The 55905-nt window shown below is 71.7% G+C and carries 52 protein-coding genes (2 of these 52 running past the window's edge); 38 read left to right on the forward strand and 14 right to left on the reverse strand.

The annotated features are described in order from the left end of the window. Positions 1 to 1699, forward strand: the 3' portion of a protein-coding gene (locus ACIRPK_RS13440; protein ID WP_403037279.1) for an SdrD B-like domain-containing protein. It extends 1496 nt beyond the left edge of the window; the window shows 1699 of its 3195 coding nt (coding positions 1497–3195); the start codon falls outside the window, past its left edge; it ends in the stop codon at positions 1697 to 1699. Positions 1700 to 1783: 84 nt separating this feature from the next. Here ACIRPK_RS13440 and ACIRPK_RS13445 read toward each other — a convergent pair whose 3' ends face one another. Beyond that, positions 1784 to 3016, reverse strand: a complete 1233-nt coding sequence (locus tag ACIRPK_RS13445; protein WP_403037282.1) for an MFS transporter — start codon at positions 3014 to 3016, stop codon at positions 1784 to 1786. Between the two features lie 240 nt (positions 3017 to 3256). On the opposite strand from ACIRPK_RS13445, the gene ACIRPK_RS13450 reads away from it, so the two are divergent. From ACIRPK_RS13450 to ACIRPK_RS13460, 3 genes are all read left to right on the forward strand, one after another. After that, positions 3257 to 4720, forward strand: coding sequence for a penicillin-binding transpeptidase domain-containing protein (locus ACIRPK_RS13450; protein WP_403037420.1), 1464 nt, complete (start codon positions 3257 to 3259; stop codon positions 4718 to 4720). Between the two features lie 305 nt (positions 4721 to 5025). Then, positions 5026 to 6342, forward strand: a complete 1317-nt coding sequence (locus ACIRPK_RS13455; protein WP_403037285.1) for a dicarboxylate/amino acid:cation symporter — start codon at positions 5026 to 5028, stop codon at positions 6340 to 6342. A gap of 117 nt (positions 6343 to 6459) precedes the next feature. Further along, positions 6460 to 7020, forward strand: coding sequence for a Uma2 family endonuclease (locus ACIRPK_RS13460; protein WP_403037287.1), 561 nt, complete (start codon positions 6460 to 6462; stop codon positions 7018 to 7020). Here ACIRPK_RS13460 and ACIRPK_RS13465 read toward each other — a convergent pair. Together ACIRPK_RS13465 and ACIRPK_RS13470 are read right to left on the reverse strand one after the other, a co-directional pair. Next, entirely contained in the window at positions 7017 to 8006 is a 990-nt protein-coding gene (locus tag ACIRPK_RS13465) for a bile acid:sodium symporter family protein (RefSeq protein WP_403037290.1), read from the reverse strand. The two genes, ACIRPK_RS13460 and ACIRPK_RS13465, sit on opposite strands and share 4 nt — an antisense overlap. A gap of 166 nt (positions 8007 to 8172) precedes the next feature. Continuing rightward, positions 8173 to 8376 (reverse strand): cold-shock protein, encoded by a 204-nt coding sequence (locus tag ACIRPK_RS13470; RefSeq protein WP_380252509.1) that lies wholly within the window; start codon positions 8374 to 8376, stop codon positions 8173 to 8175. A 351-nt stretch (positions 8377 to 8727) separates the two neighbouring features. Here ACIRPK_RS13470 and ACIRPK_RS13475 point away from each other — a divergent pair, with 351 nt between their 5' ends. The 7 genes from ACIRPK_RS13475 to ACIRPK_RS13505 all read left to right on the forward strand — a co-directional run bounded on the left by ACIRPK_RS13475 (position 8728) and on the right by ACIRPK_RS13505 (position 14945). After that, positions 8728 to 9600, forward strand: a complete 873-nt coding sequence (locus tag ACIRPK_RS13475) for a menaquinone biosynthetic enzyme MqnA/MqnD family protein (protein WP_403037294.1) — start codon at positions 8728 to 8730, stop codon at positions 9598 to 9600. Between the two features lie 96 nt (positions 9601 to 9696). After that, positions 9697 to 10905, forward strand: coding sequence for a cyclic dehypoxanthinyl futalosine synthase (mqnC, locus tag ACIRPK_RS13480; protein ID WP_403037297.1), 1209 nt, complete (start codon positions 9697 to 9699; stop codon positions 10903 to 10905). After that, positions 10905 to 11504, forward strand: a complete 600-nt coding sequence (locus ACIRPK_RS13485; protein WP_403037300.1) for an imidazolonepropionase-like domain-containing protein — start codon at positions 10905 to 10907, stop codon at positions 11502 to 11504. The genes mqnC and ACIRPK_RS13485 overlap by 1 nt, the downstream gene beginning before the upstream one ends. A 206-nt stretch (positions 11505 to 11710) precedes the next feature. Next, a complete protein-coding gene (locus ACIRPK_RS13490; RefSeq protein WP_403037303.1) occupies positions 11711 to 12283 on the forward strand; it encodes a hypothetical protein in 573 nt (190 codons plus the stop codon). Positions 12284 to 12567: 284 nt separating this feature from the next. Further along, on the forward strand, positions 12568 to 13266 hold the full coding sequence (locus ACIRPK_RS13495) for a demethylmenaquinone methyltransferase (protein WP_403037306.1): 699 nt from the start codon (positions 12568 to 12570) through the stop codon (positions 13264 to 13266). Positions 13267 to 13331: 65 nt separating this feature from the next. Further along, positions 13332 to 14615: a geranylgeranyl reductase family protein gene (locus ACIRPK_RS13500; RefSeq protein ID WP_403037421.1), complete on the forward strand. Its 1284-nt coding sequence runs from the start codon at positions 13332 to 13334 to the stop codon at positions 14613 to 14615. Between the two features lie 51 nt (positions 14616 to 14666). Further along, positions 14667 to 14945, forward strand: a complete 279-nt coding sequence (locus tag ACIRPK_RS13505) for an NAD(P)H-binding protein (protein WP_403037309.1) — start codon at positions 14667 to 14669, stop codon at positions 14943 to 14945. A 1-nt stretch (position 14946) separates the two neighbouring features. Here the strand turns inward: ACIRPK_RS13505 and ACIRPK_RS13510 are convergent, their stop codons facing one another. Beyond that, complete coding sequence (locus ACIRPK_RS13510) at positions 14947 to 15267, reverse strand: MazG-like family protein (RefSeq protein WP_403037312.1); 321 nt, start codon at positions 15265 to 15267, stop codon at positions 14947 to 14949. A 67-nt stretch (positions 15268 to 15334) separates the two neighbouring features. Beyond that, positions 15335 to 16024, reverse strand: a complete 690-nt coding sequence (locus ACIRPK_RS13515; protein ID WP_403037315.1) for a peptidylprolyl isomerase — start codon at positions 16022 to 16024, stop codon at positions 15335 to 15337. 261 nt (positions 16025 to 16285) lie between these two features. Here ACIRPK_RS13515 and ACIRPK_RS13520 point away from each other — a divergent pair, with 261 nt between their 5' ends. Further along, positions 16286 to 17239 carry a DMT family transporter gene (locus tag ACIRPK_RS13520; RefSeq protein ID WP_403037317.1) on the forward strand — a complete coding sequence of 318 codons (954 nt, stop codon included), beginning with the start codon at positions 16286 to 16288 and terminating at the stop codon, positions 17237 to 17239. Here the strand turns inward: ACIRPK_RS13520 and ACIRPK_RS13525 are convergent. After that, positions 17209 to 17766 (reverse strand): hypothetical protein, encoded by a 558-nt coding sequence (locus ACIRPK_RS13525; protein WP_403037320.1) that lies wholly within the window; start codon positions 17764 to 17766, stop codon positions 17209 to 17211. The genes ACIRPK_RS13520 and ACIRPK_RS13525 overlap by 31 nt on opposite strands. 149 nt (positions 17767 to 17915) lie before the next feature. Between ACIRPK_RS13525 and ACIRPK_RS13530 the strand changes: the two genes are divergently transcribed. The 20 genes from ACIRPK_RS13530 (at position 17916) to ACIRPK_RS13625 (ending at position 40921) form a co-directional block, all read left to right on the forward strand. Beyond that, entirely contained in the window at positions 17916 to 18962 is a 1047-nt protein-coding gene (locus ACIRPK_RS13530) for a sensor histidine kinase (protein WP_403037323.1), read from the forward strand. After that, the gene (locus ACIRPK_RS13535) at positions 18959 to 19603 is read left to right on the forward strand and encodes a response regulator (protein ID WP_403037326.1); all 645 of its coding nucleotides are present in this window, start codon (positions 18959 to 18961) and stop codon (positions 19601 to 19603) included. Before ACIRPK_RS13530 ends, ACIRPK_RS13535 begins: the two co-directional genes overlap by 4 nt. Before the next feature lie 442 nt (positions 19604 to 20045). After that, positions 20046 to 20405 carry an NADH-quinone oxidoreductase subunit A gene (locus ACIRPK_RS13540; protein ID WP_184915315.1) on the forward strand — a complete coding sequence of 120 codons (360 nt, stop codon included), beginning with the start codon at positions 20046 to 20048 and terminating at the stop codon, positions 20403 to 20405. A gap of 60 nt (positions 20406 to 20465) precedes the next feature. Further along, entirely contained in the window at positions 20466 to 21020 is a 555-nt protein-coding gene (locus ACIRPK_RS13545; RefSeq protein WP_403037329.1) for a NuoB/complex I 20 kDa subunit family protein, read from the forward strand. Next, entirely contained in the window at positions 21017 to 21721 is a 705-nt protein-coding gene (locus ACIRPK_RS13550) for an NADH-quinone oxidoreductase subunit C (RefSeq protein WP_403037332.1), read from the forward strand. The genes ACIRPK_RS13545 and ACIRPK_RS13550 overlap by 4 nt, the downstream gene beginning before the upstream one ends. Then, a complete protein-coding gene (locus ACIRPK_RS13555; RefSeq protein ID WP_403037334.1) occupies positions 21721 to 23040 on the forward strand; it encodes an NADH-quinone oxidoreductase subunit D in 1320 nt (439 codons plus the stop codon). Before ACIRPK_RS13550 ends, ACIRPK_RS13555 begins: the two co-directional genes overlap by 1 nt. Continuing rightward, positions 23037 to 23777, forward strand: coding sequence for an NADH-quinone oxidoreductase subunit NuoE (gene nuoE / locus ACIRPK_RS13560; RefSeq protein WP_403037336.1), 741 nt, complete (start codon positions 23037 to 23039; stop codon positions 23775 to 23777). Before ACIRPK_RS13555 ends, nuoE begins: the two co-directional genes overlap by 4 nt. Continuing rightward, positions 23777 to 25132 carry an NADH-quinone oxidoreductase subunit NuoF gene (gene nuoF, locus ACIRPK_RS13565; RefSeq protein WP_403037338.1) on the forward strand — a complete coding sequence of 452 codons (1356 nt, stop codon included), beginning with the start codon at positions 23777 to 23779 and terminating at the stop codon, positions 25130 to 25132. Before nuoE ends, nuoF begins: the two co-directional genes overlap by 1 nt. Continuing rightward, the gene (locus ACIRPK_RS13570) at positions 25129 to 27567 is read left to right on the forward strand and encodes an NADH-quinone oxidoreductase subunit G (protein WP_403037341.1); all 2439 of its coding nucleotides are present in this window, start codon (positions 25129 to 25131) and stop codon (positions 27565 to 27567) included. Before nuoF ends, ACIRPK_RS13570 begins: the two co-directional genes overlap by 4 nt. Continuing rightward, positions 27564 to 28892, forward strand: a complete 1329-nt coding sequence (gene nuoH, locus ACIRPK_RS13575; protein ID WP_403037344.1) for an NADH-quinone oxidoreductase subunit NuoH — start codon at positions 27564 to 27566, stop codon at positions 28890 to 28892. Before ACIRPK_RS13570 ends, nuoH begins: the two co-directional genes overlap by 4 nt. Positions 28893 to 28894: 2 nt before the next feature. Then, positions 28895 to 29476: an NADH-quinone oxidoreductase subunit NuoI gene (gene nuoI, locus ACIRPK_RS13580; protein WP_403037347.1), complete on the forward strand. Its 582-nt coding sequence runs from the start codon at positions 28895 to 28897 to the stop codon at positions 29474 to 29476. Next, on the forward strand, positions 29473 to 30330 hold the full coding sequence (locus tag ACIRPK_RS13585; protein ID WP_403037350.1) for an NADH-quinone oxidoreductase subunit J: 858 nt from the start codon (positions 29473 to 29475) through the stop codon (positions 30328 to 30330). The genes nuoI and ACIRPK_RS13585 overlap by 4 nt, the downstream gene beginning before the upstream one ends. After that, the gene (nuoK, locus tag ACIRPK_RS13590; RefSeq protein WP_403037353.1) at positions 30327 to 30626 is read left to right on the forward strand and encodes an NADH-quinone oxidoreductase subunit NuoK; all 300 of its coding nucleotides are present in this window, start codon (positions 30327 to 30329) and stop codon (positions 30624 to 30626) included. Before ACIRPK_RS13585 ends, nuoK begins: the two co-directional genes overlap by 4 nt. 14 nt (positions 30627 to 30640) lie before the next feature. Continuing rightward, on the forward strand, positions 30641 to 32536 hold the full coding sequence (nuoL, locus tag ACIRPK_RS13595; protein ID WP_403037356.1) for an NADH-quinone oxidoreductase subunit L: 1896 nt from the start codon (positions 30641 to 30643) through the stop codon (positions 32534 to 32536). Positions 32537 to 32582: 46 nt separating this feature from the next. Further along, on the forward strand, positions 32583 to 34199 hold the full coding sequence (locus tag ACIRPK_RS13600) for an NADH-quinone oxidoreductase subunit M (protein WP_403037359.1): 1617 nt from the start codon (positions 32583 to 32585) through the stop codon (positions 34197 to 34199). After that, positions 34196 to 35827 (forward strand): NADH-quinone oxidoreductase subunit NuoN, encoded by a 1632-nt coding sequence (nuoN, locus tag ACIRPK_RS13605; protein ID WP_403037362.1) that lies wholly within the window; start codon positions 34196 to 34198, stop codon positions 35825 to 35827. The genes ACIRPK_RS13600 and nuoN overlap by 4 nt, the downstream gene beginning before the upstream one ends. A gap of 172 nt (positions 35828 to 35999) precedes the next feature. Continuing rightward, positions 36000 to 37013: a polyprenyl synthetase family protein gene (locus ACIRPK_RS13610; protein ID WP_403037365.1), complete on the forward strand. Its 1014-nt coding sequence runs from the start codon at positions 36000 to 36002 to the stop codon at positions 37011 to 37013. 79 nt (positions 37014 to 37092) lie between these two features. Further along, positions 37093 to 37755, forward strand: a complete 663-nt coding sequence (locus ACIRPK_RS13615) for a LuxR C-terminal-related transcriptional regulator (RefSeq protein WP_403037368.1) — start codon at positions 37093 to 37095, stop codon at positions 37753 to 37755. Positions 37756 to 37943: 188 nt separating this feature from the next. Continuing rightward, a complete protein-coding gene (locus tag ACIRPK_RS13620; RefSeq protein WP_403037371.1) occupies positions 37944 to 39890 on the forward strand; it encodes a 2-oxoacid:acceptor oxidoreductase subunit alpha in 1947 nt (648 codons plus the stop codon). Next, positions 39890 to 40921: a 2-oxoacid:ferredoxin oxidoreductase subunit beta gene (locus tag ACIRPK_RS13625; RefSeq protein WP_403037374.1), complete on the forward strand. Its 1032-nt coding sequence runs from the start codon at positions 39890 to 39892 to the stop codon at positions 40919 to 40921. Before ACIRPK_RS13620 ends, ACIRPK_RS13625 begins: the two co-directional genes overlap by 1 nt. A 36-nt stretch (positions 40922 to 40957) precedes the next feature. Here ACIRPK_RS13625 and ACIRPK_RS13630 read toward each other — a convergent pair whose 3' ends face one another. Beyond that, positions 40958 to 41341: a winged helix-turn-helix transcriptional regulator gene (locus ACIRPK_RS13630; protein ID WP_403037377.1), complete on the reverse strand. Its 384-nt coding sequence runs from the start codon at positions 41339 to 41341 to the stop codon at positions 40958 to 40960. A 96-nt stretch (positions 41342 to 41437) separates the two neighbouring features. On the opposite strand from ACIRPK_RS13630, the gene ACIRPK_RS13635 reads away from it, so the two are divergent. From ACIRPK_RS13635 to ACIRPK_RS13645, 3 genes are all read left to right on the forward strand, one after another. Next, a complete protein-coding gene (locus ACIRPK_RS13635) occupies positions 41438 to 42286 on the forward strand; it encodes an SDR family oxidoreductase (RefSeq protein ID WP_403037380.1) in 849 nt (282 codons plus the stop codon). Positions 42287 to 42382: 96 nt separating this feature from the next. Beyond that, positions 42383 to 43342, forward strand: coding sequence for an EamA family transporter RarD (gene rarD, locus ACIRPK_RS13640; protein ID WP_403037383.1), 960 nt, complete (start codon positions 42383 to 42385; stop codon positions 43340 to 43342). Between the two features lie 103 nt (positions 43343 to 43445). Further along, positions 43446 to 43835 carry a hypothetical protein gene (locus ACIRPK_RS13645; protein ID WP_403037386.1) on the forward strand — a complete coding sequence of 130 codons (390 nt, stop codon included), beginning with the start codon at positions 43446 to 43448 and terminating at the stop codon, positions 43833 to 43835. A 349-nt stretch (positions 43836 to 44184) separates the two neighbouring features. On the opposite strand, the gene ACIRPK_RS13650 is transcribed toward ACIRPK_RS13645, so the two are convergent. The 3 genes from ACIRPK_RS13650 to ACIRPK_RS13660 all read right to left on the reverse strand — a co-directional run bounded on the left by ACIRPK_RS13650 (position 44185) and on the right by ACIRPK_RS13660 (position 47164). After that, positions 44185 to 45048, reverse strand: coding sequence for an ABC transporter permease (locus ACIRPK_RS13650; protein WP_403037389.1), 864 nt, complete (start codon positions 45046 to 45048; stop codon positions 44185 to 44187). Next, on the reverse strand, positions 45035 to 45961 hold the full coding sequence (locus ACIRPK_RS13655) for an ABC transporter ATP-binding protein (protein WP_403037423.1): 927 nt from the start codon (positions 45959 to 45961) through the stop codon (positions 45035 to 45037). The genes ACIRPK_RS13650 and ACIRPK_RS13655 overlap by 14 nt, the downstream gene beginning before the upstream one ends. A gap of 63 nt (positions 45962 to 46024) precedes the next feature. Further along, positions 46025 to 47164 carry an outer membrane lipoprotein carrier protein LolA gene (locus ACIRPK_RS13660; protein WP_403037392.1) on the reverse strand — a complete coding sequence of 380 codons (1140 nt, stop codon included), beginning with the start codon at positions 47162 to 47164 and terminating at the stop codon, positions 46025 to 46027. A gap of 179 nt (positions 47165 to 47343) precedes the next feature. On the opposite strand from ACIRPK_RS13660, the gene ACIRPK_RS13665 reads away from it, so the two are divergent. Beyond that, the gene (locus ACIRPK_RS13665; protein ID WP_403037395.1) at positions 47344 to 49926 is read left to right on the forward strand and encodes a bifunctional FO biosynthesis protein CofGH; all 2583 of its coding nucleotides are present in this window, start codon (positions 47344 to 47346) and stop codon (positions 49924 to 49926) included. A 231-nt stretch (positions 49927 to 50157) separates the two neighbouring features. Here ACIRPK_RS13665 and ACIRPK_RS13670 read toward each other — a convergent pair whose 3' ends face one another. Next, positions 50158 to 51255 (reverse strand): tyrosine-protein phosphatase, encoded by a 1098-nt coding sequence (locus tag ACIRPK_RS13670; RefSeq protein WP_403037398.1) that lies wholly within the window; start codon positions 51253 to 51255, stop codon positions 50158 to 50160. A 196-nt stretch (positions 51256 to 51451) separates the two neighbouring features. On the opposite strand from ACIRPK_RS13670, the gene ACIRPK_RS13675 reads away from it, so the two are divergent. Next, positions 51452 to 52546 carry an ADP-ribosylglycohydrolase family protein gene (locus tag ACIRPK_RS13675; RefSeq protein ID WP_403037401.1) on the forward strand — a complete coding sequence of 365 codons (1095 nt, stop codon included), beginning with the start codon at positions 51452 to 51454 and terminating at the stop codon, positions 52544 to 52546. Positions 52547 to 52611: 65 nt separating this feature from the next. On the opposite strand, the gene ACIRPK_RS13680 is transcribed toward ACIRPK_RS13675, so the two are convergent. From ACIRPK_RS13680 to ACIRPK_RS13690, 3 genes are all read right to left on the reverse strand, one after another. After that, positions 52612 to 52821, reverse strand: coding sequence for a DUF397 domain-containing protein (locus ACIRPK_RS13680; RefSeq protein ID WP_403037403.1), 210 nt, complete (start codon positions 52819 to 52821; stop codon positions 52612 to 52614). After that, entirely contained in the window at positions 52818 to 53675 is an 858-nt protein-coding gene (locus ACIRPK_RS13685; protein WP_403037405.1) for a helix-turn-helix domain-containing protein, read from the reverse strand. The genes ACIRPK_RS13680 and ACIRPK_RS13685 overlap by 4 nt, the downstream gene beginning before the upstream one ends. A gap of 328 nt (positions 53676 to 54003) precedes the next feature. Then, positions 54004 to 54756, reverse strand: a complete 753-nt coding sequence (locus ACIRPK_RS13690) for a GPP34 family phosphoprotein (protein ID WP_403037408.1) — start codon at positions 54754 to 54756, stop codon at positions 54004 to 54006. Positions 54757 to 55034: 278 nt separating this feature from the next. On the opposite strand from ACIRPK_RS13690, the gene ACIRPK_RS13695 reads away from it, so the two are divergent. Further along, on the forward strand, positions 55035 to 55905 hold the beginning of the coding sequence (locus ACIRPK_RS13695) for a D-alanyl-D-alanine carboxypeptidase (protein ID WP_403037410.1). The gene runs 938 nt beyond the window's last position; the window shows 871 of its 1809 coding nt (coding positions 1–871); it begins with the start codon at positions 55035 to 55037; the stop codon falls past the right edge of the window.

The raw sequence follows: 55905 nt of genomic DNA on the forward strand, positions 1-55905 counted from the left end.
GGCGAAGACCACCACGGCCGGCGCGGTGCTCGCGCCGGGTGGCACCGCCACCTTCCAGGTGATCCCGTACAACCGGACCGGCCACGCTCTGGACAAGCCGCTGGTGCTCTACGACCTGCTGCCGCCCGGCTTCGTCTTCGTCGACGGCTCGGTCCGCGTCGACCCGGGCTGGTCGGACGCCAAGGCCCCCGCGGAGGTCGCCGTACTGCCGGGCAAGGACGGCCGGCAGCTGATCCGGATGACCTGGCCGGCGGGCAGTCCCGACATGACCTACCTGCACGACAACCTGGCCTACCGGGTGCTGTTCGACGCCCAGGCCGCGGGCAGTGCCCAGCCGGGCAGCTTCACCAACGACGTCTACGTCACGGCTGACGGTGCGTCACCCCCGGTCACCTGCAAGTACTACGGTGCCGACAGCTCGGTGCCGGACGTCGACGACTTCAACCGCAACGGCGACACCGCCGAGAAGCTCTGCCACGCCTCCTCGAAGGTGGAGATCCAGGTCCCCGCCGTGCTGCGGGCCTACAAGGAGGTCAAGGGCGACGAGGACAGCGCCTACGGCAGCTCCGGCACCTCCTCGCCCGGCGGGCAGATCTCGTACCGGATGACCGTCCGGAACGACTCGCCCGACGCCGTCACCGACTTCGTCGCGTACGACCGCCTGCCCACCCCCGGCGACGGGTACGTGCTGCGGCCGGACACCTCGCGCGGCAGTGCCTGGACGCCCTCGCTGACCGAGCCGCTGGTGAGCAGCGACCCGGCCGTGGTGATCGAGTACTCCACCGCGCCCGACCCGTGCCGTCCGGTCTCGCTCGGCGGTCCGGCGGGCTGCCCGATCGGTGCCGAGTGGAGCACCACCTTCCCCGGCCCCGGGGTGACCACCTGGTTCCGGATCTCGCGGCCCGGCACGATGCCCTCGGGCGGGCTGTTCACCCTGACCTGGCCGATGGTGGCCTCGTACGACGCCCCCGACACGGCGTTCGCCTGGAACAGCTTCGCCTACACCGCCACCGACAGCAGCGGCCAGCAGCTGCTGCCGGCCGAGCCCGCCAAGGTCGGCGTCGGGGTGCACCAGCCCACCCCGCCGGCCAACTCGATCGGCGACTTCGTCTGGAACGACCTCAACCGGAACGGCCTGCAGGACGCCGGCGAGCCCGGCGTCGGCGGGGTCACCGCGTACCTGCTGGACGGGAAGGGGCGCAAGGTCCGCAACCTGAACGGCAAGCCGGCCACCTCCACCAGCAATGGCCGGGGCTTCTACCTGTTCGGGAAGCTGCCGAACGGCACCTACGCGGTCCAGTTCGACCTGGCCACCATCCCGGCCGGCGCCGCCGTCACCCTCAAGGACGCGGTCCGCCGGACGGCGGCCAGCGCGGAGGACTCCGACGCCGATCCGGTCACCGGCATCACCGAGAACGTCACGGTGTCCGGTGGCGAGGCCCAGCTCAACCTGGACCTCGGCCTGGTCCTTCCCCCGGAGCCCACCCCGCCGCCGACCCCGAGTCCGGAGCCCACCCCACCGACGCCGACCGTCACGCCGGTGCCGCCCACCCCGCTGCCGACCGCCTCACCGACCGGCGGCCTGCCGGACACCGGGGCGCACTTCCCGGTGGCGTTCTTCGCGGTGCTGGCGCTGGCGCTGGCCGCGGCGGGTGCGGTGCTCGGACTGACGAGTCGTCAGCGAGGCCGCCGGCACTGAGGTACCCCGTCCGGGAGTCCCGGGCTGATGTGCGGCTCCGCCGCGTCGGCGACGCCGACCTCGAAAGCGAAAGTGCCTGGCTGTCTACGCGGGTGCGACGCTTCCGAGGTCGGCGTCGCAGTTCCCCGAGCCCCTGCCGGCGGTCCCCGTCGTCCTGAACCAACGGCGGGTGCCGAAGAGCAGCACCCCGCCCAGGCCGATGCCGCCGACCGCGCAGAGGGCGACCGCCGTCAGGGAGTGCGAGACCAGCGCTCCCGAGACGGCGTAGCCCGCCGCGTTGCCGGTCGCGAACAGCGTGATCAGCCAGGCGAACGCCTCGGTGACCGTGCCGGTCGGGGCCAGCTCGGCGATCAGCACGAAGGCGGCGGCCAGCAGGGGGGCCAAGCCGATGCCGGAGAGCAGGGCCAGCGCGGCCATCGGCAGCGGGGCGGGGAGCACCAGCAGGGGGAGGTAGGAGGCGGCCATCGCCAGCGCGATCACCCAGGTCCGGGTGGCGGTGGTGCTGCGCCACTTCACCGCGCCGTAGCCGAGCGCGCCGACCAGACCGCCGAGCGCGGCCAGCGCGAGCAGCAGCCCGGCCCCGCCGGGCAGGTCGCCCCGGTGGTTCTCGGCGTAGGCGATGAAGAGCACGTTCTGGGCGCCGACCGTCCAGCCCGCACCGGCCAGGCCGACCAGCAGCAGGACCAGGCCGGGCGAGCGCAGCGGGCCGAGCAGCCCGGAGGAGGCGTGCCGGGCGGGGGCCCGCCAGGCCCGGGCGGGGGCGGCGGTGGCGACCACCAGGGCGCCGGCCAGGCCGAGCCCGGCGGCCGTCCACAGCGCGGTCACCGGCGAGAACGCGGCGGCGATTCCGGCCACCGCCAACGGTCCTGCCACGTAGAGGAGTTGCTGGGCGGCGGAGTCGAAGGCGTACGCGGTGTCGAGCTGCTCCTCGTCGACCACGGCGGGCCAGAGCGCCCGCAGGCAGGGCTCCAGCGGCGGCATCGCGAGCCCGGCGATCGCCGCGCCGAGCGGGGCGGCCCAGACCGAGCCGGGGGCCAGCGCGAGCAGCGCGTACCCGACGCCGGCGACCACGGCGGAGGCCAGCAGGACGCGCGGCTGCCCGGTCCGGTCGACGATCCGGCCGAGCACCGGGCCGCCGATCGCGGCGGCGATCGCGTACGCGGCGGTGGCCAGACCGATCCTGCTGTACGGGGTGCCCGCGTCGCGCAGGGCGAGGGCGATCACCAGGGCGGTCATCCCGGCGGGGAGGCGGCCGAGCAGGGTGCCGAGCAGGAGACGGGTCACGTGCGGTGCGCGGAGCAGGGCGAGGTAGCCCATGGGGTTCGGTCTCCTGGGGCAGGGGAAGGCGGCGGTAAGTCATCAAGTTATACGTATAACCGGATCGGGTCAATCGGCCGGCCAGGAACCGCACGGGATGGTTCGTCGTCTGACAGTCCGACAGCTGAGCACTCGCCAGGCCGGACCGGGACACCGGCCGTGACCGGCCGCCGCGCGGACGGGAAGCCGCTCCGGCGGCCGTACAGGGAACGGATGAAGACCCCCAGGACCCGTGACGTGATGGCCGGACCGCTGCGCCGCGCCTCGATGTTCTGCCTGCTGCTGGTGCTCGCCCTGATGGCCCGGGCCACCTGGCTGGCGGTGGCCGAGGCGGACGACTACCGCGGCAACCCGGCCAACGCCCGGATCGCCATCGACCGCTACGCCCGGCCGCTCGGCAACATCCTGGTCGGCGGGCAGCCGGTGACCGGCTCGGTGCCGACCGGCGGTTCGCTCGCGTACCAGCGCAGCTACACCGACGGCCCGCTCTACGCCCCGCTGACCGGCTACACCTCGCAGGCGTACGGCGGCAACCAGCTGGAGAGCCTGTTCGCCGACCTGCTGGACGGCACCGATCCGCGGCTGGCCGACCCGGTCGGGGCGCTCACCGGCCCGCTCACCCGGTCCCGCCCGGCCGGTGGCGACGTGGTCAGTACCGTCGACCCGGCGGTGCAGCGGGCGGCCTGGGACGCGCTCGGCGGCCGGCAGGGTGCGGCGGTGGCGATCGACCCGGCCACCGGCGCCGTCCTCGGGCTGGTCTCCACCCCGTCCTACGACCCGTCGGGGATCACCGGCCGGTCGGCGGCGGACGGGCAGAACTGGCAGCGGCTCAGTGCCGACAACGGCAGGGCGATGGTGAACGGCGCGCTGCGCGCCACCTACGCTCCGGGCTCCACCTTCAAGCTGGTGGTCGCCGCCGCCGCACTGGAGACCGGCCTCGCCCCGGACGTGGACACCCCGACCGCCAGCCCCAACCCGTACACGCTGCCGGGCACCAGGACGGTGCTGACCAACGAGAACCCCGACGCACCCTGTGCGAACGCCACGCTGCGGACGGCACTGGAGTACTCCTGCAACAACGTCTTCGCCAAGGCCGCGGCCGACCTCGGGGAGGCGAAGCTCTCGGCCCAGGCGGCGAAGTTCGGGTTCAACCTGGAGAAGCTGGACACCCCCGTGCGGGCCGCCGCCAGCGTCTACCCGGCGGGTATGGAGCCCTCGCAGGTGGCGCTGACCGGGATCGGGCAGTTCTCGGTGACCGCGACGCCGCTCCAGATGGCCATGGTCTCGGCGGCGGTCGCGAACGACGGGTTGCTGATGACGCCGTCCACGGTGTCGAAGCTCACGGACCACGCGGGGCGGACGGTGCAGGAGTTCCCGCCCATCGAGCTGGGGCGGGTGATGAGCGAGCGGACGGCGAAGCAGTTGCAGTCCGCGATGGTCTCGGTGGTCACCGACGGCACCGGCAAGGCGGCCGCGATCGCCGGTCTGACGGTCGGCGGCAAGACCGGCACGGCCCAGCACGGAGTGGACAACTCGGGCCTGCCGTACGCCTGGTTCACCTCCTACGCCGACGACGGCAGGGGCCACCGGATCGCCACCGCCGCCGTGGTGCTGAACGGCTCCACCGACCGCGACGAGATCACCGGCGGCGGCCTGGCCGGCCCGGTGGTCAAGGCGATGACGGCGGCCTACCTGAAGCGGTGAACCCCGGGGTGCCGGGGTGGTTCGTGACCGTAGCTCAAATAAGTACTTTGAACATCTCAAAGGTTTGTTGCTAGTCTGTCGCCCATGACCACCTCAGGCACGCCTCGGCAGTACGACACGGACCCCGCGTCCGTGCGCTGCGCGTGCCTGCCCGGCGCCGTGGACGACGGCTGTCGCACCGTCAGCTGTACCCAGGCGGCACGTCGCCCCTGAGGCCCCCGGCTCCTCCCCGCCGTGGTCGGCCCGGCCGTGTCGCCGCCTCTGCTCCACCCCTCCCCCTCCTCCTGCCTCGGAGCCGCACCACCATGTCCACTGCGCCCGCGCCCACCTTCCTCGCGAAGGTCCGCAAGACCCCCTTCTGGGTCCAGATCGTCGGCGGTCTGGTCCTCGGCCTGGCCCTCGGCTACCTGGCCCGGGTCCAGGACGTCGCCTGGCTCACCACCACCCTGGACACCATCGGCAAGACCTTCGTCCAGCTGCTCAAGCTGGCCGTCCCGCCGCTGGTCTTCACCGCGATCGTGCTCTCGGTCGCCAACCTGCGGAACGTCACCAACGCCGCCCGGCTGGCCGGCCGCACGCTGCTCTGGTTCCTGATCACCTCGCTGATCGCGGTCGGCGTCGGCCTCGGCCTCGGCCTGCTGACCGACCCGGGCGAGGGTGCCAACCTCTCCACCCAGGGCCTCAAGGCCCCGGAGAAGCCCGGCACCTGGATCGACTTCCTGACCGGGATCATCCCGACCAACATCGCGGACGCCTTCCTGAAGGTGAACGTGCTGCAGATCGTCTTCCTCGGCATCGTGGTCGGCGCCGCCGTCCTCAAGCTGGGCGAGAAGGCCGAGCCGGTCCGCAAGCTCAACGAGGCGATCCTCGAGCTCACCCAGACCGCCCTCTGGTGGGTCATCCGGCTCGCCCCGCTCGGCACCCTCGGCCTGATCGGCAAGTCCGTCGCGGTCTACGGCTGGGACCTGCTCAAGCCCTTCGCGACGCTCACCATCGACGTCTACGTCGGCTGCGCGATCGTGCTGTTCGGCGTCTACTCGCTGCTGCTGCGCTTCGTCGGCGGTCTCAACCCGCTGAACTTCTTCAAGGGTGCCTGGCCCGCGATCCAGCTCGCCTTCGTCTCGCGCTCCTCGGTCGGCACCCTGCCGGTCACCCGCCGGGTCACCGAGCGGCTCGGCGTCCCGAGCGAGTACGCCTCGTTCGCCGTCCCGTTCGGCGCCACCACCAAGATGGACGGCTGCGCCGCGATCTACCCCTCGCTGGCCGCGATCTTCGTCGCCCAGGTCTACGGCATCGACCTCGGCGTCGGTGACTACCTGCTGATCGCCTTCGTCTCGGTGATCGGCTCCGCCGCCACCGCCGGCCTGACCGGCGCGATCGTGATGCTGACCCTGACCCTCTCCACCCTCGGCCTCCCGCTGGAGGGCGTCGGCCTGCTGCTCGCCATCGACCCGATCCTCGACATGATCCGCACCGCCACCAACGTGGCCGGTCAGTCCGTCGTCCCGATCCTGGTCGCGGCCCGCGAGAAGACCCTCGACCTCACCGCCTACAACAACCCCACCGGCGACCTCCTCACCGAGGACGCCCCCGCCCGCGACAAGATCGCCGTCGCGGCCTGACCCGGCCTCACCCGATGGCCCGCTCCCCCTGGGGGAGCGGGCCATCACCCGTTGGAGTGCACCCCGCCCACCGGGCCGGGCCACGGCGGTAGCGTGGACGAGGATGAAGGAGGAGTCGTGAGCGCAGCCCCGGAGGAGTACCCGTACCGGCAGGTGAACCCCGAGTTCGCGCTGAAGTACGCCCTTCAGCACATCGAGGGCGGTCGCGCCCAGATCGTCGAGGGGGTCATCCAGCACGTGGTGCCGACCTGGGGGCATGAGCGGGCGATCACCAGCATCCGGCGCCAGCTCGACCCGCGGCTGATCGAACTGGACCTGGAACCAGGTGCGGGGAATCTCGACCTCCCCGGATCGTCCAACTGGTACATCCCCGACCTGGCCGTGGTGCCCAGCCATGTGGTGGATGCGGGCGGAGTGCTGGTGCCCGACCAGACCCTGCTGGTGGTCGAGGTGACCTCCGACTCCAACGGTGACACCGACCGGGTCGTGAAGCGCCGTCGCTACGCCGAGTACGGGGCGCCGCTCTACCTCCTGGTGGACCGTCAGGAGCGCGCCTGCACGCTCTTCTCCACCCCCGGCCCGCTGGGTTACACCCTGGTCGACGGACCGCACCCGTTCGGGACGTCCCTCCGGCTTCCGGAGCCGTTCGGCCTGGAGCTGGCCACCGACCGCTTCTAGTCCGGTTGCCGGGCCCAGCGCTGGGCCAGCACGGTGCAGACCATCAGCTGGAGTTGGTGGAAGAGCATCAGGGGGAGCACGGTGATGCCGACCGTGGCGGCGGGGAACAGGATGGTGGCCAGCGGGAGGCCGTTGGCCAGGCTCTTCTTGGAGCCGCAGAACTGGGCAGTGATCCGGTCGGCCCGGGAGAAGCCGAGGCGGCGCGAGGCGGCGCCGGTGAAGAGCAGCACGAGGGTGAGCACGGCCAGGCAGAGCGCGGCCAGCCAGAGCAGCTGAGGGACCGTCACCCGGCTCCAGATGCCCTCGGTGACGCCCTCGCTGAAGGCGGTGTAGACGATCAGCAGGATGGAGCCGCGGTCGACCAGCATGGTCAGCCGGCGGTGCCGCCGCAGCCAGGGCGCCACCCAGCGCCGGAGCAACTGCCCGAGGGCGAACGGCACCAGCAGCTGCAGCACGATGTCCAGCACCTGCTGCCCGCTGACCTGCACCCCGGCGCTGCCGGCCAGCAGCCAGGCGGCGAGCAGCGGGGTGAGCACGATGCCGACCAGGCTGGAGAAGGTGGCCGCGCAGATCGCCGCGGCGACGTTGCCCCGGGCCATCGAGGTGAAGGCGATCGAGGACTGCACGGTGGAGGAGAGCAGGGTGAGGAAGAGCACCCCGGTCGCCAGCTGCGGGGCCAGCACGGCGGCCGGGAGCAGCCGGGTGGCCTCGCCGAGCAGCGGGAAGAGCACGAAGGTGCAGCCCAGGATGAGCAGGTGCAGCCGCCACTGCCGGGCCCCGGCCAGCGCCTCCTGGGGCGAGAGCCGGGCGCCGTACAGGAAGAACAGCAGGCCGACCGCGACGGTCACCGACTCGCCCGCCACCTCGGCGGCGGTGCCCCGGACCGGGAGCAGGGTGGCCAGGCCGACGGTGCCGAGCAGCAGGAGCAGGTAGCCGTCGATCCCGATCCGGTGCAGTTGGCGGTCGAAGGCCCGAAGCAGGTGCATGGCCCGATCATGCCCGGCGGGGGCCGGGACAGAGGCAGGGGGCCCGCCGCGTCCGAAGACGTGGCGGGCCCCCTTGGTGTTACTCGTCATGCTCCTACCGGCGGCCGCAGTGGCCGCCGCCGGACCCGAAAGGGGTCCAGAGCGATCAGATCATCAGAGGAGATAATCAGATAGCGGTGACGTTCTCCGCCTGGGGGCCCTTCGGGCCCTGGGTGACGTCGAACGAGACCGGCTGGTTCTCCTCCAGCGAGCGGAAACCGTTCGCGTTGATGGCGGAGTAGTGGACGAAGACGTCGGGGCCGCCGCCCTCCTGGGCGATGAAGCCGAAGCCCTTCTCAGCGTTGAACCACTTGACGGTTCCCTGAGCCATGCCGTTCTCCTTGCGAGGGACGTTTCGGTAACCACACCGTGTGGAACCGGTCCGCTGCGCTGATCGCCCCGCCTCCGGAAGGGTCCGGAGTTTTTCGATAACGCTGAAAAACTACAAAAAGCCCACGGGTTACATGCTCCGCAGGCTTCAAGTACTGCAAGGGGAATCAAACTGCAACTGGATGGAACGGTAGCACGCAGCGGCAGCCCCGACCAGGGGTGACCAAGGCCACGCTGCTCGTGTCCCGCGCGCGCGTGGCACGGATCGTCGGGGGCCCCTGACCACCCGGCCGGCGTCAACGGGCATACGCTGCGGAGAGCGCACGAAACGGGCAGGTAGGAAGGACACACGGTGACCGGTCAGGACACGAGCGGCTCGGCGGCGGTACGGCCCCGGGTCGGGCACATCCAGTTCCTCAACTGTCTTCCGCTGTACTGGGGACTGGCCAGGACCGGCAACCTGCTCGACCTCGATCTCACCAAGGACACCCCGGAGAAGCTCAGCGACCAACTGGTCAGCGGGGCGCTCGACATCGGCCCGATCACCTGCGTGGAGTACCTGCGGAACGCGGACCGGCTGGTGGTGCTCCCGGACATCGCGGTCGGCAGCGACGGCCCGGTGATGTCCTGTGTGATCGTCAGCAAGCTGCCGCTGGCCGAGCTGGACGGCCGCCGGGTCGCGCTCGGCTCCACCTCCCGGACCTCGGTCCGGCTGGCCCGGCTGCTGCTGGAGCAGCGCGAGGGCGTCCGGCCCGAGTACTTCACCGCCGCGCCGGACCTGGACGCGATGCTGGCCGAGGCCGACGCCGCGGTGCTGATCGGCGACCCGGCGCTGCGCGCCTCGCTGGAGCAGGCCCCGGAGCAGGGCCTGGCGGTGCACGACCTGGGCGCGATGTGGAAGGACTGGACCGGCCTGCCGTTCGTCTTCGCGGTCTGGGCCGCCCGCCGGGACTACGTCGAGCGCAGCCCGGAGACGGTCGCCGCCGTGCACCGGGCCTTCCTGGAGTCCCGCGACCTCTCGCTGGCCGAGGCCGGCCAGGTGGCCGCGCAGGCCGCCCGCTGGGAGTCCTTCGACGCGCCGGTGCTGGAGCGGTACTTCAGCGAGGCGCTGGACTTCTCGCTCGGCGAGCGGCAGCTCGCCGGGATCGCCGAGTTCGCCCGCCGGATCGGTCACGACAGCGGCTTCGCCCCGGACGTGACGGTCACTCTGCTCCAGCCCGCCTGACCCCCTTCGCGCAGGCCCCGACACGCCCGTGGGGGCGTGACGGGGCTGGCGTAGGCTGGTTCGGTCCGACGTCGGAAGAGAAAGAAGGCCAGCAAGGTGTCCGAGCAGAACCTTTCCGCCAGTGACCTGCAGGCCGTCCTCGACCGCGCGGCCGCCGGCGGCCGGATCACCCCGGAGGAGGCGCTGGAGCTCTACCGCTCCGCGCCGCTGCACGCGCTCGGCTCCGCCGCCGACGCCGTCCGCCGCCGTCGCTACGCGGGCACCGAGCACATCGCGACGTACATCATCGAACGGAACATCAACTACACCAACGTCTGTGTGACGGCCTGCAAGTTCTGCGCCTTCTACGTGGCGCCGAAGAGCGACAAGGGCTGGTCCCGCGACCTGGAGGAGATCCTCCGCCGCTGCGCCGAGACGGTCGAACTGGGCGGCACCCAGGTGATGTTCCAGGGCGGCCACCACCCGGACTACGGCGTCGAGTACTACGAGACCGCGTTCGCCGCGATCAAGGGCTCGTTCCCGCAGCTGGTGATCCACTCGCTCGGTGCCTCCGAGGTCGAGCACATGGCCCGGATCTCCAAGGTCTCGATCGAGGAGGCCATCACCCGGATCCACCAGGCGGGCCTGGACTCCTTCGCGGGCGCCGGCGCCGAGCTGCTGCCGGAGCGGCCGCGCAAGGCGATCGCGCCGCTCAAGGAGTCGGGCGAGCGCTGGCTGGAGATCATGGAGACCGCGCACGGCCTGGGCGTCGAGTCCACCTCCACCATGCTGATGGGCACCGGCGAGACCAACGCCGAGCGGATCGAGCACCTGCGGATGATCCGCGAGGTGCAGGACCGCACCGGTGGGTTCCGGGCCTTCATCCCGTACACCTACCAGCCGCAGAACAACCACCTCAAGGGCAGCACCCAGGCGACCGTGTTCGAGTACCTGCGGATGATCTCGATCGCCCGGCTGTTCCTCGACAACGTCGCGCACATCCAGGGTTCCTGGCTCACCACCGGCAAGGAGGCGGGCCAGCTCTCGCTGCACTACGGCGCGGACGACCTCGGCTCGGTGATGCTGGAGGAGAACGTGGTCTCGATGGCCGGTGCCAAGCACCGCTCCAACCTGACCGAGCTGATCCACCTGATCCGGGCGGCCGACCGCACCCCGGCCCAGCGCTCCACCACCTACCAGCACCTGCGGGTGCTGGACGACCCGGCCAACGACCCGGTCGACCCCCGGGTGGCCTCGCACATCGCCTCCACCGCGCTCGAAGGCGGCACCGCGCACCCCGAGCTGAAGATCCTCTCCACCACCTGATGCTCACCCTGCACCGGGCCACCGTCTTGGTCGTGGACCCCACCGCCCCGTCGATCCCCGACGGGGCGGTGCTGGTCGACGGCGGGACGGTGGCGGCCCTCGGCCCGTACGCCGAACTGGCCGGCGGCGGGGCCCGAATCCGGGAGTGGGACGGGCTGCTGACGCCGGGTCTGCTCAACCCGTACGGCCGGTGGCTGCTGGAGACGGCGTACCACCCGGACCCCCGGGAGGAGCTCGGCACCGGGCCGCTGCTCACCGCCGTCCCCGCGGAGCGCCGGGGCGGCAGCGCCAGGCTCGGCCTGCAGCGCCTGCTCGCGCACGGCGTGACCGCGTTGGCTGGCCCCTTCACGCTGCCCGCCGTCCGCACCGCGGTGACCCGCTCGGGCCTGACCGCGCTGCCCGGGACGGGCGCACCGGGCGGACTCGACCCGCTCGCGGACGCCCCGTTGGCTTCGGTCGTGCACCGACCGCTGACCGTCGGCGGCCGGGCCGACCTGGCGGTCTTCGCCGCCGCCTCGGCGGCCGAGCTGGAACGCACCGGCGCGGGGTGCTGCCTGGCCACCGTGCTGGGCGGCCGGCTGCTGTACCGCCGCCGCTGAGCGGCCGCTTGGCAGGGCGTCAGGCGGGTGGTCCGGCGGGCCGTCCGGGGAAGGGCAACCCCTTAACGACCCCTTTATTCATACAAACTGATGGATGCTCGCCGTGACCTGAGGGGTCGCCAGCGGTTACGATCCCGGACAGCCCTCCGTACTGCGGACGGGTTACCGGGTCCTCCCCAGCCCGGTCCGGCAAGCCGACAGGAACCATGCGATCCGCGACCGCTCCCCGCCCGCGCAACGCGCGCCTCGGTCGAGGCTGGTACCTCGCGGCCGTGCTCAGCGCGGTGCTCGCGCTCGGCATGTGCCTGCTCGGCTGGCGCCAGGCCGACCAGGCCGACCGGATCGGCGCCGACCCGGTCCGGGTCCAGGGCACCATCACCCAACTCCCGGCGGGCAGCGCCACTTACAGCTCGATCAGCTACCGGGCCGACGGCCGCCCGCTGACCGCGACCGACCTCTGGGTCCCCGAGCACGCCAAGGCCGGTGACGCCATCTGCCTGGAGTACGCGGCGGCGGACCCCGGCGCGGTCCGGGTCTGCGGCAACCGCTACCCGCAGCCGGCCGGCGTCGGCCTGGCCCGCACCAGCGTCCCGATCGCCCTGGTCCTGTTCGCCCTCTGCGCCGCCCGGATCTGGCGGCACCACCGCACGCGCACCCCCGTCACCCGGGCCCGCACCACGGTCGCCTTCGCCACCGAGGCCTTCGGCAACGACATGCCCGCCCTCACCCACGGCAAGCGCTCCCGCCGCCGCAAGCCCGGCCGCAGGGCGCGCCGCTAGGCGCTCCGCTTCTGGCAGGTGCTTCAGTTCTACGGTCCAGGGGCTCGGGGAACTGCGACGCCAGCCCTTGCAAGGTGATCGCTGCGTAGATGGTCAGGGACTTTCGCAGTGACCCGCACGCCAGATCTCCTCGCAGTTCCCCGAGCCCCTGGATAGTGCAACCGAACGCCCTGCTCAAAGGCGCCGCCCCGAGCCCCTGGACAGTGCAACTGAACGCCCTGCCAAAAGTGCAGCCCCGAGCCCCTGGCGGTGGGGCGGGGGTGGGGTGGTGAACAATGGGGGACGTGACCCGAGCCTCTCTGGACAAGCAGCCGCACGAAGTCGCCGCGATGTTCGACGACGTCGCCGCCAAGTACGACCGTACGAACGACGTGCTCTCCCTCGGTCAGGCGCGCGCCTGGCGCCGTGCGGTGGCCGAGGCGGTGGCCGCCCAGCCGGGCCAGACCGTGCTCGACCTGGGGGGCGGCACCGGCACGTCCTCGCTGCCGTTCGTGGAGGCGGGCGCCGACGTCGTCCCGTGCGACTTCTCGCTGGGCATGCTGACCGAGGGCAAGACCCGGCACCCCGAACTCGCGCTGACCGCGGGCGACGCGACCAAGCTGCCGTTCGCGGACGACAGCTTCGACGCGGTCACGATCTCCTTCGCGCTGCGCAACGTGCAGGACACCGACGCCGCGCTGAGCGAGCTGTACCGGGTCACCAAGCCCGGTGGCCGGGTGGTCATCTGCGAGTTCTCCACCCCGACCTGGACGCCGTTCCGGACGGTCTACACCGAGTACCTGATGCGGGCGCTGCCGCCGGTCGCCACCGCCGTCAGCAGCAACCCGGACGCCTACGTCTACCTCGCCGAGTCGATCCGCTCCTGGCCCGACCAGCCCGCGCTGGCCACCCGCCTGCAGCAGGCCGCCTGGACCAAGGTCGCCTGGCGCAACCTCACCGGCGGCATCGTGGCTCTGCACCGGGGCTTCAAGCCCACCGCCTAGACTCGTCCAAGCCAGCCGACCGCATCGCAGGAGTGTGCCCAGCCGTGTCCGAGACCGCAGTTGACCTGAGCAGCGAGACCGTGGAGAGCACCGCCGACGTCATCGTGGTCGGCGCGGGACCGGCGGGTGCCACCACCGCGTACTACCTCGCCCAGGCGGGTCTGGACGTCCTGCTGCTGGAGAAGACCGAGTTCCCGCGCGAGAAGGTCTGCGGCGACGGTCTGACCCCGCGTGCCACCAAGCAGTTGGTGGACATGGGCATCGACGTCTCGACCTCGAACGGCTGGCTGCACAACAAGGGCCTGCGGATCATCGGCGGCGGCGTCCGGCTGGAGCTCGACTGGCCCGAGCTGTCCGCCTTCCCGGACTACGGACTGGTCCGCAAGCGTGCCGACTTCGACGAACTGCTGGCCCGTCAGGCCCAGAAGGCCGGCGCCCGGCTGTACGAGAAGTGCAACGTCACCGGCCCGGTGCTGGACGACCGGACCGGCCGGATCGTCGGCGTGACGGCCAAGTTGGGCGACGAGAAGCGTCCGGTCACCTTCCGCGCCCCGCTGGTGGTCGCGGCCGACGGCAACTCCACCCGGCTCTCGCTGGCGATGGGCCTGCACCGCCGCGAGGACCGCCCGATGGGCGTCGCGTACCGGACGTACTTCACCTCGCCGCGGCACGACGACGACTACCTGGAGTCCTGGCTGGAGCTCTGGGACACCCGGGGCGGCGACCGCAAGCTGCTGCCCGGCTACGGCTGGATCTTCGGGATGGGCGACGGCACCTCGAACGTCGGCCTCGGCATCCTGAACTCCTCGCCCGCGTTCGGGGAGTTGGACTGGCGCGAGGTGCTCAAGGCGTGGTGCGCCTCGATGCCCGCCGAGTGGGGCTACACCCCCGAGAACATGACCGACTCGATCCGGGGCGCGGCGCTGCCGATGGCGTTCAACCGTCAGCCGCACTACACCCGGGGCCTGTTGCTGGTCGGCGACGCGGCCGGCATGGTCAACCCGTTCAACGGCGAGGGCATCGCCTACGCGATGGAGTCCGGCCAGCTCGCCGCCGGCGTCATCGTCCAGGCCAACGCCCGGATCACCGACGCGGGCCGCGAGCGCGCCCTGGAGGCGTACCCGCGCATCCTCAAGGACGTCTACGGCGGCTACTACACGCTCGGCCGCGGCTTCGTGAAGCTGATCGGCAACCCGAAGGTGATGCAGCTCGCCACCCAGCGCGGCCTGACCCACCCGGTCCTGATGAAGTTCGTCCTCAAGATGCTCGCCAACCTCACCGACCCGCAGGGCGGCGACGCGATGGACCGCATCATCAACGGTCTCGCCAAGGTGGCCCCCAACGCCTGACCGCCGTACCGCTCCGCACCGCCCGGGCACGACCCGGGCGACACCTTCCTGATGCGCCGGGTCGGCGCCCCGCTCACCCGGCTGTTCCTCCGCGAGCACTACGCCGACCTGGCCCGGATGGAGGACGTCCTGCGGGCCGCCCCGGTCGACCGGACCTCGGTCCGCCCGCCCCGCCTCACCAACGGCCCGCTGACCGCCGCCTACCGCACCGCCCCGGACCGCAACCTCCCCGGCGGCAGCACCGTCTCCCGCGCGGACGTGGCCCACTGCATGCTCGCCACCCTCACCCGCCCGGACACCGTGGGCCACACGCTGGGCGTGGCACGGTAGTTCAGGGCGTCTGCTGGGAGCGCCGGTCGACGTGGGCGATCCGTTCGGCGAAGACGGTGCGGGCGTCCGGGGTGAGGGTGCGGAGGGCGACCAGGGCGGCGAAGGCCACGTCGCAGAGTTCGTGCTGGACGTCGGTCCAGGTGTGGGTGGTGCCCTTGCGGGGGTTCTGACCGGTGGCGCCGAGGACGGCCTGGGCGACCTCGCCGGCCTCCTCGGAGACCTTGAGGATACGGAGCAGCTTCTCCTCTCCGGCCGGGAGCCGGCTCGCGCCGTCGAGCCAGGCGACCAGGCGGTCGAGGGTGTCCCAGGTGGTGGCGTCCATGGTGGTGCTCCCGTGCGGTGGTGGGTGGGTGGCGGGCACCACCGTACGGGAGCGGGGCGGTGCGGGGTCAGCGCTTGGTGATCTTGACGTTCTTGAAGGTGGGGACCAGGTTCGGGTAGCCGTCACCCGGGTTGTTCTGTGAGTCCGAGCCGCCGGCGGCGATCTTCTGGAGCACGTCCAGACCGGCGGTGACCTGGCCGAACGGGGTGTAGGCGGGGGAGAGCTTGGTGTCCTTCCAGACGAAGAAGAACTGGCTGCCGTTGGTGTTCGGCCCGGCGTTGGCCATCGCCACGGTGCCGGCCGGGTAGGTGGCGCCGGTGAGGTTCTCGTCCGGGAAGGAGTAGCCGGGGCCGCCGCTGCCGGTGCCGGTCGGGTCGCCGCACTGGAGGACGAAGATCCGCTCGGTGGTGAGCCGGTGGCAGTGGCTCCTGTCGAAGTAGTCGTGCTCGGCCAGGAAGCGGAACGAGAAGGTGGTGCACGGCGCCTGGGCGGTCGACGCCTTGAAGGTGATGGTCCCCTGGGTGGTCTTCAGGGTCGCGCTGTACGGCTGGGCGGCCTTCTTGGCGTCGAAGACCGGGATGCCCTTGAAGTTGTCGGCGGGCACGGCCGGCGTGTAGGCGCAGGTCACGGTGGCGACGGGGGCGGCGTCGGCGACGCCGACCGAGGTGGTCAGCAGGAGCGGCACAGTGGTGGCGGCGGTCAGTAACGCCCAGTGTTTGCGCAGCACTTGGGGTGCCTCCGGAGGATGGATTGACATGGACCAATCATCCCTGCCCAGCCGTCCGGTCGGTATGCACGATGTCAGGTGCGACCGGTTCCGGCCAGTCGGCGGGATCCGGTCGGTCAGGTCGCCGAGGGCGGCCGAGGCTCCCGCGGTGCGCCGGCCCCGTCCGTGGACCGGAATGGTGTTGATCACGGGGGCCCCGGTGGGCGACGATGGCGCGCCACCACCCACGGTGGTGGTTCTCCGTCCGACGGCGTACGGGTCCGGCTCGCCCTGCCCTCGGAGGAGACCCCGATGCGTACTTCCGCTGCCCAGACCGTCCGCGACCTGCCGGTGCTCGGGGTCGCGGTGGTGTGGGGGTCGAGCTTCCTGGCGGTCAAGAACGTGGCCACGCCGGACAGCGTGGTGGCCATGCTGGTGCTCCGGTTCGGGCTGGTGCTGCCGCTGTTGGCGCTGTTCACCTGGCGGGCCCTGCGGCGGCTGACGATCCGGGAGTGGCTCGGGGGTGCGGCGCTCGGGCTCGTGCTCGGGGCGATCTTCCTGCTGGAGACCTACGGGGCCGTGCACACCTCGGCCACCAACGCCGGGCTGATCATCAGTCTGACCATGGTGTTCACCCCGCTCGCGGAGAGTGCGCTGAGCCGGACGGCGCTGCCCCGGGTGTTCGTCGCGGCGGCCGGTCTCTCGGTGCTCGGCGTCGCGCTGCTGACCGGCGGCGGTGGCTTCCGGGTGCCCGCCCTCGGTGACCTGCTGGTGCTGGGCGCGGCCGTGGTGCGGACCGTCAACGTGCTGACCGTGTCCCGGCTCCGGCTGGTCAAGAGCACCGACTCCAGCGCCCTGACCTGGATCCAACTGGCGACCGCCACCCTGGTGTTCGCCGTTGTGGCGCCGTTCGTCGGCCCGTCCCCGGTCAGCCTGGCCGCCTCCTACGGTGCCGCCGACTGGGCGCTGCTGCTGCACCTCTCGCTGCTCTGCACGCTGTTCGCCTTCCTGGTGCAGACCTGGGCGGTCCGGGCCACCTCGCCGTCCCGGGTCTCCCTGCTGCTCGGCACCGAGCCGCTCTGGGCCGCCGTCTTCGGCATCACCCTGGCCGGCGACCACCTCGGCCCGCTCGCGCTGTCCGGCGCCCTGCTGGTGCTGGTCGGCACCGAGTGGGGCCGCCGCAGCGCGGCCCCGGCTCCCGAGCCGACCCCGGCCCCGGTGCCGGTGACGCCGGGTCAGCGCGAACCGGTCCTGGACCGGCGGTAGTAGTCCGCGGTGACCACCGCCAGCAGCGGGCCCCAGAGCAGCAGCGGGGCGTAGCAGAGGGTCATCACCAGGCCGGCCGGCCCCTGCGGTGCCTCCGGGCTGCCCATGGCGTTCGGGCCGTACCAGCCGCCGAAGCCGGCGGCGCAGGTGACCAGGGTGACGGCGAGCGCGCCGACGGCGGCCGGGAGCACCGCGGTGAGCGGGCGGATGCGGCGGCCACCGATCAGCGGGAGCCAGCGCGGGGCCCGTTGGCCCCAGGGGCGGACCAGGCCCAGGGAGAGGAAGGCGAGCGCCTCGGCGAGGGCGCTCAGTGCGATCACGTAGACGGTGCCCCACCCCGGCATGTGGGCGGTCATCTGCCGCTCCATCGCGCCGGAGAAGCCGACCGGCAGGCCGACGCCCAGGGCGACCCGCCAGAGCCCGGACGGGACGGTGGTGAGGGCCGCGAGCTTGGCGGTGCGGACCGCCCAGCGGGCGGGGGGAAGGACGGCGGGGGCGGCCGGTGCGTAAGCGGTGACGGTGGTCATCGGAGTTCCTCTCGTTCGGTATGCCTCCAGCCTGTCGGCGCGGGAGCACCGGCGGCAGATGCCGATCGGGAGGTCCGCGGGCGCCCCGACGCCCCGTCATGTGCCGTTCGGCACAGGCGGCCCGCCGGTCCCGTGTCTAGGCTGGTCGCATGATCGGGGAGTGGGGGAGCGCCGTACCGGTGCTCGCGGTCGCGGCCGCGCTGTGGAGCAGGCGGCCGGGGCCGACGGCGGCGGCCGGGGCGGGCTCGCTCGGGCTGACGGCCGCCGGGGCGGCGGTGGGCGGATTCGCCGAGGGCGGTCCGGCCGGGCTGCTCGGGGTGGCCGAACTGGCGGGGCTGCTGGTCCTGCTGACGGTGACCGTGCGGTCCGGCCGGGGCCGGCCGGCCGCCGGCGTCCTGGCGGCGGCGCTGCTCGGCTGGCCGTTCCGGTACGCCGCCCCGGTCGAGGGCTGGCAGCGGGTCGGGCTGCTCGGGTTCGGTGCGGCCGGCGCCCTGGGGGCGGTCCTGGTCGGCGGGTACCTCTGGTCGCTGGACGGGCTCCGGCGGCGCGAGGTGGCGGCCGCCCGGCGGGCGGAGCAGCTCGAACTCGCCCACGACCTGCACGACTTCGTGGCCCACGACGTGAGCGGGATGCTGGCGCTGGCCCAGGCGGGCGGCTTCCTGGCGGCCGGGCACCCGGAGCAGGCCGAGGTGTTCCGCCGGATCGAGCAGTCCGGGCAGCAGGCACTCGCCTCGCTGGACCGGACGGTCGCCCTGCTGCGCACCGCGGACGCGGCCACCGGGGCGCGGCGGAGCCCGCAGCCCGGCATCGCCGAACTCCCAGTACTGGTTGACCGGTTCACCGCCTCCGGGGCGGCCGAGGTCCGGCTCGACCTGCCGGAGCGGCCGGTCGGCCGGGAGACCGGGGCCACCGCGTACCGGATCGTGGTCGAGGCGCTGACCAACGTCCGGCGGCACGCCCCCGGAGCGCGGACCGTAACGGTGACGCTCCGTCATGGGCAGGGTGGTCGGCTGGAGTTGACGGTCGCCGACGACGGGGGCGCGGCCGAGAGCCCGGCGCGTCGGCGCGGCGGCCACGGGCTGAGCGGGCTGGCGGCCAGGGTCGAGGCGCTCGGCGGTACGCTCGACGCGGGGCGCGCCGGGCGGGGTTGGCTGGTCACCGCGACGTTTCCGCCATCGGCCGAGGGGGCCTCGTGACCATCCGCATCCTGCTGGCCGACGATCACGAGGCCATCCGCACCGCGTACCGGATCATCCTGGACGCCCAGCCCGATCTGACCGTGGTGGCGGAGGCGGCCGACGGGGCGTCGGCACTGGAACAGGCCCGGCTGCTCCGCCCCGACGTGGTGCTGGCGGACATCCGGATGCCGAAGCTGGACGGTCTGGAGCTGACCAGGCGGCTGGCCGGTCCGGAGGTGGCCGATCCGGTGAAGGTGGTCGTGGTGACCACCTTCGACCTGGACGAGTACGTGCACGCGGCGCTCCGGAACGGGGCCACCGGCTTCCTGCTCAAGCGCTCCAGCCCGGCCCTGCTGGTGGAGGCGGTCCGGGCGGCGATGGCGGGGGACACCCTGATCAGCCCGCAGTTGACGGTCCGCCTGCTCCGGGCGCTGCCCGCCCCCGAGGCGGCGCCCGTCGACCCGCCCGCCGACCCGCTCACCGCACGGGAGCGCGAGCTGGCCGGCCTGGTGGCGGACGGGTCGACCAACGCGGAGATCGCCGAGCAGCTCTTCATCTCGGCCGGCACGGTCAAGAACCACCTGGCCAACATCCAGCGCAAGCTCGGGGTGCGGAACCGGGTCGGCATCGCGTCCCGGGTCTGGGGCGAACGCCGGTAGTCGGACCGGGTGTTCGTGCGCTTGTGAACGAAAGGTCAAGCGCACGTTCGGAGCCCGCCACCCGGTCGGGTGAGATCCACTATCACGTCGACCCGGGTCTTTGAAATTTGCCCGGCACGCGTTCCCCTTGATATGGGCGAAGTGCTCTGACCAGTCACTTCACAGGCGAATACGACGGTTTGTGAGCAGTTGCCTGCACTGTGTTGATTGAAGACGACTTCCGTGCCTTGGTGGCGCTTTGCGAGGTGGCGTAGATCACAAAGATCATCCAGAACTGCGTGTCGCAGATCACAAGCCGACGGGCATAGGATGCGCTCGTTCCAGCCCTTGTGAACTGCCTCACATGAGGTGATCTCACGGGTTGGATCACGGGTCAACCACAGCGTGACCCGTCAGTTCCGATCTGCAGTCAAGGACGACTGGACGGAGGGAGCGGGGGCTTATGAATGCCTACGCGCCGATCCTCGTACTCGGTGCCATCGCGGCGGCGTTCGCGGTCGGCTCCGTCGTGATGGCCTCGCTGACCGGCCCGAAGCGTTACAACCGGGCCAAGTTGGAGGCGTACGAGTGCGGCATCGAACCGACCCCGCAGCCCGTGGGCGGCGGCCGGTTCCCGATCAAGTACTACCTCACGGCGATGCTCTTCATCGTCTTCGACATCGAGATCGTCTTCCTCTACCCCTGGGCGGTCAGCTTCGACTCCCTGGGGATCTTCGGGTTGGTCGAGATGCTCCTGTTCATCGCCACCGTCTTCGTCGCGTACGCCTACGTCTGGCGTCGCGGCGGTCTGGAGTGGGACTGAGCAGCCCCTTGTGAACCCAAGGGCAAACCACCGGACTTGGAGAAGGCTGAGAGGGATCTGATGGGAATCGAGGAGAAGCTGCCGAGCGGCTTTCTGCTCACCAGCGTCGAGACGGCGGCGGGGTGGGTGCGCAAGGCGTCGCTCTTCCCCGCCACCTTCGGGCTGGCCTGCTGCGCGATCGAGATGATGACCACCGGGGCGGGCCGCTACGACCTGGCCCGGTTCGGCATGGAGGTCTTCCGGGGCTCGCCCCGACAGGCCGACCTGATGATCGTGGCCGGCCGGGTGAGCCAGAAGATGGCGCCGGTGCTGCGCCAGGTGTACGACCAGATGGCGAACCCGAAGTGGGTCATCTCGATGGGCGTCTGCGCCTCCTCGGGCGGGATGTTCAACAACTACGCGATCGTGCAGGGCGTGGACCACATCGTCCCGGTCGACATCTACCTGCCCGGCTGTCCGCCGCGGCCGGAGATGCTGATGGACGCGATCCTCAAGCTGCACGAGAAGATCCAGCACGAGCCGCTGGGCGCGAACCGGCTCCGGGCCGAGGAGCTGGCCGAGGAGCTGGCGCTGGGGGCCACCCCGACCAGCGAGATGCGGGGGCTGCTGCGATGACCGAGCAGACACCCGTCCCCGGCACCCGCCGGGAGCTGGCGGTCGAGGTGGTCGGCAAGCGCCAGGGCATGTTCGGTGCCCAGGGCAGCGGCGACACCTCCGGCTTCGGCGGCCTGTCCGCCCCGATCGCGCTGCCGCCCGCCAGCAGCCGCCCGTACGGCCACGGCTTCGACGAGGTCGCGGACGAGTTCGAGGGCGCGCTGGAGGAGCAGGGGCTCGACCCGGCCGAGGTGATCGAGAAGACCGTGGTGGACCGCGGCGAGCTCACCTTCCACATCGCCCGCGAGCACCTGCTCGGGGCGGCCCGGATCCTGCGGGACGACCCGGCGCTGCGCTACGAGCTCTGCCTGGGGGTCAACGGGGTGCACTACCCGAGCGACACCGGGCGCGAGCTGCACGCGGTCTACCCGCTGCGCTCGATCACCCACACCCGGCTGCTCCGGGTGGAGGTCACCGCGCCGGACGCCGACCCGCGGATCCCGTCGCTGGTCAGCGTCTACCCGACCAACGACTGGCACGAGCGCGAGGCGTACGACTTCTTCGGCCTGGTCTTCGAGGGCCACCCGGCGCTCACCCGGATCATGATGCCGGACGACTGGACCGGCCACCCGCAGCGCAAGGACTACCCGCTCGGCGGCATCCCCGTCGAGTACAAGGGTGCCCAGATCCCGGCGCCCGACCAGCGGAGGTCGTACAGCTGATGACCACTCAATACGAGGCACGCGACACCACCGAGGGCCGCGTCTTCACCGTCACCGGCGGCGACTGGGGCGAGGTGGTGGAGGCCGTCGGCCGGGCCGACGACGAGCGGATCATCGTCAACATGGGTCCGCAACACCCGTCCACCCACGGTGTGTTGCGCCTGATCCTGGAGATCGACGGCGAGACCGTGACCGAGGCCAGGTGCGGGATCGGCTACCTGCACACCGGCATCGAGAAGAACATGGAGTTCCGCAACTGGGTCCAGGGCACCACCTTCGTGACCCGGATGGACTACCTGACCCCGATGTTCAACGAGACCGCGTACTGCCTCGCGGTCGAGAAGCTGCTCGGGATCACCGACCAGATCCCGGACCGGGCCAGCGTGATCCGGGTGCTGATGATGGAGCTCAACCGGATCTCCTCGCACCTGGTCTGTCTGGCCACCGGCGGGATGGAGATCGGCTCCACGACGCTGATGATCTACGGCTTCCGGGATCGCGAACTGATCCTGGACGTCTTCGAGTTGGTCACCGGCCTGCGGATGAACCACGCCTACGTCCGCCCCGGCGGGCTCGCCCAGGACCTGCCGCCCGGCGCGGTCGACCAGATCCGCGAGGCGGTCAAGCTGCTCCGCTCCCGGATGCACGAGTACGACAAGCTGGCCACCGGCAACCCGATCTTCAAGGCCCGGCTGGTCGACGTCGGCTTCCTGGACCTGGCCGGCTGCCTGGCGCTCGGCGCCACCGGCCCGATCCTGCGGGCCACCGGCCTGCCGCACGACCTGCGCAAGACCGACCCGTACTGCGGCTACGAGAACTACGAGTTCGAGGTGGCGACCGCCGACAGCGCGGACTCCTACGGGCGGTTCCTGATCCGCCTGGAGGAGATGCACCAGTCGCTGCGGATCGTCGAGCAGTGCCTGGACCGGCTGAAGCCAGGACCGGTGATGGTGGCGGACAAGAAGATCGCCTGGCCCGCGCAGCTCTCCGTCGGTCCCGACGGGATGGGCAACTCGCTGGACCACATCCGGAAGATCATGGGCACCTCGATGGAGGCCCTGATCCACCACTTCAAGCTGGTCACCGAGGGCTTCCGGGTCCCGGTCGGCCAGGCGTACACGGCAGTCGAGTCGCCCAAGGGCGAGCTCGGGGTGCACGTGGTGAGCGACGGCGGTACCCGGCCCTACCGGGTGCACTTCCGCGATCCCTCGTTCACCAACCTGCAGTCGATGGCGGCGATGTGCGAGGGCGGCCAGGTCGCCGACGTGATCGTCGCGGTGGCCGGGATCGACCCGGTGATGGGAGGGGTGGACCGGTGAGTGACGTCCAACTGGGGATGCCGGCGCTGCCGGCCAAGCCGTACCCGGCCGAGGTGCACGCCCGACTGGCGGCGGACGCCAAGGAGTTGATCGACCGCTACCCGGTGGCCCGGTCCGCCCTGCTGCCGCTGCTGCACCTGGTGCAGGCCGAGGAGGGCTGTGTCACGCCGACCGGCGTCCGGTTCTGCGCCGAGCAGCTGGAGCTCACCACGGCCGAGGTGACCGCGGTGGCGACCTTCTACACCATGTACCGGCGCCGCCCGGCGGGGAAGTACCACGTGGGCGTCTGCACCAACACGCTCTGCGCGGTGCTCGGCGGCGACCAGATCCTCGACGAGCTCAAGCAGCACCTGGGCATCGAGAACAACGAGACCACCGCCGACGGCGAGATCTCGATCGAGCACATCGAGTGCAACGCGGCCTGCGACTACGCCCCCGTGGTGATGGTCAACTGGGAGTTCTTCGACAACCAGACCCCGGACAGCGCGCGGCAGTTGGTGGACGACCTGCGGGCCGGGCACGACCCGCGGCCGACCCGGGGCGCCAAGCTCTGCTCGTTCAAGGAGACCTCCCGGATCCTGGCCGGCTTCCCGGACGAGCGCCCCGGCGCGGTGGACGCCTCCGGCGCCGGCGGCGCGCCCTCGCTGGCCGGGCTCCGGCTGGCCAAGGGCGAGGCACTGCCCGGCACCCCGGGCGCCAAGGTCGTGGCCCCCCGGCACGAAGGGACGGAAGCGTGATGACCTCCGTAGAGCCGGCCGAGAAGCTGCTCTCGCCCGTGCTGTCCGCCTCCTGGGACGACACCCGCCCCTGGACGCTCGACACCTACCTCCGCCACGACGGCTACCGGGGCCTGCGCAACGCGCTGGCGATGGCGCCGGACGACCTGATCGCGCTGGTCAAGGACTCCGGCCTGCGCGGCCGCGGCGGGGCCGGCTTCCCGACCGGCCTGAAGTGGCAGTTCATCCCGCAGAACGACGGCAAGCCGCACTACCTGGTGGTGAACGCCGACGAGTCCGAGCCGGGCACCTGCAAGGACATCCCGCTGCTGTTCGCCAACCCGCACTCGCTGATCGAGGGCATGATCATCGCCTCGTACGCGATCCGCTGCGACCACGCCTTCATCTACCTGCGCGGCGAGGTCGTGCCGGTGCTGCGGCGGTTGCACGCGGCGGTGGCCGAGGCGTACCAGGCCGGCTACCTCGGCAAGAACATCCTCGGCTCCGGGATCGACCTGGACATCACCGTGCACGCGGGCGCCGGGGCGTACATCTGCGGTGAGGAGACCGCGCTGCTGGACTCGCTGGAGGGCCGCCGCGGCCAGCCGCGACTGCGGCCGCCGTTCCCCGCCATCGCCGGTCTGTACGCCTGCCCGACGGTGGTCAACAACGTCGAGTCGATCGCCTCGGTGCCGCCGATCCTGGCCCGGGGCAACGAGTGGTTCAAGTCGCTGGGCACCGAGAAGTCGCCCGGTTTCACGCTCTACTCGCTCTCCGGCCACGTCACCAACCCCGGCCAGTACGAGGCCCCGCTCGGCATCACGCTCCGTCAGCTGCTGGACGTCAGCGGCGGCGTCCGGGCCGGGCACCGGATCAAGTTCTGGACCCCGGGCGGAAGTTCGACCCCGATGTTCACCGACCAGCACCTGGACGTCCCGCTGGACTACGAGGGCGTCGGCGCGGCCGGCTCGATGCTCGGCACCAAGGCGCTGCAGATCTTCGACGAGACCACCTGCGTGGTCCGCGCCGTCACCCGGTGGACCGAGTTCTACGCCCACGAGTCCTGCGGCAAGTGCACCCCGTGCCGTGAAGGCACCTACTGGCTGGTGCAGTTGCTCAAGCGGATCGAGGCCGGCCAGGGCGTGCCGGGCGACCTGGAGAAGCTGCTCGACATCGCCGACAACATCAACGGCAAGTCGTTCTGCGCGCTCGGCGACGGTGCGGCCAGCCCGATCGTCTCCTCGCTCCAGTACTTCCGGGCCGAGTACGAGCAGCACCTGAGCGAGCGGCGCTGCCCGTTCGACCCGGCGGCCGCCACCGTCTGGGCCGACCGCAGCGCCCACGAGTCCACCACCGAGAGGGAGGTGCACGCATGACCGTGACCGAGCCGCAGACCAGCACCGACCTGGTCACGCTCACCATCGACGGGGTCGAGGTCAGTGTGCCCAAGGGCACCCTGGTGATCCGCGCCGCCGAGCAGATCGGCACCCAGATCCCCCGGTTCTGCGACCACCCGCTGCTCGCCCCGGCCGGGGCCTGCCGGCAGTGCATCGTGGAGGTGGAGGGCCAGCGCAAGCCGGTCGCCTCCTGCACCATCCCGGTCACCGAGGGCATGGTGGTCCGCACCCAGGTCAGCTCGCCGGTGGCCGAGAAGGCCCAGCGCGGCGTGATGGAGCTGCTGCTGATCAACCACCCGCTGGACTGCCCGGTCTGCGACAAGGGCGGCGAGTGCCCGCTGCAGAACCAGGCGATGTCCACCGGCGAGACCGACTCCCGCTTCGAGGGCATGAAGCGGACCTACGCCAAGCCCGTCCCGGTCAGCAGCCAGGTACTGCTGGACCGGGAGCGCTGCGTGCTCTGCGCCCGCTGCACCCGCTTCTCCCAGGAGATCGCCGGCGACCCGTTCATCGAGCTGCTGGAGCGCGGCGCGCTGCAGCAGGTCGGCACCGGCGAGGGCGACGACTTCGCGTCGTACTTCTCCGGCAACACCATCCAGATCTGCCCGGTCGGCGCGCTCACCTCGGCCGCCTACCGGTTCCGCTCCCGCCCGTTCGACCTGGTCTCCTCGCCGAGCGTGTGCGAGCACTGCTCGGCGGGCTGCGCCCAGCGCACCGACCACCGCCGGGGCAAGGTGCTCCGTCGGCTGGCCGGCGAGGACCCGGCGGTGAACGAGGAGTGGAACTGCGACAAGGGCCGGTTCGCGTTCCGCTACGGCCAGCAGCGCGACCGGCTGTCGACCCCCTTGGTCCGCAGGGACGGTGGGCTGGTCGCCGCCTCCTGGCCGGAGGCGCTGGCCGCCGCCGCCGCGGGCCTGCGCGGCGCCCGCGCGGCCGTCCTGGCCGGTGGCCGGGTCACGGTCGAGGACGCCTACGGCTACGGCAAGTTCGCCCGGGTCGCGCTCGGCACCAACGACGTGGACTTCCGGGCCCGCCCGCTGAGCGGCGAGGAGGCCGACTTCCTGGCCGCCGCGGTCGCCGGCCGCGGGGTCGACCTGGACGGCACGGGCGTCTCCTACCGGTCGCTCGAGGCCGCACCCGCCGCGCTGCTGGTCGGCTTCGAGCCCGAGGAGGAGTCGCCGGTCGTCTTCCTGCGGCTGCGCAAGGCCAACCGGGCCACCGGGCTCCAGGTCTTCGCGGTGGCGAGCCACCGAAGCCGGGGCCTGACCAAGCTGCACGGTGCGCTGCTGCCCGCCGCGCCCGGCACCGAGGCCGAGTGGCTGACCGCGCTGGCCGATGACACCGCGCTCGGCGACGAGGCCGGCCGGGCCGGTCAACTGCTGCGGCAGGACGGCGCGGTGATCCTGGTCGGCGAGCGGCTGGCCACCGTGCCCGGCGGGCTGACCGCCGCGCTGAAGCTGGCCGCCGCGACCGGCGCCGAGCTGGCCTGGGTGCCGCGTCGGGCCGGTGAGCGCGGCGCCGTCGAGGCGGGTGCGCTGCCCGGCCTGCTCCCCGGCGGCCGTCCGGTCTCCGCCGCCGAGGCGCGGACCGAGGCCGCGGTGATCTGGGCCGGGGCCGAACTCCCGTCCAGGAGCGGCCGGGACACCGACCAGATCCTGGCCGCCGCCGCCCACGGCGACCTGGACGCGCTGGTGATCGGCGGCCTGGGCCTGGACGACCTGGCCGACCCGGCGCTGGCCGACGAGGCGCTGGCCCGGGTCCGGTTCGTGGTCTCGCTGGAGATCCGGCCGTCCGCGGTGACCGAACGCGCCGACGTGGTGCTGCCGGTGGCCGCCGTGGCGGAGAAGACCGGCACCTTCCTGGACTGGGAGGGCCGGGTCCGGATGTTCGAGACCGCGATCAAGCCCGACCAGTTGATGGGTCGTCACCTGCATTCGGACGTCCGGGTGCTGAGCATGCTGAGCGACGCGATGGACCGGCCGATCGGCCTGCCCGACGTCCGGGCCGCCCGGCTGGAGCTGGACCGGTTCGCCCCCTGGGCGGGTGACCGTCCGGCCGCGCCGGGCGCGGCCACCGTCCCGCTGCCCCGCCCGGCCGCCGGCCAGGCGGTGCTCGGCGGGCACCGGCTGCTGCTCGACCAGGGCACGCTGCAGATCGGCGACGAGCACCTGGCCGGCACCCGGCACCCGGCGGTGGCCCGGCTCTCGCCCACCACCGCCGCCGAGATCGGCGCCACCACCGCGCTCCGGGTCACCGGCCCGGCCGGCTCGCTCACCCTGCCGCTGGAGCTGAACGCCGAACAGCCCGACCGGACGGTCTGGCTGCCGCTCAACTCCACGCCGGGCGGCGCGTACCGCACCCTCGGCACCACCACCGGCCACCTGGTGACCATCGCCCCGGCGGAGGAGTCATGACACTCGCTGCTTCCGACACCCTGCGCTTCTTCGGGCACGACCCGTGGTGGCTGGTGCTGATCAAGGCGGTCTTCGTCTTCGCCTTCCTGGTCGGCACGGTGCTGATCGCGATCGTCTGGGAGCGCAAGGTCGTCGCCTGGATGCAGCTGCGGATCGGCCCGAACCGGCACGGGCCCTGGGGCATGCTGCAGTCGCTGGCCGACGGCATCAAGCTGGCGTTGAAGGAAGACCTGGTGGTCACCAACGCCGACAAGGTGGTCTACGTCCTGGCCCCGATCGTCGCCGCGATCCCGGCCTTCATGGCCTTCGCGGTGATCCCGCTCGGCCCGGCCGGGAACGAGATCTCGATCTTCGGCACCCGCACCCCGATGCAGCTCACCGATCTGCCGATCGCCCTGCTCTACATCCTGGCGGTGGCCTCGGTCGGCATCTACGGGATCGTGCTGGCCGGCTGGTCCTCCGGCTCGACCTACCCGCTGCTCGGCGGGCTGCGGTCCTCGGCGCAGATGATCAGCTACGAGATCGCGATGGGGCTGTCGTTCGCGGCGGTCTTCATCTACTCGGGCTCGATGTCCACCTCGGAGATCGTCGCCTCCCAGCAGCCGACCTGGTTCGCGGTGCTGCTGCCGGTCTCCTTCATCATCTACGTCATCGCGATGGTGGGTGAGACCAACCGGGCGCCGTTCGACCTCCCGGAGGCCGAGGGCGAGCTGGTCGGCGGCTTCAACACCGAGTACTCCTCGCTGAAGTTCGCGATGTTCATGCTGGCCGAGTACGTCAACATGGTCACCGTCTCGGCGGTGGCGGCCACCCTGTTCCTGGGCGGCTGGCGGGCCCCGTACCCGATCTCCACCTTCTGGGAGGGCGCCAACCACGGCTGGTGGCCGCTGCTCTGGATCACCATCAAGATCCAGCTGCTGCTGTTCTTCTTCATCTGGCTGCGTGGCACGCTGCCCCGGCTCAGGTACGACCAGTTCATGAAGCTGGGCTGGAAGGTGCTGCTGCCGGTCTCACTGGTCTGGCTGGTGATGGTGGCCAGCGTCCGCGCGCTGCGGAACGAGGGCTACCAGTTCGGTCAGGTGGTGCTGTACGTCGGGGCGCCGATCGTGGTGATCCTGCTGGCCTTCCTGATCCGGGACCTGGTCAAGCCGAAGGAGAGCGAAGCCGCCGCCGAGCAGGCCGAGTTCGACCCGATGGCGGACGGCTACCCGGTGCCGCCGCTGCCCGGCCAGACCCTGCCGCCGGTACCGCGTCGGCCCAGCCGGGCCCCGAAACTCCAGGACGCCCTCAACGGCGCCAACCACTCCTCGCCGGAAGGGAGCTGACCATGTCCGACGAGACCGACAAGGGGTCGATCCTCGGCCCGGCCGCAGGCTTCGGCGTGACCTTCAAGGCCATGTTCAAGAAGCGGCTGACCGAGCAGTACCCGGAGCAGAAGAAGCCCACCGCTCCGCGCTTCCACGGCCGCCACCAGCTGAACCGGCACCCGGACGGCCTGGAGAAGTGCGTCGGCTGTGAGCTCTGTGCCTGGGCCTGTCCGGCCGACGCGATCTACGTCGAGGGCGCGGACAACACCGACGAGGAGCGCTACTCGCCCGGTGAGCGGTACGGCGCGGTGTACCAGATCAACTACGCCCGCTGCATCCTCTGCGGCCTGTGCATCGAGGCCTGCCCGACCAGGGCGCTCACCATGACCAACGAGTACGAGCTGGCCGACTCCTCCCGGGCCGACCTGATCTTCACCAAGGAGCAGCTGCTGGTGGGGCTCACCGAGGGCATGGTGGAGGCCCCGCACGCCTACTACCCCGGGGCCGGCGAGAGCGCCTACTACCTGGGCGAGATCACCCAGGCGGCGCCCGGCACCGTCCAGCAGCAGAAGACGGACCGGGAGCGGGAGGTGCAGGGATGACCTCCACCGGAGAAGCGGTCCAGTTCTGGATCCTCGCCGTGCTCGCGGTCGGCGGCGCGCTCGGCATGCTGCTGATGAAGAAGGCGGTGCACAGCGCGCTCTGCCTGGCCGCCACCATGATGGCGCTGGCGGTCTGTTACTTCGCCCAGGGCGCGGTCTTCCTGGGCGTGGTGCAGATCGTGGTCTACACCGGCGCGATCATGATGCTGTTCCTGTTCGTGCTGATGCTGGTCGGCGTCACCTCGGACGACTCGCTCAAGGAGCAGCTGAAGGGCCAGCGGGTCGCCGCCGTGCTCTGCGGCCTCGGCTTCGGCGTGCTGCTGATCGCCGGGATCTCCAACGCCAAGCTCTCCACCTTCGCCGGTCTGACCGAGGCGAACGCCGAGGGCAACGTGCAGGGCCTGGCCCGGCTGCTGTTCACCGACTACGTCTGGGCCTTCGAGCTGACCGGCGCGCTGCTGATCACCGCGGCGATCGGTGCGATGGTGCTGACCCACCGCGAGCACGTCAAGGCTCCGCTGACCCAGCGTCAGCTGGCCGCCCAGCGGGTCAGGGACAACATCCAGCTGCCGCCGCTGCCCGCCCCCGGCGTGTACGCCCGGCACAACGCGGTGGACATCCCGGCGCTGCTGCCGGACGGCACCGTCAGTGAGGACTCGGTGATGAACACGCTGCGCGAGCGCGGCCAGATCCGCGATGTCAGCCGGGACATGCTGGACCGGATGGCCGAGCTGGAGGCGACCACCGCCGACTGGCTGGGCCGCGGTCCGTCGGCCCGGCCGCCGGTGGCGGGCCCGCGCAAGGCGCTGGAGACCACGCCGAAGTCCCGGCCGGAGCAGGAGGAGCAGGCGTGAACCCCGTCAACTACCTCTACCTGGCCGCCCTGTTGTTCACCATCGGGGCCTCCGGCGTGCTGATCCGGCGGAACGCGATCGTGCTCTTCATGTGCGTCGAGCTGATGCTCAACGCCTCGAACCTGGCACTGGTCACCTTCTCCCGGCTGCACGGCAACCTGGACGGCCAGATCATCGCGTTCTTCACCATGGTGGTCGCCGCGGCCGAGGTCGTGGTCGGCCTCGCCATCATCGTGTCCATCTTCCGGTCCAGGCACTCGGCTTCGGTCGATGACAGCAACCTGATGAAGCTGTAGGCGGAGGGCCCACGGTGAACTCACTCATTCCGCTGCTCGTGGCGGCCCCGTTGCTCGGTGCTGCCCTGCTACTGCTGGGCGGTCGGCTGTTCGACCGCTACGGGCACTGGCTCGGCACCGCGCTGGCCGCCACCTCGTTCGGGCTCGGCCTGGCACTGTTCTCGGACATGCTGGGCCGGGAGGCCGAGCACCGCTCGATCTCCCAGCGCCTCTTCAGCTGGATCGAGGTCGGCGGCTTCAAGGCCGACGTCGCCTTCCAGCTGGACCAACTCTCGGTCACCTTCGTGCTGTTGATCACGGGTGTCGGGACACTGATCCACATCTACTCGATGGGCTACATGGCGCACGACCCGCGCCGCCGTCGCTTCTTCGCCTACCTGAACCTCTTCCTGGCCGCCATGCTGCTGCTCGTGCTGGCGGACAACTACCTGCTGCTGTACGCGGGTTGGGAGGGCGTCGGGCTCGCCTCGTACCTGCTGATCGGGTTCTGGCAGCACAAGCCCAGCGCCGCGGTGGCCGCGAAGAAGGCCTTCCTGGTCAACCGGGTCGGCGACCTCGGGCTGTCGATCGGCATCATGCTGATGTTCACCGAGTTCGGCGACGTCACGTTCGCCGGGGTGTTCGGCACCGCCGAGCAGGCGGGCGAGGGCAAGCTCACCGCGATCGCGCTGATGCTGCTGCTGGCCGCCTGCGGCAAGTCCGCCCAGGTGCCGCTGCAGTCCTGGCTCGGGGACGCGATGGAGGGCCCGACCCCGGTCTCGGCCCTGATCCACGCGGCCACCATGGTGACCGCCGGCGTCTACCTGATCACCCGGTCCAGCGTGATCTTCAACCTGGCCCCCGACGCCCAGACCGTGGTCGTGGTGGTCGGTGCGGTGACGCTGCTGTTCGGTGCGATCGTCGGTTGCGCCAAGGACGACATCAAGAAGGCGCTGGCCGGCTCGACCATGTCGCAGATCGGCTACATGGTGCTGGCGGCGGGCCTCGGCCCGATCGGCTACGCGTTCGCCATCATGCACCTGGTGACGCACGGCTTCTTCAAGGCCGGGCTGTTCCTCGGCGCCGGGTCGGTCATGCACGGCATGAACGACGAGGTGAACATGCGGCACTACGGCGGCCTGCGGAAGTTCATGCCGGTCACCTTCGTCACCTTCGGCCTCGGCTACCTGGCGATCATCGGGTTCCCCGGGCTGTCCGGCTTCTTCTCCAAGGACCAGATCATCGAGGCGGCGTTCGCCAAGGGCGGCACCGAGGGCTGGATCCTCGGCCTCTGCACCCTGGTCGGCGCGGCCGTCACCGCGTTCTACATGACCCGGGTGATGATCCTGACCTTCTTCGGCGCGAAGCGCTGGCAGCCGGATGCGGAGGGCCACGAGCCGCACCCGCACGAGTCCCCGGCCAGCATGACGCTGCCGATGGTCGTGCTGGCCTTCGGCTCGGTCTTCGCCGGTGGGCTGTTCGCCTTCAACGAGTCCTTCGTCGGCTGGCTGGAGCCGGTCACCGGACTGGCCCACGGCGACTCGCCGTTGAACGCCACCACGGTCACCGTGCTCACCTCGGTCTGCGTGGCCGGCGGTGTGCTGCTGTCCTGGCTGATGTACGGCCGCGCCCCGGTGCCGGTCACCCCGCCGGTGGGCTCGCTGCTCACCCGGGCGGCCCGTCGCGACCTGCTCCAGGACGACTTCAACCACGCCGTGCTGGTCCGCCCCGGCTCCGCCCTGGCCGCCTCGCTGGTCTACCTGGACAGCAAGGCGGTGGACGGCTTCGTGAACGGCCTGGCCGCCACGATCGGCGGGATCTCCGGCCGGCTGCGCCGGATCCAGACCGGCTACGTCCGGACGTACGCGCTCTCGATGTTCGGCGGCACCCTGGTGCTGGTCGCCACCACTCTGCTGATGAGGTCCGTCTGATGGCCGCTACCCACCTGCTCGGCCGACTTGTATGGGAGGTCCGGCGATGAGCTATCTGCTGACCGCCACCTGTGCCGTCCCCGCCGCCGGGGCGGTGCTCACCGCGGCGCTGCCGGGTGGCACCACCGAGGCCCGCCGACGGACGGCGAAGCTCACCGCGATGGCCGTCTCGACGGCCGCCCTGGTGCTGGCCGTGCTGGTCGCCGTCCGGTACGAACCCGGCGGTGACCGCTACCAGTTGACCGAGTCGTACAGCTGGATCAGGTCCTTCGGGATCAGCTTCTCGCTCGGCGTGGACGGGATCGGCGCGGTCCTGGTGCTGCTCACCGCGGTGCTGGTGCCGATCGTGCTGCTGGCCTCCTGGCACGACGCGGAGCCGATCCAGAACCCGGACGGCACCTTCGAGAACCTGCGCCGCACCCAGGGCTTCTTCGCCCTGGTGCTGGCGGTCGAGGCGATGGTGATCGTCTCCTTCCTGGCCACCGACGTCTTCGTGTTCTACGTCTTCTTCGAAGCCATGCTGATCCCGATGTACTTCCTGATCGGCGGCTTCGGCGACCGGGCCGGCGGACCGGACGCGAGCGCCCAGCGCTCGTACGCCGCCGTCAAGTTCCTGCTCTACAACCTGCTCGGCGGTCTGGTCATGCTGGCCGCCGTGATCGGGCTGTACGTGATCGCCTCCGGGCAGGGCCTGGCCACCTTCGACCTGCCGACGCTGACCGACGCGATCGCGAGCGGCAAGCTGGTGATCGACCCGACCGCCGAGAAGGCGCTCTTCCTGGGCTTCTTCTTCGCCTTCGCGGTGAAGGCCCCGCTCTGGCCGCTGCACACCTGGCTGCCGAACGCGATGGGCGAGGCCACCGCCGGGACGGCCGTGCTGATCACGGCGGTGGTCGACAAGGTCGGCACCTTCGCGATGCTGCGGTTCTGCCTGGGCCTGTTCCCGGACGCGTCCACCACCTTCGGGCCGGTGATCCTGGTGCTGGCCCTGATCGGGATCGTCTACGGCGCGCTGCTGGCGGTCGGTCAGAAGGACATCAAGCGCCTGGTCGCGTACGCCTCGATCTCGCACTTCGGCTTCATCATCATGGGCATCTTCGCCTTCACCACCCAGGCGCAGAGCGGTGCCACCCTCTACATGGTGAACCACGGCATCTCCACCGCCGCCTGGATGCTGGTCGCGGGCTTCCTGATCTCCCGTCGGGGCTCGCGCCTGATCAGCGACTTCGGCGGGGTGCAGAAGGTCGCCCCGGTGCTCGCCGGGACCTTCCTGATCGGTGGCCTGGCCACCCTCTCGCTGCCCGGGCTCGCCCCGTTCGTCAGCGAGTTCCTGGTCCTGGTCGGCACCTTCGCCAAGTACCCGGTGATCGGGATCATCGCCACCCTGGGCATCGTGCTGGCCGCGCTGTACGCGCTGCTGCTCTACCAACGCACCATGACAGGCCCCGTCAAGGAGGGCGTGGCGGGCATGTCGGACCTGAAGGTCCGTGAGCTGGCCGTGGTGGCCCCGCTGGTGGCCCTGACCATCCTGCTGGGCGTCTACCCCAAGCCGCTCACCGACCTGGTCAACCCGACCGTGGACGCCACCATGTCCCAGGTGCAGCAGACCGACCCGGCACCGGCCCACCCGGTCGCCGCCACCACCGGAGGTGAGCACAAGTGAGCGGTTGGCTCGCCGCCGCGGGCGGCAACAGCCCCAGCATCCCGGCGCCGCACATCGAGTACGGCCAGCTCTCGCCGATGCTGATCGTCTTCGGGGCCGCCCTGCTGGGCATCCTGGCCGAGGCGTTCCTGCCGCGCCGGGCCCGGTACGGCGCCCAGGTCACCATCGCGCTGCTCGGCCTGGCGGCCTCGTTCGGCGCCGTGGTGGTGCTGGCCGCCCAGGGGCACGCCTCCACCGAGGCCGGGCTGCTGGCGATGGGCGCGGTGGCCATCGACGGCCCCGCGCTGTTCCTGCAGGGCCTGATCCTGCTCTCCGCCGCGGTGGCCGTGCTCACCTACGCCGAGCGCCGGCTGGAGCCGAAGCTGAACGGCAACGCCGTGGACGCCTTCGTCCCGCAGGGCGCGTCGGTCCCCGGCAGCGAGCAGGAGCGGCAGGCCACCCGGGCCGGGTTCGCCTCCACCGAGGTCTACCCGCTCACCCTGTTCGCGGTCGGCGGCATGCTGCTCTTCCCGGCCGCCAACGACCTGCTGACCATGTTCGTCGCGCTGGAGGTCTTCTCCCTCCCGCTCTACCTGCTCTGCGCACTGGCCCGGCGCCGCCGGCTGCTCTCCCAGGAGGCGGCGGTCAAGTACTTCCTGCTCGGCGCCTTCGCCTCGGCCTTCTTCCTGTTCGGCATCGCGCTGCTGTACGGCTACGCGGGCACCGTCCGGCTGGGCGGGATCGCCGACGTGGTCTCCGGGGTTGCCCAGGTCACCCCGGCGCTGGCGGGCTCCACCCAGAACGACGCGCTGCTGCTGATCGGCCTGGCGATGCTCTCGGTCGGCCTGCTCTTCAAGGTCGGCGCGGTGCCGTTCCACTCCTGGACCCCGGACGTCTACCAGGGCGCGCCGACCCCGGTCACCGGCTTCATGGCCGCGGCCACCAAGACGGCCGCGTTCGGGGCCTTCCTCCGGCTGTTCTACGTGGCCTTCCCGGGCCTGCGCTGGGACTGGCGGCCCGTCATGTGGGGCGTGGCGATCCTGACCATGGTGGTCGGCGCGGTGCTGGCGGTCACCCAGCAGGACGTCAAGCGACTGCTGGCGTACTCCTCGATCGCGCACGCCGGCTTCATCCTGACCGGCGTGATCGCCTCCAACAAGCAGGGCGTCGGGGCGGTCCTCTTCTACCTGGCCGCGTACTCCTTCGTCACCCTCGGCGCGTTCGCGGTGGTGACCCTGGTGCGCGACTCCAAGGGGGAGGCGACCCACCTGTCCAGCTGGGCCGGGCTGGGGCGGCGCTCGCCGCTGCTGGCGGCGGTCTTCGCGCTCTTCCTGCTGGCCTTCGCCGGCATCCCGCTGACCTCGGGCTTCACCGGCAAGTTCGCGGTGTTCCAGGCGGCGGCGGCCGGCGGTGCCACGCCGCTGGTGATCGTCGGTGTGCTCAGCTCGGCCGTCGCGGCCTTCTTCTACATCCGCGTGATCGTGCTGATGTTCTTCTCCGACCCGCGTCCGGGCGGGCCCGCCGTGGCCGTGCCCAGCGTGCTCACCAGCACCGCCATCGCGGTCGGCGTCCTGGTCACCCTGGTGCTCGGGCTGGCCCCGCAGTACTTCCTCGACCTGGCCTCCTCGGCCTCGGTCTTCACGCGTTGAGCGACCGCGACAGGGCCCGTAGCCGCAGGCTGCGGGCCCTGTTCCGTGACAGGACCCGGGGAGGTCCGCACGCCCGTGCAGTGATCCACTCGCGACCGGATACCCTCCTAGTAGGCCAGCGGCGGCACTCAGGGACCAGGCCGCGAATCGACCAGGGACAGGAGTGGTCTGCGTGACCGTCGTGGGGCCCTTCGGGCTGAGCGTGCAGGACCGCGATCTCACCAGCGACGTCCAGGCCGGCATGGACGCCGTCGAGGCGTCCCTGACCGAGACGGTCAAGAGCGAAGTCCCGTTCATCACCGTCACCGCGAGCCACCTGATCGAGGCCGGCGGCAAGCGCTTCCGCCCGCTGCTGGTGATGCTGGCCGCCCAGTTCGGCGACCCGTACGCGCCCGGTGTGGTCCCCGCCGCCGTGGTGGTCGAGCTGACCCACCTGGCCACCCTGTACCACGACGACGTGATGGACGAGGCCCCCGTCCGGCGGGGCGCGCCGAGCGCCAACTCCCGCTGGGACAACTCGGTCGCCATCCTGACCGGCGACTTCCTGTTCTCCCGCGCCTCCCAGGTGCTGGCCGACCTCGGCCCGGCGGCGGTCCGGCTGCAGGCCGACGCGTTCGAGCGACTGGTGACCGGCCAGATCCTGGAGACGGCCGGCCCGCGCCCCGAGGACGACCCGCTCCAGCACTACCTGGACGTGATCGCGGGCAAGACCGGCTCGCTGGTCGCGGTGGCCTGCCACCTCGGCGCGCTGATGGCCGGCGCCACCCCGGAGGCGGTGGAGATCCTCCGCCAGTACGGCGAGCGGATGGGCACCGCGTTCCAGCTCGCCGACGACGTGCTGGACATCGCCAGCGACGGCCACGAGTCCGGCAAGACCCCCGGCACCGACCTGCGCGAGGGCGTGCCGACGCTGCCGATCCTGCTGCTCCAGCAGATGCCGGTGGACCAGGCCGACCCCGAGGACCTCCGGCTGCGCGAGCTGCTCACCCTCGACCTGGCGGCCGACGACGAGCTGCACGCCGAGGCGCTCAAGCTGCTGCGCCGGCACCCGGCGCTGGAACGCGCCCGCCGGGACACCCTGCGCTACGCCGAGGAGGCCCGCGCGCTGCTCGCCCCGCTGCCGGACTGCCCGGCCAAGGCGGCCCTGCAGGGCCTGTGCGACGCGGTGGCCATCCGCACCATGTGACGGGGAGCCCGCCCGGCATGACGGATCGTCGGATGCGGGAGACTGGACGCCGTCCGGTCTCCCTGCCCGAAAGGCCGTCATGCTCCGTGTCGTCATCGCCGAGGACTCCGTACTGCTGCGCGAGGGCCTGACCAGGCTGCTCACCGACCGGGGCCTGGAGGTGGTCGCGGGCGTCGGGGACGGCGAGTCGCTGGTCCGCACCGTCCAGGAGCTGGCCGCCGGCGACGCGCTGCCGGACGTGGTGGTGGCCGACGTCCGGATGCCGCCGACCCACACCGACGAGGGGGTCAGGGCCTGCGTCACGCTGCGCGGGCTGTACCCGGGGCTGGGCGTGCTGGTGCTGTCCCAGTACGTCGAGGAGAAGTACGCGAGCGAGCTGCTGGCCGGCTCCACCCGGGGCGTCGGCTACCTGCTCAAGGACCGGGTGGCCGAGGTCAGGGAGTTCGTCGACGCGGTGGTCCGGGTGGCCGACGGCGGCACCGCGCTGGACCCGGAGGTGGTGCAGCAGCTGCTCAGCCGCAGCCGCAAGGGCGACGTGCTGGCCGGGCTGACCCCGCGCGAGCGCGAGGTGCTCGGGCTGATGGCCGAGGGCCGGACCAACGCCGCGGTGGCCCGGCAGCTGGTGGTCTCGGACGGCGCGGTGGAGAAGCACGTCAGCAACATCTTCCTCAAGCTGGGCCTCGGCCAGAGCCCCGAGGACCACCGTCGGGTGCTGGCGGTGCTCACCTACCTACAGTCCTGATCGAGCCACCCCTGCGCGGGGCATGAAGACCCCTAGCGTCAACGTTGTGTACCGGTGGAGGGCCCCGCCGCTGATCCGAAGTTACGGCCCGGGCGGGTTCCGGCGGCCTAGGATGCCAAGCAGTGCACCACGCGGACGGGGCACACGGCTCACGCCCGCGCCTGGCGCCCACGAGGAGGTCCGCGGCAGTGACCAGTCAGGTGGATCAGGCAGAGGCAGTGGACGGCTCTGACGGCGGCGAAGGCCGTTCGGGGCCGGTCCCGCCCCCGGGCGCGCGGCAGCGCCCCGCGAAGCCGATCCGGCGGGTGGACCGGGTGATCATCCGGTTCGCCGGGGACTCCGGTGACGGTATGCAGCTCACCGGTGACCGCTTCACCTCGGAGACGGCGTCGTTCGGCAACGACCTCTCGACGCTGCCGAACTTCCCGGCCGAGATCAGGGCCCCCGCCGGGACCCTGCCCGGCGTGTCGTCGTTCCAGCTGCACTTCGCGGACCACGACATCCTCACCCCGGGCGACGCGCCGAACGTGCTGGTCGCGATGAACCCGGCGGCGCTCAAGGCCAACCTGGGTGACCTGCCGCGCGGCGCCGAGATCATCGCCAACACCGACGAGTTCACCAAGCGCGCGCTGGCGAAGGTCGGTTACGCCGCCGACCCGCTGGCCGACGGCTCGCTGGAGGCGTACCACGTGCACCGGGTGCCGCTGACGGCGCTCACCCTGGAGGCGCTCAAGGACTCCGGCCTGGCCCGGAAGGACGCCGAGCGGGCGAAGAACATGTTCGCGCTCGGGCTGCTGTCCTGGATGTACCACCGGCCCACCCACGGGACGGAGGCGTTCCTGCGGCAGAAGTTCGCCAAGAAGCCGGACATCGCCGAGGCCAACATCACGGCGTTCCGGGCGGGTTGGAACTTCGGCGAGACCACCGAGGACTTCGCGGTCTCCTACGAGGTGGCCCCGGCCAGGCTGCCGCTCGGCACCTACCGGAACATCTCCGGCAACCTCGCGCTGTCCTACGGCCTGATCGCGGCCGGGCAGCGCTCCGGCCTGCCGGTCTTCCTGGGCTCCTACCCGATCACCCCGGCCTCGGACATCCTGCACGAGCTGTCCCGGCACAAGAACTTCGGCGTCCGGACCTTCCAGGCCGAGGACGAGATCGCCGGGATCGGTGCCGCGCTCGGTGCCGCGTTCGGCGGGGCGCTCGGGGTCACCACCACCTCGGGCCCCGGGGTGGCGCTCAAGTCGGAGACCATCGGCCTGGCGGTCTCGCTCGAACTCCCGCTGCTGGTGGTGGACATCCAGCGCGGTGGCCCGTCCACCGGCCTGCCCACCAAGACCGAGCAGGCCGACCTGCTGCAGGCGATGTTCGGCCGCAACGGCGAGGCGCCGGTGCCGATCGTGGCCCCGGCCACCCCGGCCGACTGTTTCGACGCCGCACTGGAGGCGGCCCGGATCGCGGTGGTCTACCGCACCCCGGTCTTCCTGCTCTCGGACGGCTACCTGGCCAACGGCTCGGAGCCTTGGCGGATCCCGACCGTGGACGAACTCCCTTCCATCGACCCCGACTTCGCCACCGGACCGAACCACGACGGCGAGTTCTGGCCGTACCAGCGCGACCCGGCCACGCTGGCCCGCCCTTGGGCGGTGCCCGGCACGGCCGGCCTGGAGCACCGGATCGGCGGGATCGAGAAGCAGGACGGCACCGGGAACATCTCCTACGACCCGGCCAACCACGACTTCATGGTCCGCACCCGGCAGGCCAAGATCGACGGGATCGACGTCCCCGACCTGGAGGTCGACGACCCGTCCGGCAAGGCCCGGGTGCTGGTGCTCGGCTGGGGCTCCACCTACGGCCCGATCACCGCGGCCGTCCGGCGGGTCCGGGCGGACGGCGGCGAGGTGGCGCAGACCCACCTGCGGCACCTCAACCCCTTCCCGGCGAACCTGGGTTCGATCCTCAAGGCGTACGACAAGGTGATCGTGCCGGAGATGAACCTCGGTCAGCTCGCCCTGCTGCTTCGGGCCAAGTACCTGGTGGACGCGGAGTCCTACAACCAGGTGCGCGGGCTGCCGTTCAAGGCGGCCCAGCTGGCCGACGTGCTGTCCGCCGCCATCGGCACTCTGGAGGAGAAGTGATGGAGAGCCTTCGACTGGTCCCCAAGGCCGAGGCGCTGCAGACCGCCAAGGAGTTCAAGACCGACCAGGAGGTGCGCTGGTGCCCCGGCTGCGGGGACTACGCGATCCTGGCCGCCGTCCAGGCGTTCATGCCCGAGCTGGGCATCAGGCGGGAGAACACCGTCTTCGTCTCCGGGATCGGCTGCTCCTCGCGCTTCCCGTACTACATGAACACCTACGGGATGCACTCGATCCACGGCCGTGCCCCGGCGATCGCCACCGGCCTGGCCGCCTCCCGGCGGGACCTGTCGGTCTGGGTGGTGACGGGTGACGGCGACGCGCTGTCGATCGGTGGCAACCACCTGATCCACGCGCTGCGACGGAACGTCAACCTGAAGATCCTGCTGTTCAACAACCGGATCTACGGGCTGACCAAGGGTCAGTACTCGCCCACCAGCGAGGTCGGGAAGATCACCAAGTCCACCCCGATGGGCTCGCTGGACCACCCCTTCAACCCGCTCTCGCTGGCGATCGGCGCCGAGGCCACCTTCGTCGCCCGGACCATCGACTCTGACCGCCAGCACCTGCAGTCGGTGCTCCGGGCGGCCGCCGAGCACCAGGGCACCGCGCTGGTGGAGATCTACCAGAACTGCAACATCTTCAACGACAACGCCTTCGAGGTGCTCAAGGACCCGGGCACCCGGGACGAGGCGCTGATCCGGCTGGAGCACGGGCAGCCGGTCACCTTCGCCGGCCGGGGCGTCTTCCGGGACGCGGTCGGCGAGCTGTACGTGGCGCCGCTCAGCGAGGAGAACCAGGCGGACGTGCTGGTGCACGACGCCCACCACCCCAACCCGGCGCTGGCGTTCGCGCTGTCCCGGATCGCCGACGCCGACACCCTGCACCACACCCCGATCGGGGTGCTGCGCTCGGTCCGGCGGCCGGTCTACGACGACCTGATGGGCGATCAGCTGGACCTGGCCGTCGAGCAGCACGGCCGGGGCGACCTGGGGGCCCTGCTGACCGGGAAGGACACCTGGACGGTGGCCTGAGCCCGGCCCCGCCGCCCGCCGGCCCCCGCCGTGGGGTCAGCGGGCGGCGTCGTACACCAGCCGGGTGGCCAGCACCGTGGGGGTGTGCCGCTCCACCCAGTGCGCGAGGCCGCCGACCAGCTCGGCCGCCTCGACGCCGAGCGGGGTGAGCCGGTAGTCGACCCGGGGCGGGATCACCGGGTGCGCCTCGCGGTGCACGAAGCCGTCCCGCTCGAGGTTCTGCAGGGTCTGGGCGAGCATCTTCTCGCTCACCCCGGCGACCCGGCGGCGCAGCTCGCTGAACCGGTACTCGCGCTCGGCCAGCGCGATCAGCACCAGCACGCCCCAGCGGCTGGTGACGTGCTCCAGCACGCCCCGGGACGGGCACATCCGGTCGTTGACGTCCGGCGGGTGCTGCAGTTCCTCGACACTTACCTTCATGTCAGTACCCTACTTCGAAGTGCGTACTTCCGATTGGTAAGTCCAGTACATACGGTGAGTGCTGTCAGCACAAGAGCCCACCGCAGGGAGAACGTCATGATCGTCGTCACCGGAGCCACCGGACAGCTCGGCCGCCTGGTCGTCGAGGGCCTGCTGGCCAAGGTCCCCGCCACCGAGCTCGCGGTGGCCGTCCGCTCGGCCGACAAGGCCGCCGACTGGGCGGCCCGGGGCGTCGACGTGCGGGTGGTCGACTACGACCGGCCCGAGACGCTGGCGGCCGCCTTCGGGGCCGGTGACAAGGTGCTGCTGATCTCGGGCGACGCGGTCGGCGCCCGGATCCCGCAGCACACCGCCGTGGTCGAGGCGGCCAAGGCGGCCGGGGTCGCGCTGCTCGCCTACACCGGCGTCCTGGGCGGCGACGACGCCAACTTCGCGCTCGCCGACGACCACAAGGGCACCGAGGCGGCCATCCTCGCCTCCGGCCTGCCCTACGTCTTCCTGCGCAACGGCTGGTACACCGAGAACTACACCGCCAACGCCGCGGTCGCCCTGGAGCACGGCGCCGTGGTCGGCAGCAACGGCGACACCAGGATCGCCACCGCCAGCCGTCGCGACTACGCCGACGCGGCCGTCGAGGTGCTGACCGGCGAGGGCCACGCCAACCGGGTGTACGAGCTCAGCGGGGACGTTGCCTGGAGCTTCTCGGAGTACGCGGCCGCGCTGGCCGCCGCCTCGGGCAAGCCGGTCGAGTACCGCGACCTGCCCGCCGAGCAGCACCGGGCCGTCCTGGTCGGAGCCGGTCTGCCCGAGGGCTTCGCCGCGATCCTGGTCGAGGTCGACGCCGCCATCGCCCGGGGCGAGCTGGCCCGGCACCAGGGCGGGCTGAGCAAGCTGATCGGCCGTCCGACCACGCCGCTGGCGGAGACGGTCGCCGCGGCGGTCTGACCTGTCATGAGTCAAACCCTGATACGGAGATGACAGTCCGCCCTCCCTGCCGCTACCTTCGACCGGAGGGCAGTGCGCGCGGAGGGCGGCCGGTCAATGGCGGGGAAGCAAGAGGCCGGCAGCGGCAACGGGATCGGCTACGGCGTGGCCGCGTACGGAATCTGGGGGCTCTTCCCGCTGTTCTGGCCGCTGCTGGAGCCCAGCAGCGCGGTCGACATCCTGGCCAACCGGATGACCTGGTCGCTGGTGGCCGTGGCCCTGCTGCTGCTGGTCCAGCGCCGGTGGGCGTGGATCAGGCCGCTGCTCGCCCAGCCCCGCAGGCTGGCCCTCTCGGTGCTGGCCGCGATGACCATCACGGTCAACTGGGGCGTGTACATCTGGGCGGTGAACGCCGGCCACGTGGTCGAGGCCAGCCTCGGGTACTTCATCAACCCGCTGGTCACCATCGCCTTCGGCGTCCTTCTGCTGCGCGAACGGCTGCGCACCGCCCAGTGGGTGGCGGTCGGCGTCGGAACGGCGGCGGTCGTGGTGCTCACCGTCGGCTACGGCCGACTGCCCTGGATCGCGCTCACCCTGGCGTTCTCCTTCGGCACCTACGGCCTGCTCAAGAAGAAGGTCGCCCTCGGCGGCCAGGAGAGCTTCGCGCTGGAGAGCGCGGTGATGTTCCCCTTCGCGGTGGCCTTCCTGATCTGGCTGGCGGTCCGCGGCGAGGGCAGCTTCGGGGTCGCCGGCTGGGGTCACTCGGGCCTGCTGATGCTCAGCGGGGTGATCACCGCGATCCCGCTGCTCTGCTTCGGCGCGGCCGCCCTGCGGGTGCCGCTGAGCACCCTCGGGCTGCTCCAGTACCTGGCGCCGGTGCTCCAGTTCCTGCTCGGGATCACCGTCTTCCACGAGCAGATGCCGCCCGCCCGCTGGGCCGGGTTCGCCCTGGTCTGGGTCGCGCTGGTGATGCTGAGCTGGGACGCGCTGCGGCGGCTCCGGCAGAACCGGGCGGCGGCCGCGCTCGCCCGGCCGGTCGCGGTGGCCGACGCACCGGAGCGGGCGCTCTCGGCCTGACGTCCCGTGGTGTGAAGAACTCGTTTCCGGATCTCCTCAACCGGGCCGCACTCCTGCTAACGTCCGGGGTGCCACAGCTCGGTGAGGCCCGGGAGGAGTCGCGATGGTCCAGCTCAGCGCTCGGGTGGCCCGGCCGTTCCGACGTGCCGGGGCGGTGGACGGGGCCCTGGTCCTGGCCTCCAGAGGGGCGTTGCGGGTGCCCGCCGTCCGCCGTGAGATGGATGCCGCCGAAACCGGTGAGCTCCTGCTCAGTGCCGCCCACCCCGGCGGCCCCGTGACCTTCCGCTGGCAGCGTCCCGGCCACCCGGCGATCACCCTGGAGTCCCCCTACCGGCTGGACCGGGTCGAGCTCAAGGGGTCGCACCGGGCCCGCCTGCACGGCCTGACGGCCGGCGTCCGCCTGGTCTGCCCCGGCTGGTCCCCGCTCTTCCTGGTCTCCCCGACCCAACTCCCGGTCCTCGCCTGTGCGGCCGCGGCCTCCCGTACTGCCTGACGATGCTTTTGGCAGGCGCTTCGGCAGCTACGGTCAGGGGCTCGGGGCTCTGTTGTTGTGCGGCTCCGCCGCGCGGGCGCACGAGGTGCACCACCAGGGGCTCGGGGAACTGCGACGCCGGCCTCGGGAAAGGTGATCGTCGCGTAAATGGTCAGGCACTTTCGCAGTGACCCGAACGCCAGATCTCCTCGCAGTTCCCCGAGCCCCTGGGTGGTTGACGGCTGAGCGCCTGCCTATGGTGCAGCCCCGAGCCCCTGGGTGGTTGACGGCTGAGCGCCTGCCTATGGTGCAGCCCCGAGCCCCTGGGTGGTTGACGGCTGAGCGCCTGCCTACAGCACAGCCCCCGAGCTCACGCAGTGATGTCGCGGGAGGTGAAGCGGGCCCAGGCGGCGGAGCCGAAGACGGCTACGTAGACGGCCTGGAGGCCGAGGTTCTGCAGGACGTTGTCCCAGTAGATCGGCTGCCGGAGCAGGTCGCCGAAGCTGAGCCAGTGGTGGGTGAAGAGGTAGGGCTGGATGGCGTGCAGCTGGGGGAAGGTGTCCAGGATCTGCACGGTGATCACCAGCACCACCGTGGTGGCCATGGCGGCGATCCCACTGCCCGTCAGGGTGGAGACGAACAGGCCGATGGCGACCAGCCCGGCGAGGGAGGCGGCGACCACCAGGGCGACCAGGACCGCCCGGAACAGGGCCGCCCCGGGGCCGACGGTGTCGCCGGAGAGCAGGGTGACCTCGCCGAGCGGGAACAGCGCCGCGCCGGTGGCCAGGGCGGACAGTGCGACGGCCAGGGTGGCGGCCAGGCAGAAGGTCATCCCCGCCGCGAACTTGACGGCCAGCAGCCTGGTCCGCCCGGCCGGGGCGACCAGCAGGTAGCGCAGGGTGCCGGAGGCGGCCTCACCGGCGATCGAGTCGCCGGCCACCACGCCCACCGTCATCGGCAGGAAGATCGGCAGGGTGACGGCCAGTGAGGTGAAGACCAGGAACAGGCCGTTCTGGGTCACCTGGGCGATGAAGGCCGGACCGCCGCCGCCCCCCGACTCGTCGGTCTGCCACTTGATCACCAGGCCGATCAGCACCGGCAGTGCGGCCAGGATGCCGAGCAGGGTGATCGTCCTGGCCCGGCGGAAGGTCAGCCCCAGCTCGCTGCGGAACAGCGAGAGCAAACCCCGCACCGCCACGGCGGCGGTCAGCGGCCGCGTCTCAACCAGCGACATCGAAACCCTCTCCGGTCAGTGCCACGAAGGCGTCCTCGAGTGTGCCGCGCTCCACGCCGAAGCCGTGCACCCGGACCCCGGCCTCGACCAGGGCGGCGCAGAGCTTGGGCAGTTCCTGGTCGCCCAGCGGGGTGCCGGAGACCCGGTCCTCGTCGTTGGTCAGGTCGGTGACCTGACGGCCGGCCAGCACCTCGGCGGCCAGCGCGACGTCGGGCGTACGGACCACCAGGCGGCCCGAGGCACGGGCGGCCAGCTCGGCCACCGTGCCCTGCACCAGCAGGCGGCCCTTGGCCATCACGGCCGCGTGGGTGCAGACGTGCTCGATCTCGTCGAGCAAGTGGGAGGAGAGGAAGACGGTGGTGCCGTCGGCCGCGACCTCCCGGATCAGCGCGCGGATCTCCCGCATGCCCTGCGGGTCCAGGCCGTTGGTGGGCTCGTCCAGCACCAGCAGCTCGCGCGGCCGGAGCAGGGCCGAGGCCAGCCCGAGCCGCTGTTTCATGCCGAGCGAGTAGGCCCGGGCCTTCTTGCCCGCCGCTGCGGTCAGCCCGACCCGGTCCAGCGCCTCGTCGACCCGGCGGGACCGGGTGCGCGGGTCGGTGGTCGGGTCGGCGGCGTCGATCCGGGCCAGGTTGTCCCGGCCGGACAGGAAGCCGTACAGGGCCGGGCCCTCGATCAGGGCGCCGACCCGGGGCAGCACCGAGGAGACCGCGCCGGGCATCGGCTCGCCGAGCACGGTGGCCACCCCGGCGGTCGGGGCGATCAGGCCCATCAGCATCCGGATGGTGGTGGTCTTGCCGGAGCCGTTCGGGCCGAGGAAGCCGAAGACCGACCCCCGGGGGACCGTCAGGTCCAGGTTGTCCACCGCCAGCTGCCCGCCCCGGAACCGCTTGGTCAGGCCGCTGGTGCGGATCACGTCCGCCGAGGCGGCCGGGCGGTTGGTGGCCGCCCGGCCGTCCGACTGCTCGAGAAGAGCCACCTACTTCACCCCGGCCGCGCTCTGCAGCACCTGCGGGGTGACCGCACCGGCGTACACCCGGCCGTCGTCGGTGATCAGCACGTTCAGCACCTTGGTACCGATCAGGGTGCCGCCGCCGACCGGCTTGCCGAGCGCCTTGGCGAACGAACTCCCCTCGCCCGCAGGCAGCTTGCCGGTGAGCACGGTGGCCCAGCCCTGGCCGACCAGGTCGAAACCGCCGGCCCCGGCCGCGCTCGGGAGGTGCTCCGCGGCGCCGTCCCGGGTGGGCGGGGCCTCGGCTGCGTCGGCCCGACGCTCCGTCACCTTGGCGCCCTTGGGGGCGGTGAAGGCGAAGGTCGAGGCGCTCGGCCTGGCGAACGAGACCTGGCTGAAGTGCACGTCCAGCACCTTGGCGCCGTCGGTCGAGCGGACCACCACGGCCAGCGGCACACCGTTGTCGGCGGCCACCGCGATCCGGACCTCGGCGATGGTCGAGCCGCTCTGCTTCGGCTTCACGCTCAGCTGGTACGCCTTCTGCCCGGCCACCTCGGCGGTGCCGTCCACCGCCACGGAGGTGGACTCGGCGCCCAGCGTGAGGAACTTCCGGGCCGCGTCCTGCGGGGTGACCGGCAGCGGGGTCCTCGGCCGCTGGGCGGCGGCCGCCGCCGGGCCGGTCAGGTGGACCGCGTCGTTGCTCTTGCTGTCCCAGGCCCACAGCTCGCCGCCGTTGTGCACCAGCTCGTAGCCGGTCAGACCGCCGATCAGCCCGATCCGCTGGCGGTCCGGGCCGTCCACCGCGACCTGCAGGGTGTGCTCCCCGCCGAGCAGTTCGAGCAGCTTGCCCTCGGGGGCGGCCGCCGATCCGCCCTGGTCGCCGCCGCGGTAGCCACCACCGGCGCCGGGCAGCCCGCCGAGCAGCTGGGCCGGCACGCCGATGTCGGCCTTGACCTTCACGGTGCCGGACAGCGCCTCGGTGTCGGAGCCGAGCGCCTTGGCCACCACCTGCTCCGCCGTCAGAGCGGGCAGCGAGGGCCCCGAGTCACCGGCCATCGCGGGCACCAGACCGATCCCGGCCGCGGTCAGGGCCACCACACCGACCGGGACCAGCACCCGGGCGGTGGCACGCCGGCCGGATCGGTACGGCTGCACTTGGTCCACCATGACTTCTACCCCTGTCGTCGTCAGATGTCCTGCTCTGCACAACCATTAGAGCCCCTGCCGGGTTCCCGGGCATCGCCCCAGAGGGCGGGACGCCCGTACGACCAGGGGTGCAGCCGACCCTGAGTCCACATCAGGGTCGTGTCATCCCGGTGGACGAACCGCTGGGTATCGTCGCCCTCATGAATCCTTCGGAGGACCAGCCGACCGCCCCGACGGCCAACTCGATGCGGCGCGCACTCCGCCGGGCCAGGGACGGGGTGGCGCTCGACGTGGCCGAGGCGGCGGTGCTGCTCCGGGCCCGCGGCGCCGATCTGACGGACCTCTGCGCCACGGCGGCCCGGATCAGGGACGCCGGGCTGGCCGAGGCCGGGCGGCCCGGGGTCATCACGTACTCGAAGAAGGTCTTCATCCCGCTCACCCGGCTCTGCCGGGACCGCTGCCACTACTGCACCTTCGTCACCGTGCCCGGCAAGCTCCGCAAGGACGGCCACGGTCTCTACCTCTCGCCGGACGAGGTGCTGGAGATCGCCCGGCAGGGCGCGGCGACGGGCTGCAAGGAGGCCCTGTTCACGCTCGGCGACCGCCCCGAGGACCGCTGGCCGGAGGCCCGCGAGTGGCTGGACGCGCACGGGTACGACGACACCCTCTCGTACGTCCGGGCGATGTCGATCCGGGTGCTGGAGGAGACCGGGCTGCTGCCGCACCTCAACCCCGGGGTGCTGAGCTGGACCGACTTCCAGCGGCTCAAGCCGGTCGCCCCCTCGATGGGGATGATGCTGGAGACCACCGCGACCCGGCTCTGGTCCGAGCCCGGCGGCCCGCACTTCGGCTCGCCGGACAAGGAGCCGGCCGTCCGGCTGCGGGTGCTGGAGGACGCCGGTCGCAGCGCGGTGCCGTTCACCACCGGGGTGCTGATCGGCATCGGCGAGACCTACGAGGAGCGCGCCGACGCGCTGTTCGCGATCCGCCGCACCGCCCGCCGCTACCACGGGGTGCAGGAGGTGATCGTGCAGAACTTCCGGGCCAAGCCGGACACCGCGATGCGGGCCATGCCGGACGCCGAACTGGAGGAGCTGGCCGCCGCGATCGCGGTCACCCGGCTGGTGCTCGGCCCGTCCGCCCGGATCCAGGCCCCGCCGAACCTGGTCGACGAGCAGTACCCGCTGATCATCGGTGCGGGCATCGACGACTGGGGCGGGGTCTCCCCGCTCACCCCCGACCACGTCAACCCCGAGCGCCCCTGGCCGCAGATCGAGGAGCTGGCCGCCCGGACGGCGGCCCAGGGCTTCGCGCTGCGCGAGCGGCTGACGGTGTATCCGGAGTACCTGCTGCGCGGCGAACCGTGGCTGGACCCGCGCATCCTGCCGCACGTCCGGGCGCTGGCCGATCCGGAGACCGGGCTGGCCCGGGAGGACGCGATGCCGGTGGGCCTGCCCTGGCAGGAGCCGGAGGAGCTGCCGGTCTCGTTCGGCCGGACCGAGCTGCACCTGGAGATCGACACCGAGGGGCGCACCGGCGACCGGCGGGCCGACTTCGAGGAGGTCTACGGCGACTGGGACGAACTCCGCGCCCAGGTCGGCAGTTCGGCGCCGGAGCGGCTCGGCGGCGACCTGCGGGAGGCCCTGGCGGTCGCGGCGGACGACCCGGCCCGGCTCACCGACGGTCAGGCGCTGGCCCTGTTCCGGGCCGACGGCGCCGCGCTGGACGCGCTCTGCGGGATCGCCGACGCGGTCCGCCGGGACGCGGTCGGCGAGGAGGTCACGTACTGCGTCACCCGGAACATCAACTTCACCAACGTCTGCTACACCGGCTGCCGGTTCTGCGCCTTCGCCCAGCGGCGCACCGACGCCGACGCCTACACCCTCTCGCTGGACCAGGTCGCCGACCGGGCCGAGCAGGCCTGGGAGGTCGGGGCCACCGAGGTCTGCATGCAGGGCGGCATCCACCCCGACCTGCCGGGCACCGCGTACTTCGACATCGCCCGGGCGGTGAAGGCCCGGGTGCCCGGCATGCACGTGCACGCCTTCTCCCCGATGGAGGTGGTCAACGGCGCGACCAGGACCGGCCTCTCGATCCGCGACTGGCTGGCCGAGGCGAAGGCCGCCGGCCTCGACACCATCCCCGGCACGGCGGCGGAGATCCTCGACGACGAGGTCCGCTGGGTGCTCACCAAGGGCAAGCTGCCCGCCGCCACCTGGGTCGAAGTGGTCAGCACCGCACACGAGTTGGGCATCCGCTCGTCGTCCACCATGATGTACGGCCACGTGGACAACCCGACCCACTGGCTGGGGCACCTGCGGCTGCTGGCCGAGATCCAGCAACGGACCGGTGGTTTCACCGAGTTCGTCACGCTGCCGTTCATCCACACCAACGCCCCGGTCTACCTGGCCGGGATCGCCCGGCCGGGGCCCACCATGCGGGACAACCGTGCGGTGATGGCGATGGCCCGGCTGCTGCTGCACCCGCACATCCCCAACATCCAGACCAGCTGGGTGAAGCTGGGGGCGGCGGGGGCGGCCGAGATGCTCCGTTCCGGCGCGAACGACCTGGGCGGCACCCTGATGGAGGAGACCATCTCCCGGATGGCCGGCTCCGCCTACGGCAGCTACATGTCCGTCCGCGACCTCGAAGCCATCGCCGAAGCCGCCGGCCGCCCCCACCGCCAACGCACCACCACCTACGGCGAGGTCACCCCCGAACGCAGGGCGGCCGCCCTGGCCTCGGACGGCCACCTGCCGCAACTGCTCCCCGTCCTCGACTGACGCTCTTAGGCAGGCGCTCAGCCCGCTACGGTCCAGGGGCTCGGGGAACTGCGACGCTGGCCCTTGCAAGGTGATCGTCGCGTAGATGGTCAGGGACTTTCACAGTGACCCGCACGCCAGATCTCCTCGCAGTTCCCCGAGCCCCTGGGTAGTTGACCGCTGAGCGCCTGCCTACAGCGCAGTCCCGAGCCCCTGGACCGTAGAACGGGAGCCCCGTGCAAAAGGTGCGGGTCAGCCCGCGAGGAGGCGGTCGCGGAGCTGGTGGGCGTCGATGCCGAGGCCGTACTTGAGGTAGCGGTCGAAGGAGCCGTACTTGGCCTGGACCTCGTCGAAGCCGGCGTTCAGGTACTCCGGACGGACGTCCAGCAGCGGCTTGTAGACGGCCTGGTAGGGAGCCGGCAGCTGCGCCAGGATCGCCGCGTTGGCCGCCGCCCGGTAGTCGTTGCTGGCCAGGTAGTCGGCCTCGACCGTGCTGCGCGGCACGCCGAGCGCGGTGAGCAGCGCGGCGTTCGCCCACCCGGTGCGGTCCTTGCCGGCGGTGCAGTGGAACAGGATCGCGTGCCGGTCGTCGGCGGCTCGGAGCACGTTCCGGTAGGCGGACCTGGCGCTGTCGGCGGCGACCATCACGCGCTCGGCGTCGACCATCGCCTGGACGGCGGCTGCGGGCGAGGTGACGTTGAAGGCGCCGGTGTCGGCGACGCCGAGCACGTTGGCGTTCACCACGGTGGCGCCGGCCGGGATGCGGTCGGGGGCGGTCTTCTGCTCGCCGGGGGTGCGCAGGTCGAAGACCTGCCGGATGCCGAGCCGCTGGAGCTTGGCCAGGTCGGCGTCGGTCAGCCGGCTCAGGTCGTCCGAGCGGTAGACCTCGCCCATCTTCACCCAGTGGCCGTCGGCGGTGCGGTAGCCGCCCGCGTCGCGGAAGTTGGGGGCCGAGGCCAGGTGCAGCGAACGGTCGGCGACGGTCAGCGACTCGCCCCGGTCCGGGACCAGCTCGAAGAACCAGCGGTCGGCGGTGGCCGGCCCGGTGACCGTGACGGTGGCCGAGCCGTTGCCCCGGGCGACGGGGGTGCGGTGCCGGATGCCGTCCCGGTCGGTGCCCGCGTACACGGTGACCCGGCGGGTGCCGGGGGCGGTCCAGTCGAGCTTGAAGGAGCCGTCCGCCTGCTGGGTCACGGTGGCGGCGGTGAACGGGATGCGGTGCGCGGACTGCTGGGCGGACCGGGTGGGGGAGTCGGCCAGCGCGGTCCCGGCGGTGAGCGCGCCGGAGCCGAGGGTGAGCGCGCCGGTGAGGGCCACGGCGAGGGCGAGACGCGAGGGGGAGGTGGTCATGCTGCGGACGTTAGGAACCCCCGGCCGTTGCCGGATGGCCGCCGGGTGGCGCGGTGGCAACAATGTGCTGACGAGCTGGTGTTCGCGGGTGGAGGTCCAAATCGGAGCGGTATTCGAATACAGTGCGGATGCGCTCCAGCCCGGCCGCCGCCGGGGGCGGGCAGCTCCCGTACCCGAGGAAAGGTGCCGTCCGTTGATGCCACTGTGGTCGCGCGCGCAGCAGCAGGACTTCCGCAGCAGGGTGCGCGGCTGTCTGCTCGGCGGGGCGATCGGTGACGCGCTCGGCGCCGGGATCGAGTTCGAGTCGCTGGAGAGCATCCGCGCCGCGCACGGGTCGGCCGGGGTGGCGGGCTACGTCCCCGCGTACGGCCGGGCGGGCCGGGTCACCGACGACACCCAGATGACGCTGTTCACCGTGGACGGGCTGATCCGGGCCCATGTCCAACGGGACGGCGGGAGTTGGCACCCGCCGACCGACGTGCACCAGGCGTACCTGCGCTGGGCGGCTACCCAGTACGACTGGGGCCCGGACGAGCGCAGGAGCGATCTGGGCTGGCTGGGGCGGCAGGAGTGGCTGTACGCGCAGCGCGCCCCCGGGCAGGCCTGCCTGTCGGGGCTGACCGGCCCGGACGCGGAGCGGCCCGGCACGCTCGATGCGCCGCGCAACCCGGAGTCGAAGGGGTGCGGCACGGTGATGCGGGCCGCACCGTTCGGGCTGCTGACCGCCTGGGAGCCCGGCCTGGTGTTCCAACTGGCGGTCGAGTGCTCGGTGTTGACGCACGGCCATTCGACCGGCTATCTGGCGGCGGGGGCCTTCGCGGTGATCGTGCACACGGTGGCCAGGGGCGGCACCCTGGAGGAGGGCGTCCACCTGGCGCTGGCCACGCTGTCCGACCACCCGGGCCACGAGGAGACCACGGCGGCGCTGCGCAAGGCGCTGGACGCGGTCCGGGCGGGGGAGCCGTCGGCCGACCGGGTCGAGGAGCTGGGCCAGGGCTGGGTCGCGGAGGAGGCGTTGGCGATCGGGGTCTACTGCGCCCTGGTCGCGCACGACGTGAAGTCCGGCCTGCTGCTGGCGGTCAACCACTCCGGTGACAGCGACTCGACCGGGGTGGTCTGCGGGAGCCTGCTCGGCGCCCTGCACGGCGAGACGGCGCTGCCGCCCGAGCTGCTGGCCGAACTGGAGGGCCGGGGCACGATCCTGGAGCTGGCCGACGACTTCGTGCTGGAACTGCTGCACGGGCCCGAACTGCGCGGCCCCGCCTGGTCGGAGCGCTACCCGCTGAAGTAGCCCGGGAACAGCGGAGCGGGCCGCCGGCTGCTCGCCTGCGGCCCGCTCCCCGGGGCGACGGAGTCTCAGATCTCGCCGAAGGCACCGGTGGCGGTGGCGGTGGCGAACGCGGCCCACGCCTCCTGGCTGAAGTGCAGCTGGGGGCCCTCGGGGTCCTTGGAGTCACGGACGGCGATGGTGGCGCTGCTCGGGACGGCGATCTCGACACAGGCGCCGTTGCCACCGCTGTGGCTGCTCTTGCGCCAGGTCAGGTTGCTGGTCGACTTCGTGCTCATCTCTTGAACCCCTCTGCATAGGTGTGAATCAATGACCGGCTCTCCGCGACGCTGAGCGCTGCGGCCCGCAGGTGGTCGTACAGATTGGTATAGCGGCGGACGTCGGCCTCCTTCTCGAGGTAGAGGTCGCTCGTCACTCCTTCGAAGTAGACGACGGTCGAATCCGCCGACTCCGGGAACTCCATCAGGGAAAATGTCCCGGTCATGCCGGGATGCGCGCCGTGCCGGAACGGGATCACCTGCAGGTTGATGTTCGGCCGCTCGCTCAACTCCAGCAGCTGGAGCAGCTGGTCGGCCATCACCCGCGGGCCGCCCACCACCCGGATCAGCACGGCCTCGTCTATCACCACCCAGAGACTGCCGAGCTGGTCCTCGCCGTATATCCGGCTCTGCCGCTTCAGCCGGACGTCCACCCGCCGCTTGATGGCGCCCACTTCGGTGTCCGGCTGGGTGCCCTCGACCACGGCCTCGGCGTACTCCCTGGTCTGCAGCAGGCCGGGGACGAAGGAGGACTCGTAGGCCCGGATCGAGCTGGCCTCGGCCTCCAGGCCGATGTAGACGCTGTACGGGATGTCGCCGAACTCGTGCCACCAGCCGCGCTGCCGGGACTCCCGGGCCATCTCCATCAGCCCGGCCCTGACCCGCTCGTCACCGACCTCGTAGACGTCGCAGAGATCCCGGACGTCCCGCTGGCTGATCGAGCGGCGCCCGTTCTCCAGGCGGCTGATCTTGGACTGGGAGACCATCAGACGGCCGGCCACCTCCTCGGCGGTCAGCCCCTTCAGTTCACGCAGACGCCGCAGTTCGGCGCCGAGCCTGCGTCGCCGAACTGTCGGATTGATGTTGGCGGACACGTCGACCTCCGGCCGGGCCTCTGGCGGGCCGGAGAGCGGCGCGCCTCGGAAGACTGTGGAAATTGGTACCAACCCCCCTGACTTGGAGCAGCATGCCATCTTGACTCGGTCCGGCGCGGGGGAATCACAGGAGGGCACTAGAACAGATCATCGGAAAACCACTCAATCGGGATCCTGGCCCTTGCGCCCCGGCCCGGGAACCGGTATAGCGGCCCGCGCCGCCGTGAAATGCCAACGGGGCGGTCGGGACCGGCAGTTGACTGCCTGGCCCGACCGCCCCGAAGGGTCCGTCCGTTCATCGGCGCGCACGGTCCGCCGTACGCTCCGGTCAGCGGGCTACCGCCCGGCTGACCATCCCGTGGCCGCTGCCGCCCGAGGTCGGCCGGCTCGGGGCCGGTCGACCGGCCGGCGCCGGCCTGGTCGGTCCGGCGGCCGTCGCCGGACCACGGGCCTGGTTGGGCAGCCCGTTCTGAACGTCCATCACCGCGTGCGCCACCATGCCGCCCAGCGGGTCGTACCTGATCAGGTCGCGCAGTCGTGACCGCGAGGACCTGCCCTCGTTGCCCGGGTAGAGGTGCTTGCCCAGGCCGACGGCATGCGCCAGTGCGGCCAGTGCAGCCGTCCTGGGGTCCGGCGGGACGCCCGTGCGGATCGCGGTGTCCAGCCGCTGCTTGATCGCGGCGTTGGTGCAGTCGTCCGACGCCTGGTAACGCGTCGTCGGCAGCACACCGCACACCTGGCCCGACACGGCAGTCACCATGCCGCACCTCTCCAGGTGCGCCAGGTAGGTCTGCCGGAGCCCCAGTCGGGGCCCGCCGATCCAGTGCGCGGCCCGCACCGGGCTGCCACGACGGCGCAGCAGTTCCAGTGCGTGGTCCAGGGTCGGGTCACCGGTCGGTCGTGGCAGCACCACGGCGATCCGGTCCCCGTCCGGGACGATCCTTCCGGCCAAGGACAGCTCGACGAGCTGTGCCCCGGCGAGTCCGAGGTCGAGGGTCTGCGGCTGCGCCGTGGTGCCCGTGGTCGGGTCCAAGGCGAGCAACAGGAGTTCCTCGGGAATAGTTCTGCGGCTCTTGCCCATCCAAGCCTCCCCGCGTGGATGAATGACAGAGTGACGCCTCTCACAGCGGCTTGTCGAGTACGCCTCCGAATCGTGACCTAGCGGTGGGGGCTGGAACCGCCCCGTACGGGCCTCGCGTCCCTGGCTGGGAGAGCCCGGTCCGAGGTCGGTTCGGCCGAATAGTGGCCGGTCGGGCGGGGTGTGACGGCCGTTACGGCCCTCGGTGCCGGAGACTGGACAGCTAACCGGCGAATGGAAATCGGGTTCGGCCGGTACGGCGGACGAGGAGGATGGGTTACGTGGGCGAGTCCCCCGACAAGGTGCGGCGCGACGGGGAAGGCGAGGAGGAGGTGTCGGTCGATGCGACCGGGACCGGAACGAACGGCTCCACCGTCCAGCTGAGGGTCCGGGATGTGGACAGCCGGACCACCATGCTGAGGCTGCCGGTGGACAACGCGACCACCATGCTCCGGCTGCCGGAGGAGACCGAATCCGAGGCTGTGACCAGCCCGGACAAGCCTGAGGTGGTGGCGGCCGAGGCCGCCGAGGAGCCCCGGGTGGTCGATCCCCGTCTCGCGGTTCGGGACGCCAAGGACGAGGCGGACGAGGTCGAGGAGGACCGGATCGCGGCCGAGGTGACGGAGCCCGAGGCGGTCGAGGCCGAGGCCGAGGTGGTCGAGGCTGAGCCCGAGGCCGTGCCCGAGGTGGCTGAGCCTGAGGCCGAGGCCGACGCCGAGCCGGTGGTCGCGTTCGCCAAGCCGCCGGTGCAGGTCTGGACCGTCCCCGAGCCCGCCGGTCTGCCGGTCGAGGAGCCGCCCGCCCCGCTGCCGGTGCCCGAGACCACCGACGAGGCGATGGAGGTGCTGGCCGCGCTCTCCGCCCGTCCGGTCTCGCCGTTCCGACGGGGCGTCAAGCGGATCACCGTCTGGAGCCTGTTCCTCGCCGTGGTGATCGGTGCGGTGGTGGTCGCCCAGCTGCTCCGCCCGCTGCCGGACCCCAAGGTCAAGCTCTCGCTGGCCAACTCGTACACCTTCACCGGCAGCCCGCTCGCCCTGCCCTGGCCGGCCAAGGGCCAGGCCGCCGCCGAGGTGGTCGGGGTCGGCAGCCTGGGCAGCTCGGGGCCCGAGACCCCGGTGCCGATCGCCAGCGTCACCAAGGTGATGAACGCCC

Source organism: Kitasatospora sp. NPDC101801, assembly GCF_044766665.1.
In the GTDB taxonomy this organism is placed as follows: domain Bacteria; phylum Actinomycetota; class Actinomycetes; order Streptomycetales; family Streptomycetaceae; genus Kitasatospora.

What these genes read in the sequence shown, in the direction of transcription:
- ACIRPK_RS13570 (WP_403037341.1), top strand. Translation starts at nt 25,129, where the DNA reads ATGACCGTGACCGAGCCGCAGACCAGCACCGACCTGGTCACGCTCACC.
- ACIRPK_RS13675 (WP_403037401.1), top strand. Translation starts at nt 51,452, where the DNA reads ATGCCACTGTGGTCGCGCGCGCAGCAGCAGGACTTCCGCAGCAGGGTG.
- ACIRPK_RS13660 (WP_403037392.1), bottom strand. Translation starts at nt 47,164, where the DNA reads ATGGTGGACCAAGTGCAGCCGTACCGATCCGGCCGGCGTGCCACCGCC.
- ACIRPK_RS13550 (WP_403037332.1), top strand. Translation starts at nt 21,017, where the DNA reads ATGACCGAGCAGACACCCGTCCCCGGCACCCGCCGGGAGCTGGCGGTC.
- ACIRPK_RS13525 (WP_403037320.1), bottom strand. Translation starts at nt 17,766, where the DNA reads ATGACCACCGTCACCGCTTACGCACCGGCCGCCCCCGCCGTCCTTCCC.
- ACIRPK_RS13450 (WP_403037420.1), top strand. Translation starts at nt 3,257, where the DNA reads ATGGCCGGACCGCTGCGCCGCGCCTCGATGTTCTGCCTGCTGCTGGTG.
- ACIRPK_RS13470 (WP_380252509.1), bottom strand. Translation starts at nt 8,376, where the DNA reads ATGGCTCAGGGAACCGTCAAGTGGTTCAACGCTGAGAAGGGCTTCGGC.
- ACIRPK_RS13445 (WP_403037282.1), bottom strand. Translation starts at nt 3,016, where the DNA reads ATGGGCTACCTCGCCCTGCTCCGCGCACCGCACGTGACCCGTCTCCTG.
- nuoH (WP_403037344.1), top strand. Translation starts at nt 27,564, where the DNA reads ATGACACTCGCTGCTTCCGACACCCTGCGCTTCTTCGGGCACGACCCG.
- ACIRPK_RS13615 (WP_403037368.1), top strand. Translation starts at nt 37,093, where the DNA reads ATGCTCCGTGTCGTCATCGCCGAGGACTCCGTACTGCTGCGCGAGGGC.
- ACIRPK_RS13465 (WP_403037290.1), bottom strand. Translation starts at nt 8,006, where the DNA reads ATGCACCTGCTTCGGGCCTTCGACCGCCAACTGCACCGGATCGGGATC.
- ACIRPK_RS13520 (WP_403037317.1), top strand. Translation starts at nt 16,286, where the DNA reads ATGCGTACTTCCGCTGCCCAGACCGTCCGCGACCTGCCGGTGCTCGGG.
- ACIRPK_RS13680 (WP_403037403.1), bottom strand. Translation starts at nt 52,821, where the DNA reads ATGAGCACGAAGTCGACCAGCAACCTGACCTGGCGCAAGAGCAGCCAC.
- ACIRPK_RS13630 (WP_403037377.1), bottom strand. Translation starts at nt 41,341, where the DNA reads ATGAAGGTAAGTGTCGAGGAACTGCAGCACCCGCCGGACGTCAACGAC.
- ACIRPK_RS13545 (WP_403037329.1), top strand. Translation starts at nt 20,466, where the DNA reads ATGGGAATCGAGGAGAAGCTGCCGAGCGGCTTTCTGCTCACCAGCGTC.
- ACIRPK_RS13585 (WP_403037350.1), top strand. Translation starts at nt 29,473, where the DNA reads ATGACCTCCACCGGAGAAGCGGTCCAGTTCTGGATCCTCGCCGTGCTC.
- ACIRPK_RS13600 (WP_403037359.1), top strand. Translation starts at nt 32,583, where the DNA reads ATGAGCTATCTGCTGACCGCCACCTGTGCCGTCCCCGCCGCCGGGGCG.
- ACIRPK_RS13670 (WP_403037398.1), bottom strand. Translation starts at nt 51,255, where the DNA reads ATGACCACCTCCCCCTCGCGTCTCGCCCTCGCCGTGGCCCTCACCGGC.
- nuoI (WP_403037347.1), top strand. Translation starts at nt 28,895, where the DNA reads ATGTCCGACGAGACCGACAAGGGGTCGATCCTCGGCCCGGCCGCAGGC.
- ACIRPK_RS13505 (WP_403037309.1), top strand. Translation starts at nt 14,667, where the DNA reads ATGCGCCGGGTCGGCGCCCCGCTCACCCGGCTGTTCCTCCGCGAGCAC.
- ACIRPK_RS13625 (WP_403037374.1), top strand. Translation starts at nt 39,890, where the DNA reads ATGGAGAGCCTTCGACTGGTCCCCAAGGCCGAGGCGCTGCAGACCGCC.
- ACIRPK_RS13455 (WP_403037285.1), top strand. Translation starts at nt 5,026, where the DNA reads ATGTCCACTGCGCCCGCGCCCACCTTCCTCGCGAAGGTCCGCAAGACC.
- ACIRPK_RS13690 (WP_403037408.1), bottom strand. Translation starts at nt 54,756, where the DNA reads ATGGGCAAGAGCCGCAGAACTATTCCCGAGGAACTCCTGTTGCTCGCC.
- ACIRPK_RS13540 (WP_184915315.1), top strand. Translation starts at nt 20,046, where the DNA reads ATGAATGCCTACGCGCCGATCCTCGTACTCGGTGCCATCGCGGCGGCG.
- ACIRPK_RS13635 (WP_403037380.1), top strand. Translation starts at nt 41,438, where the DNA reads ATGATCGTCGTCACCGGAGCCACCGGACAGCTCGGCCGCCTGGTCGTC.
- ACIRPK_RS13515 (WP_403037315.1), bottom strand. Translation starts at nt 16,024, where the DNA reads ATGTCAATCCATCCTCCGGAGGCACCCCAAGTGCTGCGCAAACACTGG.
- ACIRPK_RS13665 (WP_403037395.1), top strand. Translation starts at nt 47,344, where the DNA reads ATGAATCCTTCGGAGGACCAGCCGACCGCCCCGACGGCCAACTCGATG.
- ACIRPK_RS13555 (WP_403037334.1), top strand. Translation starts at nt 21,721, where the DNA reads ATGACCACTCAATACGAGGCACGCGACACCACCGAGGGCCGCGTCTTC.
- ACIRPK_RS13510 (WP_403037312.1), bottom strand. Translation starts at nt 15,267, where the DNA reads ATGGACGCCACCACCTGGGACACCCTCGACCGCCTGGTCGCCTGGCTC.
- ACIRPK_RS13490 (WP_403037303.1), top strand. Translation starts at nt 11,711, where the DNA reads ATGCGATCCGCGACCGCTCCCCGCCCGCGCAACGCGCGCCTCGGTCGA.
- ACIRPK_RS13530 (WP_403037323.1), top strand. Translation starts at nt 17,916, where the DNA reads ATGATCGGGGAGTGGGGGAGCGCCGTACCGGTGCTCGCGGTCGCGGCC.
- nuoF (WP_403037338.1), top strand. Translation starts at nt 23,777, where the DNA reads ATGACCTCCGTAGAGCCGGCCGAGAAGCTGCTCTCGCCCGTGCTGTCC.
- ACIRPK_RS13485 (WP_403037300.1), top strand. Translation starts at nt 10,905, where the DNA reads ATGCTCACCCTGCACCGGGCCACCGTCTTGGTCGTGGACCCCACCGCC.
- ACIRPK_RS13645 (WP_403037386.1), top strand. Translation starts at nt 43,446, where the DNA reads ATGGTCCAGCTCAGCGCTCGGGTGGCCCGGCCGTTCCGACGTGCCGGG.
- ACIRPK_RS13650 (WP_403037389.1), bottom strand. Translation starts at nt 45,048, where the DNA reads ATGTCGCTGGTTGAGACGCGGCCGCTGACCGCCGCCGTGGCGGTGCGG.
- rarD (WP_403037383.1), top strand. Translation starts at nt 42,383, where the DNA reads ATGGCGGGGAAGCAAGAGGCCGGCAGCGGCAACGGGATCGGCTACGGC.